The organism is Janibacter corallicola NBRC 107790 (assembly GCF_001570965.1).
Lineage (GTDB): Bacteria > Actinomycetota > Actinomycetes > Actinomycetales > Dermatophilaceae > Janibacter > Janibacter corallicola.
Genome location: NZ_BCSR01000001.1, coordinates 55,228 through 109,719, shown reverse-complemented (window position 1 = coordinate 109,719; position 54,492 = coordinate 55,228). Strand labels below are relative to the sequence as shown.

Genomic DNA, 54,492 nt, shown 5'->3' with positions numbered 1-54,492 from the left:
GTTGAGGTCGATCGGCTCGGAGCGATCGGTCTCCGGCGTGGTGGGGATGTCGGTCATGTGGTGGGGTCACCTCGGGGTCGTGGCCGAAGGGGGAGTGAGTGGGCCTGGTCGGCGCTCTCGGGGGGAGGACGTGTTCTCGGGGTCTCCGGGAGGGGCGTGGCCCCGGTACTAGATGTCGAGGAAGCGCACGTCGCGGGCGTTCTTCTGGATGAAGGTGCGCCGGGACTCGACGTCCTCACCCATGAGCACGGAGAAGATCTCGTCGGCGGCGGCCGCGTCGTCCAGGGTCACCTGGAGCAGCACCCGGCTGTCGGGGTTCATCGTCGTCTCCCACAGCTCCTGGTAGTTCATCTCGCCGAGGCCCTTGTAGCGCTGGACGGCGTTGTCCTTCGGCAGCCGCCACCCCTTCGCCTGCCCCTCGGCCAGGAGGGCGTCGCGCTCGCGGTCGGTGAAGGCGAACTGGTGGTCGTGGTTGGACCACTTGAGCCGGTAGAGGGGCGGCTGGGCGAGGTAGACGTACCCCGCCTCGATGAGCGGCTTCATGAAGCGGAAGAGCAGCGTCAGCAGCAGCGTACGGATGTGCATCCCGTCGACGTCGGCGTCGGCCATGAGCACGATCTTGTGGTACCGCGCCTTGGTGATGTCGAAGTCCTCGGCGATGCCGGTGCCGAAGGCCGAGATCAGCGCCTGGACCTCCATGTTGGCCAGGATCTTGTCGATCCGTGCCTTCTCGACGTTGAGGATCTTGCCGCGGATCGGCAGGATCGCCTGGTTCTCCGGGTTGCGGCCGGCCTTGGCCGAGCCGCCGGCGGAGTCACCCTCGACGATGAAGACCTCGGAGACCGTCGGGTCCTTGCTCTGGCAGTCCGAGAGCTTGCCCGGCAGCCCGCCGGACTCGAGCAGCCCCTTGCGCCGGGTGGCCTCGCGGGCCTTGCGGGCGGCCATCCGCGCCGCGGAGGCCTGGATGGCCTTGCGCACGATGTCCTTGCCCTCGCTCGGGTGGGTCTCCAGCCAGTGGCCGAACTCGTCGGTCATCGCCCGCTGGACGAAGGTCTTGACCTCGGAGTTGCCGAGCTTGGTCTTGGTCTGGCCCTCGAACTGCGGCTCGCCGATCTTCACCGAGATCACGGCGGTCAGGCCCTCACGGATGTCGTCGCCGGTGAGGTTGTCGTCCTTGTCCTTGAGCATGGACTGGCGCCGGGCGAAGTCGTTGACGAGCTTGGTCAGCGCGGCGCGGAAGCCCTCCTCGTGGGTACCGCCCTCGTGGGTGTTGATCGCGTTGGCATAGGTGTGGACCGACTCGCTGTAGGCGGTGGTCCACTGCATCGCGATCTCGAGGGAGAGCTCGCGCTCGACGTCCTCGGTCTCCATGTCGATGATCTCGTTGTTCACCGGCTCGGCGCTCTTGGAGCCGACGAGGTGACCGACGTAGTCCACGAGACCGTTGTCGTAGCGGTAGGAGACGCGCCGGGCCTTCTTCGGGGCGGAGCCGCGCTCCTCGGAGTCGACGACGTCGGTGATGTCGGCGTCGACCTCGTCGAGGTCCTCATCGCGCTCGATCTCGGTGGGCTGCTCGACCCGCTCGTCGACGAGGTTGATGGTCAGTCCCTTGTTGAGGAAGGCCATCTGCTGGAAGCGGGCCCGGATGATCTCGTAGTCGTAGACCGTCGTGTCGAAGATGTCGTCGTTGGCCCAGAAGGTGATCGTGGTCCCGGTGGTGTCCGCCTCCTCCTCCTCGCGGAGGGGGCCGGTGGCCGCCCCGTCCTCGAAGGTCATCCGGTGGGCGTGGCCCTTCTGCCGCACGCACACGTCCATGCGGGAGGAGAGGGCGTTGACGACGGAGGAGCCGACGCCGTGCAGACCGCCGGAGACCTTGTAGCCGCCGCCCCCGAACTTCCCGCCCGCGTGCAGCTGGGTGAGCACGAGCTCGACGGCGGAGACGCCCTCGGCCTCGTGGATGTCGGTCGGGATGCCACGCCCGTTGTCCTTGACCCGCACCCCGCCGTCGTCCATGAGGGTGACGTCGATGGTGTCGGCGTAGCCCGCCATCGCCTCGTCCACGGCGTTGTCGACGATCTCCCACACGAGGTGGTGCAGACCGCGCTCGCCGGTGGAGCCGATGTACATGCCGGGGCGCTTGCGGACCGCCTCGAGGCCCTCGAGCACGGTGATCGCACTGGCGTCGTAGGCGACATCGGTGCCGCCGGGGTCCGGGGTCGACGGATTCTCGGACGGCAACGGATGCTCTGCCACGGTGCTCCTCTGAGCTGGTGCGCTGACACGGATCGCCGCGGCTCTGCCCCAAGGGCGAAGCACGCGGCCTCAACCCGTCGATTCTACCTCTCCCGGGCCGGAAAACGCGCATTTTCCCGGCCCGTGGACGCGGTTCTCGCCGCAGCAAGGGCCCCTCGACGACTCCCGGTACACGAGCGGTCTCCGAGACGCTCTCCGCGGCGCTCAGCAGGATCCGGTCGGAAGCTGCCCGGAATGCTCCCGGAGCACGACCGCGAGCTCGTCGGCCACGGCGGTGTCCGCCGCGTGGTCGCCGCCCCGGACCTGCAGGGCGATCGCGGTGTCCCCCTTCGTGCCGGGGACGATCCCGAGCTGGCGGACGACGTACCCCTCCGGGGTGGGCCCCCAGCCGCCCTTGAAGCGGGCCCCTTCGATCGTGCCCAGGCCCCAGCTCTGGCCCGGCAGCACCCGGCTCATCGCGGAGGTCACCGTGGTCGATCCGGCGAGGCAGGGGAGGGAGGCGGTGAAGGTCGCCTGGTCCGCCAGCCTCCACCGCGACTGGCCGAAGGGGGAGAACCCCGGCGCGGTGACCTCGGGCGGGACCTCGGTGCGGGTGTCCCCGCCACGGCGCAGCTGCGCCTCGGTCGCGTCCGAGGCCTTCCGGCCCGAGCCGAGGCGCTCCCAGAGGTCGGCCGCGGCCTCGTTGTCGGATGCCGTGATCGCGGCCTCGACGTCCGCGGCGGCCTTCTCGCCCAGCCCCGCCCGCTCGATCGCCAGCGCCAGGGGCACCTTGATCGTCGACCAGGCGACCAGGGTCGGTGCCTCGCCGACGGTCCGTGGTTCGTCCCCGCCCACGGGGACGACCGACACCGAGGCCTCGAGCTCCTCGTGCCGATCGAGCACCCGGCGCAGGTCCCGGGTCAGGTCGCTCGGCAGCGGGTCCGTGGTGCTGGGGAAGCGGTCTCCCTCCGCGCCGGTGGTCGGGGCCGGGGACGCGCCACGGGAGTGCCCGGTCGACGTCGCGGTGTCGGTCGCGGACTCCCCGCTCTGCCCGCCGCCGCCCGAGCAGCCGGCGAGCAGCACGCAGAGGGCGACGATCCCGGTCCGGACCCGCACGTCAGTAGAGGACGACGACCGCGTTGTTCCCACCGGTGCAGGTGGTCACCGACCCGCCGGAGCAGTTCATCGTGTAGCTGCGGTCGGTCACGGGGCTACGGACCCTGAGGCTGCTCGCGCTGCCGCCGGAGGCGACGTAGGCATCGCGGACCGCCGTCGCGAAGGGGCAGCTGGTCAGCGCGGTGGCCGAGCCGGCCTTCACTCCGCCGGCCTCGCCGCCGCACGCGCTCACGCCCCGGGGGAGCTCACCGCTGCGCTCGGCGGCCACCGTGTCCGACTCCGTGCTCGAGGGGGTGCTCGAGGACGAGGTCGAGGTGGTGCTCGGCTCCTCGGTCGTGCTCGAGGAGCTGGGCTCGCTCTCCTCGCTCGTCGTCGAGGTGCTCTCGGTGGTGGACTCCGTGGTCTCCTCGGGCGTCGACTCCGTCGTCTCCTCGGTGGTGGCGGAGTCCTCGTCGGCGTCCGTGCTGCTCTCCTCTGAGCTGCTGGAGCTGGAGGAGCTGGAGGAGGGGCCGCTCGCGGTCGGCTCCTGCGTGCTCGTCGCGGTGCTCGGGGCCGCGGTGGGATCGCCGCCGCCTCCGGAGAAGAGGTTCATCGCGCCCGCGACACCCGCGCCGCCGAGCAGAACCCCGCCGAGCAGCAGCGCCACGAGACCGGCGGCCGAGACCCGACGCGACGGTGCCGCGGCGGGGACGGGGCCACCGGAGGTGGTCCAGGTGGCGCTCGTCGCGGCTCCCGCGGCGCCCGAGCCGGCGGCACCCGACCACCAGGACTCGGGCAGGGCCTCCTCCTGGGTGGACTGCCCCGCTACGCCGCGACCGACCCAGACCTCCTGGGTGGGCTCCTCCTCGGATTCCGGGTGCTCACCCGAAGGGTCGCCGAAGAAGGCGTCGAAGGCGTCTCCCCCACGCTGGCTCTCCGGTCGGTTCACTGGGATCTCCTCGGTGCTTCGATGGCGTGCCCCACTCGTGGAAGCATCGATCCACGATGCCACAGCGCTCCGAGCAGGTCACAATCGTGCAACGAAGACGGGGTGACCCGGCCGGGTCACTTCGCCCCGGGGACCTCCCGATCGATCTGCATGACCACGGCCTTGGGCTCGGTGAAGAACTCTCGACTGAAGTCGCCCCCTTCGCGCCCCACGCCGGAGTCGCCGACCCCGCCGAAGGGGGTGCGCAGGTCGCGGATGAAGAAGCAGTTGACCCAGACGGTGCCGGCCCGCAGGTTCGAGGAGACGCGGTGGGCCCGGGAGAGGTTCTCCGTGAAGAGCATCGCGTTCAGCCCGTAGCGGGTGTCGTTGGCCAGGTGCACGGCCTCCGCCTCGGTCTCGAAGCGGTTGACGACGCAGACCGGCCCGAAGATCTCGTCGCGGTACTGCGGCGAGTCCAGCGGCAAGCCGGTGAGGATCGTCGGCTTGACGAGCCAGCGCCCCTCCTCGTCCGGGCCCCCGGTGAGGACCGTGCCGCCCTGCTCCTCGATGCCCTCCAGGTAGCTCGAGACCTTGTCGAAGTGCTTCTTGGAGGAGAGGACGGAGAACGTGACCTCGGGGTCGAAGGGGTCGCCGATCGTCAGCGCCTCGGCGGCCGCCTTGAAGCGCTCCATGAACTCGTCGTAGATACCGTCCTGGACGAAGAGGCGAGAGCCGGCGAGGCAGATCTGGCCCGAGTTGCGGAAGATCGCCTCGACCGCCCAGTGGACGGCATTGTCGATGTCGGCGTCGTCGAAGACGATGTTGGCGCCCTTGCCCCCGAGCTCGAGGGAGACCGGGGCCAGGTGCGAGGCAGCCGAGGCCATGACCGTCTTGCCCGTCGTCGAGGAGCCGGTGAAGGTGACCCGGTCGACGCGGTCGTCGGCGGTGAGCGTCGAGCCGGCCGGGGCGCCGTGGCCGTTGAGGACGTTGAGGACGCCGGGCGGGAAGCCGGCCTCGAGCGCCAACCGGCCGAGCAGCGTCACCGAGGCGGGGGTGTCCTCGCTCGGCTTGATGATGCACGTGTTGCCCCAGGCGATGGCCGGAGCGATCTTCCACGAGGCCATCATCAGCGGGAAGTTCCACGGCGAGATCGCGCCGACGACGCCGACGGGGCCGAACTCGCTGTAGGTGTGGTGGCCCGAGGGCATCGGGTAGACCTCGCCGGTGTGGTCGCGCTGGTGGTCGGCGAAGAAGCGGAAGTTGGCCACGGAGCGGCCGACGTCGTGCTTCGCCTGGGCGTAGGGCTTGCCCATGTTCGTCGTGTCGAGGGTGGCCAGCTCCTCGATCCGCTCCTCCATGAGGTCGGCGAGGCGGTGGATCGCCGTGGCCCGCTCGGGACGGGTCATCCGGGGCCAGGGCCCCTCGTCGAAGGCCTTCCGGGCGCTGGCGACGGCCCGCTCGGCATCCTCGGCGCTGCCCTCGGCGGCCTGCGCGAAGACCTCCTGGGTCCACGGGTTGTAGACGTCGAAGCGCTTCCCGTCGAGGGACTCGACCTCTTCGCCTCCGATGACGTGGCCGAAGAACTGGGTGCTCATGCCCGACCCTCCTTGCTCTCGTTGTCCGCTGCGGCAGCGTGCCGCTCCGCGATGGTGGTGTCCCCGGCGGCGAAGTGCTCGGTGGGGATCTCGTTGACGAGGACCCGGACGTTGGCCTTCGGGGCGACGCCGGCGTCGACGACGGCCTGGGTCACCGCGGAGATCATCGTGCGGATGGTCTCCGGCGAGCGGCCCTCGGTGAGGGTGACCTGGACGACGGGCACCTCACTCGCCCCCGTTGATGCGCACGGACCCGAGGTTGGTGAAGTGGCAGGAGATCGACGTGCCCGGGGTGGCGAAGTAGGCGTCGGTCATCCCCCCGGTCAGCACGATCCAGCCGGGCTCGATCGCGTGGCCGCGCGTGGCCAGGTCGTTGGCCGCGAGCGCCAGCGCCTCGGCGGGGTGGCCCTGCACGGCGGCGCCGGTCGCGGAGTCGACGACGTGGCCGTCGACCTCGACGAGCACCGCCTCGAGGGAGAGGTCGAGCTCGCTCGGGGGGAGGGCGACCGGTCCGGTGACGTAGGCACCGGAGCTGGCGTTGTCGGCGATGACGTCACCGGCGGCGAACTTGAAGTCCTTGTACCGGCTGTCGATGACCTCGGCGCCGCCGAGGACGTGGTCGACGGCGGCCATCGCCTGCGCAGCCGTGACGCCCGGGCCCTCGAGCCGCTCACCCATGACGAAGACGAGCTCCGGCTCGACGCGCGGGTGGATCAGCTTCTCCTGCGGGATCGGGTCACCGGCGGGCAGGACCATCGCGTCCGTGAGCCAGGCGACGAAGGGGGTCTCCACCCCCATCCGCTGCTGCTTGGCCCGGGAGGTGAGGCCGAGCTTGATGCCGACCAGCTCCTCGCCGCGGGCGAGCCGACGCTGCAGGGTCAGGTCCTGGACCTCGTAGCCGGTGGCGACGTCCAGCCCCGGCCACTCGTCGGTGAACTTCACACGGTCGCGGCGCTCGTCCTCGCAGGCGAGCAGCTCGGTGGCGACCGACTCGACGTCCCAGGCGGTCATCGGGTGGCTCCCGGGGTGCGCTTCATCGTGCTTCCCTGTCCTTGCTTGGCGGAGTCTTGGTTGGCGAACAGCGCCGTGACGCTGCCGAGACCGGCGAAGGTCGCGGTGAAGACGTCCCCCGGGGCGACCGGGACCATGCTGGTCACCGAGCCCGGCAGGACGACGTGGCCGGCCTCGAGCCGGGTGCCGAGGACGCCGACGGTGTTGGCGAGCCACACGAGGCTGGTCAGCGGCGAGCCGAGCACCGCACCGCCCGCGCCGGTCCCCACGATCTGGGAGTTGCGGCTGAGCACACAGCCGAGGAGGCGCAGGTCGAGCGCGTCCAGCGGGGTGGGGGTGGAGCCGAGGACGAAGCCTCCGGAGCTGGCGTTGTCCGCGATGGTGTCGCCGATGGTGATCTTCCAGTCCGCGATGCGGCTGTCGACGATCTCCAGGGCCGGCAGGACGTAGTCGACGGCGTCGATGGCCTGGGCGACGGTGACCCCGGGGCCCTGGAGGGGCTTGCCGAGGACGAAGGCGATCTCCGGCTCGATCCGCGGCTGGAGGTAGCTCTCCAGGGGGATCGGCTGGTGCTCCAGGTGCGCGAAGTCGTCCATGAGGTGACCGAAGTCAGGCCGGTCCACGCCCAGCTGCCGCTGCATCGCCACGGAGGTCAGGCCGACCTTGTGACCGATGACGGTGCGTCCGTCGCCCACCCAGCTGCGGACCTGCGAGAGCTGGATCTCGTAGGCCTGCTCCATCGGGACCGGGCCGTGGGTCTCGGTCAGCGGGGGGATGGGTGTCCTCGTGCGGTAGGCCTCCAGCAGGTCGCTCACGGCCCTGGTCTCGTCCATGCCCGTCACGCTATGGCCTGCACCACGGCCCGGGACCCGGGCGTTCCGCGGTATGGAACGACCCGGGAGCGCCTGCTTGCTCAGGCGCGGTAGTCCCGCGAGATGCGCGCGGCGCCGGCCACGAGCATCGGCAGGAGCTTGCCGATCCGGGGGTTGATGACCTCTCCGGGACCGAAGAAGGAGACCGAGCCCAGGACCGCTCCTTGGTGGCGGATGGGGACCGCGACCGAGGCGCTGCCGTCGTAGCTGGCGTCCCGGGTGCGGGCGTGGCCGTTGCTGCGCACCCACCGCAGCTCGGCGTCCCAGTCCTCCTCGCGGCGGATCGTCTCCCGCGCCCGTGGCGGGAAGCCGGCGATCCGGCGCTCCTGGTCCAGCTGTTCGTCGAAGGCGGCGATCGCCTTGCCGGAGCTCGTGGTGTGGGCGGGCAGCCGCCGGCCGCTGTGGCCGAGGAAGCGCACCGAGTCCTGGGCCTCGATGCGCTCGATGAAGACGACGTCCGCGCCGTCGGCGACACCGAGGTTGACCGTCAGGCCGGTCTGGTGGGCCATCATCCGCAGCGTCGGCAGCGCGGCGTGCCGCAGCTGGTTGCGGGCCAGTGACAACGTGCCGAGCTCGTAGAGGTGCAGGCCGAGGCTGTAGAGGCCGGTCTCCTCGTCCTGCTCGATGAACCCCCGACTGGCCAGCGTCGTCAGCACCCGGTGGGCGGTCGACTTGGCCACGCCGACACGACGGGCGATGTCGGAGACCCCGAGTGCGGAGTCGGTGGCGAAGCACTCGAGCACGTCCAGTGCCGTGCCCACCGAGCGCAGCCCGCCGACGTCACGTCCGGGGGAGACCCGCTTGGGGGTGGAGGCGATCCATGCTCCACCGTGAGCGCCCCCGTGGGGGCGGGCACCGGACTCCCGCATCGCCGTCATCGCACCGTCCTCCTGAAGCCTCGTGGGTCACATTGTCTGCCGCTTCATCGGGCGGCACAAGCGCGGGTCACCGCTTGATCAGGGGAGACTTCAGGCCGCCGCTGTTCTTGTCCGACTCGTCGAAGAAGTCCTCCCGGAGGATGTCCCTGGGGAAGAGACGACGACCCATCATCGTCTTCAGGGCCGCATCGACCATCGGCGGGGGGCCGCACAGGTAGCCGCGGCACCCCCCGAGGCGGGCGTGGTCCTCCTCGATGACCTCGGTCACGAGGCCGTAGGCGTAGCCGTCCGGGTCCTCCCCGTCCGCGGACACCTGCTCGGCGGTCTCCTCGGACAGGCAGGGCCGGTAGGTGAACTGGTCCTCATGCTCCTCCTCGAGGGCCCGGAAGGCGGCGACGTCGTAGAGGTGGGCCCGGGTCCGGCCACCGGCGTAGAGGGTGATCTCGCCCTCGTACTCACCCGCCTCGAGGGCGTGGCGCACCATCGACTTCAGCGGGGCGACACCGGTCCCGCCGCCGACGAGGATGGCGTGCTTGTCGTCGGTCGTCTTGAGGACGAACCGGCCGTAGGGGCCGGAGAGACGCACCTGGTCCCCTTCGGCCAGTCCGGCGAAGACCCACCCGTCGGTGCCGCGCCCGCCGGGCACGTTGCGGATGTGGAACTCCAGCCGGGTCGCCTCCCCGGGCGGGGAGGCGATCGACCAGGTGCGGTCCACCTCCTCGAGGCCCTCCCCGTCCTTCTCCGTCGCCGGGACGGTGAACTTCATGTACTGCCCGGCGTTGAAGCCGATCTCCCGGTCCAGCTCGACGACGAGACGCTTGGTGTCCTGCGCGATGTCCTCCAGGAGCGCCACCGTGCCGGTGAAGTCCTGGACCGGGTGGACCTCCATGTCCTCGTCCACGTCGAGGTCGGCCTCGATCGTGACGTCCGACTGCGGCTTCGCGCAGCAGGCGAGGATCTTGTCGTCGTCCCGCTCGAAGTCCATGAGCGCGAAGCTGCTCGCCTCGCCGAGGTCGACATCGCCCTCGAGCTTGTCCAGCTTGCAGGTCGCGCAGGTGCCGTGGGTGCAGCTGTGCGGCAGCCAGACCCCCGCGCGCAGACAGGCTTCGAGGATGGTCTGGTCCTCGTCGCACTCGACCTCGCGGCCGACCGGCTCGACGGTGACGGTGTACGTGCTCATGGTGATACTCCTGGCGGGGCGAAGGGGGCGGGTCAGGCGGCCACGCGGGTGCGGATGACGTCCTTGTGCCGGACACCGAGCTCGGTCAGCGTCTGGTCGTCGCGCGGCTCGAAGACCTCACCGTGGAGGGTCCAGGCCCGCGGCGCGGACGGGTCGTGGTCCGGATCCCCCTCGATGAAGGGCCGGAACACCTGGTCGCGGAAGTCCGCCCAGGTCATCGCCCGCGGCGCGCGGAACATCACCGGCGAGCAGAACCACATCGTGTCCTCGACGAGGACGGTGACCAGCTGGTCCTCGCCGTAGTTCTCCTGCGCGGAGCGGGAGGGGAACGTGTAGTCGCCAAGGCTCTTGACAGCCATGTCAGGCACCTGCCTTCGTCTCGTTGCTCGGGGCGGCGGTGTCGGCAGCGGCCTCGCCCTGCCACGCCACCCAGTTCTCGTGGTCACGGGACCCGAGGTACTCCCCGGAGTCGCCGTCCTGCAGGCCGTACCAGTCCAGGACCTCGGGCACGCTCGGTCCGCCGCAGTTGCCGGCGAGGATCTGGTGCACCGGCAGCCACGCCTGGACGTACTTCTCCGGCTCGCGCTCGAAGATCCACTGGCACCCGTTGGAGCAGGTGTGGAAGAGCTCCCCCTGGTACTCGGACTCGCGCTGGCAGAAGGTGGTCGGGTCACCGGGCTCGGTGAAGAGCATCGGCACCTGGCAGACCTGGCACAGCTGCGGCAGACCCGTGGCGAAGTGCCGGCCACCGTTCTCGAGGTTCTTGGCCTCCTTGTCCCACAGCGGCTTGTAGTACTTCTCGAAGGTGTCCGGGTAGGACTCGGCGAGCCACTTCTGGTGCTCCTCGTTCGGCATGCTCGTGGTGAAGCTGGCTGCGAAGGAGTACTGGTAGAAGGTCCAGTACACCTGGTGGGAGAGCAGCTCCTTCTCCGCGATGGCGTCCTCGACGTGGCGCGGCGGCTTGATGCCGTAGAAGGCGAGGTCCTCGAAGAGGCCGCCGAGCATCTGCTCCTCGAAGTAGAGCTCGAAGGACTCCTTCCAGCTCATCACCTTGCGCGGGAGCATGTAGTCCAGCATCTGCGCGACGAGGGCCGTGACGCGGTAGGAGCGCCAGAACCACTTGTCGATCCAGCCCTGGACGATCTCGACGTTGTCCTCGTCCTGCTCGAGGAGGAACTTGATCGCCTCGAGGCCCAGGGTCATGTGCCGGGACTCGTCCGACTGCGCGGAGAAGCCGAAGGTCATCGTGGGCAGGTCGCCGTTGAAGGACGAGCCGGACATGAAGGGCACGAAGAGCAGGTTGGTCAGCAGGTACTCGAAGGAGAACCCGACCGCGATGAGGAACTCGAACGGCCCTGCCGAGGCCGCGTCCTCGAAGAAGCTCTTGGGCACCGAGAGGTACCAGACCCGGTCGAACTCCTCGGGCCAGTTGTGCATGCCCGAGTACAGCTTGTTGTAGTTGCTCAGCGTGTGGATCTCGGTCTGCATGTGCCGGATCTCGTCGATCGACTGGCACAGCGCGGCGAACCGCGGGCCGGGCCCGGCGAAGTGGCGCGCGAGGTAGGCGAAGTGGCGGTGGGCCGCGTACTCCAGCGGCGTCACGCCCTGGAGGAAGATCTTCATCGCGTTCAGGTAGCTGGCGTCGGTCAGGCTCAGGTGCCCCTGGCCCTGCGCGAAGCCGTCCAGGACGGCGTAGAGCCGCTTGTCCTTCTCCGCCTGGTACTTGCAGTAGGCGTCGATCGTCAGTCGGAAGGGGTCCTCCCAGGCCGCCCAGTCGTGGATCTTGATGCCCTCGTAGTCCAGGTGGGGGAACATCTCGTCCTTGTCGACGTAGCTCGGCTCCCAGTCCAGGCCTCGCGTGAGCGCCTCGTACCGGGCCTTCATCGACAGCTTCTTGGTCTTCTTGGTCTTCTTCTCGGGTGCGAGAGTCATGTCTGTCTCCTGTGGTGGTCGTGGTCCCTGAGGTGCGAGCTTGCGAAGCAAGCGAGCCTCGAAGGGTGGTCAGTGGTCCCAGGCGATGACGATCTCGTCGTCGTCCCACTCCTGGATGTTCCCGAAGTAGGAGACGATCGACATCTGGAACTCGTGGGTCTCCCACTCGCGGCCGAGCTTCTCCTCGACCGTCTCCTGCTGGATGGTGATCTGGCCGGGCGCGGTGATCCGCACCAGTCCCGGGGTGTGCCCGATGCTGCAGTTCGGGTTGTCCTGCTCGATCGCCTCGATGATCGGCCGGTTGTCCTCGGACTCCTGGAGGATCACTCCGACGTCACGCGTGCTCTTCTCGGTCTGCTCGGTCATGGCGCTACCTTCCTCAGGCCCCTGCGGGGGCGGGGGCGTACACGGACTTCAGCTCCTCGGCCCGGGCGGTGACCCGGTCCACGGCGCCGGCGTCGATGAGCTCGTCGACCCGCTCGGCGAAGGGGGTCACCGCACCGAGTGCCGCCCGGACGGCCGCCGCGCCGTGCTCCTCGAGGAGGCCGGCGTTGGTCTCGGCCAGCTCCTCGTCCTCACGCCAGGCCTTGTAGAGCGCGTCGATCCACTTGCGGTTGTCGAGGAACCACTCGGACAGGTGCTGCGAGACCAGGGAGTAGGCGGGTGCGCCGAGGGTGACGGCCATGTCGTCCAGGTGGCTCCAGAGCAGGTCGTAGAGCAGCTGGTCGGTGGCGTCGAGCCGGATGAGGGCGATGCCCCAGTCCTTCTCGCAGATGGTCTCCTCACTGAGCTTGCGCAGCCCCTGCAGTGAGGCGTCCTCCAGCCAGTGGTCCTTGGCGGCGTCGAGCAGCGAGGTGGTCTGCTCGCCGAGGGCGATCCCGACCCGGCTGAGCACCTGGGCGTTGCCGACGCGGTCGAAGGCCGAGTAGGCGGCCGCCTGGGTGACGGTGGAGCCGTAGGCGAAACGAGCCATCCCGCACAGGGTCAGCTGGCCACCGCTCTCGTAGTGGCGCAGCGGCAGCACGAGCTCGGCCACGACGTCGCGCCACTCCCGGGGGAGTCGCCCGAGCAGGCCCCGCTGCTCGATGTAGGCCAGGCTCGTGGCGAAGGCCTCGTGCAGGGTGGACCGATTCGTCACGTACGGCGCGTAGTAGTACTGGCGCGGGTCGAGGTAGGAGTACGGGTCGGTGAGCTTGAAGACGCTGTAGTCCTCGTCGTAGAGCTCGTGCTCCGGGTCCCATGTCGGGCGGTAGTGGAAGTGCTCGCGCGGCTGGACGCCGACGCTGCCCTCCAGGTAGCGGGAGGCCGGCTTGTCGCCGTACCGGTTGCTCAGGTGGGTGAAGGTCGAGCGCTGCGGCTCGATCACCTGGGTCTTGAGTTCGTACTGCACGGGAGGATCTCCTGTCGTTCGGTCGGCGAAGGGGGTCTAGTTGCCGGACGTCGTCGGCTCGGGGGCGTCGACGCCGGCCTCCATGAGGCGGACCAGCAGGTCGGGGAGGGCGTCGGGGCCCTCGAGCTCCCGGCTCTCCTCGTCCTCGAAGAAGCTCCCGACGAGTCGCCCGAAGGCCCGACCGTCCTCGAAGGTGGTCGAGCAGCGGGCACCCTGCTCCTTGTAGGTCACGGTGAAGGCGAGCTCGTGGGGGAGCGGCTCGTCCACGAGGTCCAGGTGCGCCCGGGAGGCGCCGAGGACGGCATTGGCCTCGCAGACGTACTGCTCGGCCAGGGAGCGCAGCGCCACGTGACGGTCGGCTCCGGTCCCGGTGGCCACGCGCCGGCTGATCCGGGTGTCGGGCACCGTCGTGCCGCGTGGTGCCACCTGCGGCACGTCGTCCTGCTCGGGCGTGCCGACGAACTCGGCCACCCGCGTCATGAAGGGCGTCATCGCGTCTCTCCTCGATCGCTCGGGAGGCCGGCCGTGCCCACCACCCCGATGTGATGTGAATGACCAGCAACGTAGGACGGGCCCAGGAGAGCCACTATCCGTTGGACGAAGCGCCTGTCCGCTGAGCGCACCGAGGCCGTGCGGCGTGGTGCGTTCCTTGCTGCGGAACGGCGATCCCTCCGGGGAGGAGGCACGGGCACCGTGGTGAGCACGCATGAGTGCAGAGAGGAGTGCAATGAGGCACCTTCTTGAGTCCCGCCCCGCGTTCGATGACTGGGAGGGGTTGCACGACGCCCTGTCCGACGCGTACTTCCCGCATGCGCTGAGCCCCCGGTCCACTCCCGATGCGGCCGCGGAATCCGGCCTCGAGGTGGTCGACCTGGGTGCCTGCCGGCTCGCCCACATCAGGTTCGGCGCCACGGTCGGGATCGACTCCGAGCACCCCGGCGCGACAGCGGTGAACATCCCCCTGGCGGGTCACCTGCCCTCCCGCATCGGCAACCGGACCTTCGACGCCGGTCCCGGGCAGGCGACCGCCTTCCCGGCCGACACCCCGGCCCACATGCCGGCATGGACCCCCGAGCTGGACGTCCTCGGGCTGCGCATCGAGGTCGATCAGCTGCGCCGCGAGAGCGAGCGGGTCTTCGCCCGCAAGGGCGTGGGGCTACCGACCGAGATCGACCTGCGCACCCCCGCCGGTGAGGCGTGGTTCCGGATGGCGCGCACGACCTTCGACAACGCCAGGGAGTGCGGCGGGCTGCTCTACCAGGACCCCTCGGTGGCCGCCTCCGTGGCCAGCATGCTCGTCACCGGGCTGCTGCTGGCAGCCGTGCCCGAGGAGCCCTCCTGCGAGGACGCGCTGCGTCCCCGTCCGGTCCACCGGGTCATCGAGGCCATCGAGGCCGACCCGGCCCGTGCCTGGTCACCGGCCGACCTCGCCGAGGTCGCCGGGGTCAGCGTGCGCCGGCTGCAGCAGGCCTTCCGGGAGCACCTGGGGGCCACCCCCTTCGGCTATCTGCACGACGTGCGGCTGGAACGCATCCACGAGGACCTTCTCGAAGGCCGGGGGGCGAGCGTCACCGACATCGCCCTCGGGTGGGGCGTCTCCCACCTGGGTCGCTTCTCGGCGGCCTACCGCGCGAAGTACGGGCAGCTCCCGAGCCACACCCTGACCCGGAGCGCCTGAGGTCGTCTCAGCCGGCCACCGCGGCGGCGCCGGCGGCGGCGACCCGCGTGTCCTCCTCGGCCGAGCCCCCGGAGGCACCGACCGCGCCGACGAGCTCGCCGTCGACCCGGACCGGCACGCCGCCACCGAAGGCGGCGATCCCCGGTCGGTTGGCGATGCCGCGGATCACCGCGTCCTCGGCGGACAGCTTGGTGTAGAGGTCGGCCGTGGGGGCGCCTCCGAAGCCGACGGTGGTGCGGGCCTTGTCGATCGCGATCGGCCCCGAGTGGGCGAAGGCGCCGTCCATCCGCGCGAAGGCGAGCAGCGCCCCACCCGGGTCGAGCACCGCGATGTTCATCGCGAGCCCCTCGGACCCCGCGTACTCCAGGGCAGCGTCGAGTGCCGCCCTGGCCCCTGCGAGGGTCAGGACGGCACTGCTGCGGACGTGCTCCATCAGGTCAGCACCGTGGTGAAGTTCTCGTTGAGCTCACGGTCGTGGTAGAAGATCCCCTTCCCGAGCTGGTCGACCGTCCACACGTTGGTGGGCCGGTCGGGGAAGGCGAGGTAGCCACCGGAGAAGACCTCGTTGCGGTTGCCGCTCGGGTCGAAGAAGTAGACCGTCTGCCCCCGGGTGATGCCGTGACGGGTCGGGCCGATGTCGATCGGCACGTCGTCCATCGTCATCAGGTCGGCCGCCCGGCCCACGGAGTACCACTCGTCGAGCCGGAAGGCGAAGTGGTGCAGCTTGCCCTGCGGGCCGCCGATGACGGCCAGCTGGTGGATCTGGTTGTTCGAGGTCATCCAGGTCCCGACGCACTCGTGGTCGTCCTCGAGACTGGTCTGGACCCGCTCGGTGGCGTAGAAGCCGAAGACGTCCTGGAGCATCTTCTCCATCGTGCCCACGTCCTCGGTGGTGATCAGCGAGTGGTCCAGGGCCGGCACACCGACCCCGACGAGGTGGCGGGGGAAGGCCTCGGGGTTGTGCGTGCCCACCTCGGTGCCGATGGAGGTCGCGTGGTGGTACACCTCGAAGACGTGCTCGCTGGGGGTGATGAAGCGGATCCCGTCGCCGATCTCGGGGTTCTCCCCCTTCGACATCCGCTCGACGGTCAGACCGAAGGCCTTCGCCTTGTTCTCGACGTCCTCGATATCCGCCTCGTGCTCGACCTTCCAGCCGTACTTCACGACGCCGACGCCGCCCTCCTCGAGGACGACGGAGTGGTGGTCCCACTCGTCCCATCCCTTGTAGAAGACCCGCTCGTTGCCCTCCGGAGAGGTGTCGGTGAGGGTCTCGTACAGACCCATCGTCGAGGCGTAGTGGTTCTTCGCCTCGGTCATGTCGGTGACACGCACGTGCGCGTACCCCAGTCGCATGATGCCCATGTCTACAACTCCTTCGGTGCAGTGCTGCCGGCCTCGGCGCGCTCACGCGCCTTGTCGTTGATCTGGCGCAGCAACGGGTTGATGAGTCGAAGCGAGCTGTCCCGCATCCGGATCGTGACGTCCTGATCGGGCACGGCACGACAGCTGAGACACGTGCCGTCGGAGAGCTCCTCCGGGGTGATGACGCTGTCCGCGACCGGACGGTTGTGGGTGATCGATCCCTCGGTAACATCGATCTTGCAGACGCCGCAGCCGCCGCGACGACAGCCCACCGTGTACGCGAAGCCGGCCTTGTACAGGCCGGAGAGGATCGTCTCCCCGTCCTCGACGTGGATCCTCTCCCCGTTGCTCGCCACGGTGATGATGGCCATCCTGACTGACTCCCTTGCCGTCCACGGGCGTCACACCCGTTGATGGCTCCACTGTCTCCCACGTGGCAGGGCCCACAGCCGTGGCGTTCCCGCCCGCGGAACGGCTACCCGTTGTTGCGCCGCTCCTTGGTCCGGATCAGCTCCAGGGCGATGACCGCGCCGATCGTGCCGAGCTTCTCCGGGGTGGGTACCTGCGGCACGAAGCCCAGGACGTAGCTGTCCCGCCCCGTGAGCATGTCCGCGAGCCCGGGCCAGGACCGGCTGCACGTCGCCGCGCGCCCGCCGGGACCCACCACCTCGAACTCGCCGTCGAAGATCGATCCCGTGAGCCGCAGCTGGGGGCCGGTGGTCAGCTCGATGCGCAGCGACTTCTTGAAGAAGGTGAACTCCTTGACCACCTTGGCGACGAGGGTGCCCTGCCAGTCCTGGACCTCGAAGGTGTCGAGACCGAAGTCCGGCGGGTCGACCACCCGGATGAGCAGTCGTTCGTCGGCGTCGACGACGGCCAGCTGACGGCTGCCCATGAAGAAGCGCTGCATCCCACCGCCCTCGGTGACGATGCGCCCGACCGGCCGGCCCGTGAGGTCGTGGATGCCGAAGTCGTTGGACATGAAGGTGCTGACCTGGTCCAGCACGATCGTGTCGGTCTCGAGGATCCCCATGGCCTAACCGTACGTGTCGCGCGGCCCCCGCCCGTCGCTCGTGCGCCGCGGCCCCCGCGACCAGGAAGGGGCGCTCGGGCCGTGGACGCGCAGCTCGCTGACGACCTCCGGGCCGACCGCGGTCTCGATCGCACCGAGCAGGGTGCTCGTGAGCAACCGGATCTGCGTGGCCCACGCGGTGGAGTCGGCGCGGACCGAGAGGATGCCGTCCTCGAAGCTGACCGGCTGGCAGTGCTCGGCGACCTCCCGGCCGACGATCTCATCCCACCGGCCCATGACGGAGCCGGCGGCGACGTCGACCTGCCACCCGCGGTCCCCGACGAGGCGCTGGACCTGGTCGCCGATGGTCTGCGGGTCCCGGCCGCCCCCCTTCGTCCGGGGCTCGCGGTGGATCCGACGCCGGGAGCGGGGGCGCATCCCCGGACGCAGCCCCTTCTCCGCGGCCTGGGCGCGGGCCCGGGCGAGCGCGGAACGGGCGGCCTCGACCACCCCTGCCTCGAGGCCCCCCGACGCGCCGGACACCGGCCCGCCGACCTCGCCGGCCTCCTCGGGAGTGTCGCCGGACGTCTCGTCGCGGCCCTGGGCGTCCCCCTTCGCACTCACGCCGGCGCCACCTCACCGAGGGTGACGACGAAGCGTGCGCCGGCGAGGGACTCGGGGACGTCGTCGGGGACGGCCGCGGTGATCAGGACCTGCTCGCAGTCCGCGATGAGGGTCGCCAGGCGCTCGCGGCGGCCGGAGTCCAGCTCGGCGAAGACGTCGTCGAGCACGAGCACCGGGTCATCGCCCAGGTCCCTGCGCAGCAGCTGGTAGGCGGCCAGCCGCAGACCGAGCGCGAAGGACCACGACTCGCCGTGGCTGGCATATCCCTTCGCCGGCATCGGACCGAGACCGAGGACGAGGTCGTCGCGGTGCGGTCCCACGAGGTTCACCCCCCGCTCGATCTCCTGGTCGCGGACCCGGGCGAGGGACTCGCGGACCATCGTCTGCAGCGCCTCGACCTCCGGCACCTCACCCGCGGCGATGGCCTCCGCCGCCTCCTCGTGCAGCGAGGAGCGGTAGACCGCCGTCGCCTCCGACTGGTTGGCGCTCACCTCACGGTAGGCCTCCTGCAGCAGCGGCGTCAGGTCCCGCAGCAGCCGCAGCCGCGCGTAGAGCAGCTGGCTGCCGACGGTGGCCAGGTGCTCGTCCCAGACGTCGAGGGTGCGCACCGCGTCCGCGGTCGCCTCCGCCGGGTCCACCCCGTCCGGGAGCGAAGGGGACCGGCGTCGCCGTCCCCTCCCGGACCCCAGGAGCGCGGAGGCAGACTTCAGCAGTGCCCCCCGCTGACGCAGGATCTTCTCGTAGTCCGACCGGACCCCGGCCCACCGCGGCTGGCGCTGGACGAGCAGGTCGTCGAGGAAGCGCCGACGCCCCCCGGGGTCCCCCTTGACGAGGGCCAGGTCCTCGGGTGCGAAGAGCACGGTGCGCAGCGTGCCCAGCACGTCGCGGGTGCGGGGGAGAGGGGAGCGGTTCAGCTTCGCCCGGTTGGCCTGGCCGGGCGTGATCTCCAGCTCGACGAGCGTCTCGCGCTCGTCGCGGACGACGGCCGCGCGCACGATCGCCCGGTCGGTGCCGAAGCGCACCAGCGGCTGGTCGGTCGCGACCCGGTGGCTGGAGAGGGAGGCGACGTAGCCGATCGCCTCGACGAGGTTGGTCTTGCCCTGGCCGTTGAGGCCGATGAGGGTGGTCGCCCCCGGCTCCAGCGGCAGATCGGCCGTCTGGTAACTGCGGAAGTCACCGATGCTCAGGTGCCGAACGTGCACGGCGGCCCTCAGGGTCGAGGCGGCTGCGGGCCGTCGAACCCGACGAGGAGGCCGAAGACGCAGGCGAAGATGCTGACGAGGACGACGCAGAAGAGGACCGGCCCCCAGATCCGCAGGTGGATGGGGAACATCGCCGGCCGGTCGCCCACGGGGGCGATGAACACGTCCGGCTCCTCCGGGTGGACGTGCACCCGCACCTCCATCCCGGTGCGGTCCGGCAGCGAGGACTCCACCAGGGCCGGCTGGGCCCGGCGCGTCCGACCGTCGCGGGCGGTGTACTCGATGGTCTCGACCCGCTTCCGGAAATGACGCCTGTCGACCGGGGTGGGGTCGGCTCCCGGGGTGTCCATGCCACCGCTGCTGATGTAGAAGGGGGACTCCACGATCCCGGAGCCGATGACCCGTCCGGTCACCGGAGGGGTCTGCACGAGCAGGTTCGCCAGGGACTGGGCGCGAAGGCTGCGGACGATGCCGTAGGCGAGTCCGATGACGACGACCAGACCGAGGATGGCCGCCACGAGGATCATGGCCGGCACGTCAGGTGGTCCCCTTCGCCGCCTCGTCCCGCAGCTCCTCGCCCTCCGCGACGGTCATGACCTGGTGTCCGCCGAACTGGCCGCGCAGCGCTGCGACCGCCTGCATGGCGGAGCTGGCCTGCTGCCGGGAGGCGAAGCGGGCGAAGAGGGCCGCGGAGATGACCGGCATCGGGACCGCGTGCTCGACCGCCTCCTGCACCGTCCACCGGCCCTCGCCGGAGTCGGCGGTGTAGTCGCTGACGTCCTCGAGCGTCGGGTTCTCCTCGAGGGCCGCCACGAGGAGGTCCAGCAGCCAGGAGCGCACGACGGTCCCGCGGCTCCAGGCCTTGAAGGCGCCGGGCACGTCGGTGACGATGTCCTTCTTCTCGAGCAGCTCGTAGCCCTCGGCATAGGCCTGCATCAGCCCGTACTCGATACCGTTGTGGACCATCTTCGCGTAGTGCCCGGCGCCGACCTCGCCGGCGTGGACGAAACCCTCCTCCCGCGGGCCCTCGGGTCGCAGCGCGTCGAAGATCGGCATCGCCTTCGCGACGTCCTCGCTCGATCCCCCGCACATGAGGCCGTAGCCGTTCTCCAGGCCCCAGATGCCGCCGGAGACGCCGCAGTCGACGAAGCCGATGCCGCGCGAGCCGAGCTCCTCGGCGTGCGGCTGGTCGTCGGAGAAGCGGGAGTTGCCGCCGTCGATGACCAGGTCGCCGGGGGAGAGGCGCTCCCCGAGGTCGTCGATGACCGACTGGGTGACCTCACCGGCCGGCACCATGACCCACACGACGCGCGGGGCCTCGAGGGCGTCGACGAGCCCCTGGACGCTCTCGACGTCCGCGACCTCGGGGTTGGTGTCGTAGCCGATGACCTCGTGGCCGGCGCGGCGGATGCGCTCGCGCATGTTGCCGCCCATCTTCCCGAGACCGATGAGTCCGAGCTGCATGGGTACTTCCTTCTTCCGGTGACGAAGGGGGTCTCAGCCGGCCAACCGGACCGGCTGCAGGACGTAGCGATAGGTGGTGTCCAGCTCGCCGTCCCGCTCCTCCTGCCCGGTGATCATCGCGGGCTTGAGCGGTGCGGTGAAGGAGAGCCGGGTGAAGGTGGTTCCGAGGACCCCGAGCCCGTCGAGCAGGTAACCGGGGTTGAAGGCGACCTCGATCTCCGGGCCGTCGACGGCTGCCTCGACGGCCTCCGAGGCCTGGGCGTCGTCGCCGGTCCCGGCCTCGATCGTCAGCTGGTCGGGCGTGAAGCGCAGCCGCACCGGGGTGTTGCGCTCGGTGACGAGGGCGACACGCTTGACCGCCTCGATGAGCATCTCGGTGTCGACGACCGCGTCGGTCTCGCTGTTCGTGGGGAAGATCTTGGCGACCTTCGGGTACTCCCCGTCCAGGACCCGGCTCGTGGAGTGGCGCTGACCCGCCTCGAAGCCGACCAGGCCCGAGCCGCCGGCGGCCTGCCCGAGGGAGATGTCGATGGAGCCGGCCGCGCCGAGGGACTTGGCCGTCTCCGCGAGCGTGCGTGCGGGGATCAGCGCCACGTGGCTCGCGTCGGCGGCGTTGGGGCTCCAGGTCAGCTCCCGCATGGCCAGCCGGTAGCGGTCGGTCGCGAGGAGCGTGACCTTCTCGCCCTCGACCTCGACCCGCACGCCGGTGAGGATCGGGAGGGTGTCGCCCCGGTCGGCAGCGATCTGCACCTGCTGCACGGCCTGGGTGAAGAGGGTGCCGTCCACCGAGCCGCTCGGCTCGGGGGAGCTGGGCAGGGTGGGGTACTCGTCGGCCGGCATCTGCAGCAGCGCGAAGCGGGAGCTGCCGCAGGTGACCTGGACTTTCGAGCCCTCCACGGCCACGTCGACCGGCTTGGCGGGCAGGTTGCGTGAGATGTCCGCGAGCAGGCGGCCGAGGACGAGGACCGTGCCCGCCTCGGCGACCTCCGCCGCGACGGTGATCCGGGCCGAGACCTCGTAGTCGAAGGTCGAGAGGGTGATCGTCCCGTCATCCCCTGCCTCGAGGAGGACGCCCGCGAGGACGGGGACCGGGGGACGGTTCGGGAGGCCACGGGCCACCCAGGTGACGGCCTCGGCCAGCACATCGCGCTCGACGCGGAACTTCACGACAGACCTACCTTCGCTGCGCCTCGGGTGCGCTGAATGACATCGATGCACGCGTCGAGACGCGTGGATCACCGACATTACGCGGTCGGAGCGCTTGGGGGGAACTTGGTGGCCGTCCTCGGGTGCTCGAGGTGGTCCGTGGGGTCTTGGTCCACAGCTCGTGGGCCAGCCATGCGTGGGGGAGGATTCATGTGGTTCTAGGTCCCGTAGCAGTCACAGGGACTGGGGACAGTGTGGACAACCCCGTGCGAGCCGCGTGTCCCGGGCGTCGGGACCTGGGGAGAACCCGTGGACGTCCGTGCACATCGTCGCGGCCGGCTGTGTGGTTCGGGTCGTCCTCACCAGGGCGTCGCCTCCGTGCACAGGTCGTGCACACGATTCTCCGCAGGCTCCTGTGGTTGACTCACGCGAAACCGAGGGTGACCGGAGGAAACGGGCGGTGATGTGGGGAGGAACGGTGGATGACACGCCCCCTTCGCGCGCTGAGCTGTGGACGAGCCCGGGCGTGTCCCCCGGAATGTCGCGATCCGGGGATACCCACAACTTTGTCCACAAGCTGTGGAGGATGGGGACGGCGAGGCGTCCGGGGGAGCCGGCCGGGAGGTCACGGGAGCGTCGCGTCTTGCGCACAGGTGGGGAGAACCCTGTGGACAACTGGGGATGCCGAATTCTCCGGATGTCTTGCCTCAGTGCAAGACACTCGGATATTCGGGCAGCGAGGCGCGGCCGGTCAGCCGGCCTGCTGCTTGATGCGGTTGGTCAGCTCGGTGACCTGGTTGTAGATGGCGCGTCGTTCGCCCATGAGCTCACGAATCTTGCGTTCGGCGTGCATGACCGTCGTGTGGTCCCGGCCACCGAACTGCTGGCCGATCTTCGGCAGCGAGAGGTCGGTCAGCTCGCGACACAGGTACATCGCGATCTGCCGTGCCGTCACGAGCAGCCGGGTGCGCGAGGCCCCCTGCAGGTCCTCGATGGTCAGGCCGAAGTAGTCAGCCGTCTGCGCCATGATCGAGGCGCTGCTGATCTCGCTGGACTGCTCGTTGGGCATGAGGTCCTTGAGCACGATCTGGGCCAGGCCCATGTCGACCGGTTGCCGGTTCAGGCTGGAGAAGGCGGTGACACGGATGAGGGCGCCCTCGAGCTCACGGATGTTGGTGCTGATCCGGCTGGCGATGAACTCCAGCACGTCGGCCGGCACGGAGAGCTTCTCCTGGATCGCCTTCTTGCGCAGGATCGCGATCCGGGTCTCCAGGTCCGGTGGCTGGACGTCGGTGAGCAGGCCCCACTCGAAGCGCGAACGCATCCGCTCCTCGAAGCCGGAGAGCAGCTTCGGCGGGACGTCGGAGGTGATGACCACCTGCTTGTTCGCGTTGTGCAGCGTGTTGAAGGTGTGGAAGAACTCCTCCTGGGTCTGCATCTTGCCCTGGAGGAACTGGATGTCGTCGATGAGCAGCACGTCGACGTCGCGGTACCGGCGCTGGAAGTTGGCCGCCTTGTCGTCGCGGATGCTGTTGATGAAGTCGTTGGTGAACTCCTCGGAGTTCACGTACCGCACCTTCACGTGCGGATAGAGGCTGCGGCTGTAGTGACCGATCGCGTGCAGCAGGTGGGTCTTGCCCAGCCCGGACTCGCCGTAGATGAAGAGCGGGTTGTAGGCCTTCGCGGGCGCCTCGGCGACCGCGACGGCGGCGGCATTGGCGAAGCGGTTGCTCGAGCCGATGACGAAGGTGTCGAAGGTGTACTTCGGGTTCAGCCGGGTCAGCTCGACCTGCTCCGGCTCCGGCCGGCGGCGCGCCGCGGGAGTGGGGGTCGGCGGCTCCGGGTCCTCGTCGACGAGGCCGTCGTCGCGCTCCTCGACCGGCAGCGTGGAGGAGAGACCGCGCGGCTCGGGTGCCGGCTCCGGGGCCGGGTCAGTGTCCACCCCGCGGGTCGCCGGGGCCGAGTCCTCCTCTGCCAGATCGGTGTCGACGGTCACGGCGAGGCGGATCTCCCGGCCGAGCTGGTCGGAGAGGGCCTGGGTGACCGGCATGCGCAACCGCTGCTCGACGAAGTTCTTCGAGAAGTCGTCGGGGACGGCGATCACCGCGGTGTCATCGAGCAGACCCACGAGGCGGGCCAGGCTGAGGAAGGCCCTGCGGGTGACGGGAACGCCGTCGGCGTCGAGGGTTTCGAGAGTGGTGCGCCACACCTCATCGAAGTCCACCTCGGCCTCCGCCACGTACGCACTCCTTCGCTCGTCGCGGCTCGCCGGCCGTGGGTCCAATGACGTCGCCCGGGATCCACAAAGTTGTCCACAGACTGTGGGTATCCACCGGTGTCAACGTGATGAGGTGCGACGCTAACAACAGAACCGAAGACGTGGCAACTGGCGGGTACACAATTCCGTCGGCGTCCGGCGTGTCGTGCACGTCCGGACGCCGCGTCGGTGGCAGGGTCGGTCGGTTCCCGTCGGCCCGCTCTCGCGGGAGGGTGGTTTGCTCCCGGAGTGCGCCCTCGCGTACCTTGTGATGAGGTCACTCGGCCGCTTTCGCATGCCCATGTCGGTCCGGCACGTCCGGAGGCTCGCTGTGGGCTTCCGATTGCGGCCGATTCCGGCCGTCGTCATGCCCAGGGTCCGTGGGACCCACCGACCAACGGAGTCTGCAATGAGCAAGCGCACCTACCAGCCGAACAACCGCCGTCGGGCCAAGAACCACGGCTTCCGCCTGCGCATGCGCACCCGCGCCGGCCGTTCCATCCTGGCCAACCGCCGCGCCAAGGGCCGCGCGAAGCTCTCCGCCTGAGCGGTTCGCGGTGTTGCCCGCGCGGCACCGGATGACGGAGCGCGCGGACTTCGCGGCGACCATCCGTGGCCGCGGCACGGCCCGCCACGGCAGCAGGCTCCTCGTGGTCCACACCCGGTCGGCGGACCCGTCCCGGACCGACGCGTGGGCGCAGCATCCGCCACGCGTCGGTCTCGTCGTGTCCAAGGCCGTGGGCAATGCGGTGACCCGGACCCGGGTCAAGCGCCGGCTGCGGGCCCAGATGTCAGCGCTCGTCGATGGCTTGCCTGCGGGGACCGACGTCGTCATCCGGGCCAATCCGGCCTCGGCCACGGCCACCTCAGCGGAACTGGGCGCTGCCCTGCGCCGTTGTCTGCGGCAGGTGCTCGTGAAGGAGGGCGCGTGAAGATTCTGGCGATGCCCTTGATCTGGCTCGTCCGGGCCTACCAGGTGCTCATCTCGCCGCTCCTGCCGCAGAGCTGCCGGTACTACCCCAGCTGTTCCGCCTACGGGGTGACGGCGCTGCAGCGCTTCGGCCTCGTCCGGGGCGGCTACCTGACCGTGCACCGCCTGCTGCGGTGCCACCCCTGGTGCGCCGGGGGCATCGACCACGTGCCGACGACCTGGGCCGAGAGGGGCTCGCCCGAGCTGGCGAAGCCACAACTGGCCGAGGTGCCCGCGCACGACCACGGCGCCACGGGCGTCACCGACCGAAGGACGTTCACCGAGTGAGCTTCAGCGACATCATCTATCCCTTCGAGTGGCTCGTCGCCTGGATCATGTATCTGTGGCACGAGGGGCTGACCATGATCGGCCTCCCGGCCAACAACGGATGGACCTGGGCCCTGGCCATCGTGGGCCTGGTCGTCATCATGCGCGCCGCGCTGATCCCCCTCTTCGTCAAGCAGATCCATGCATCGCGCAAGATGCAGCTCATCCAGCCCGAGATGCAGAAGATCCAGGCGAAGTACAAGGGCAAGACCGACCCGGACTCCAAGCAGAAGATGACCGAGGAGACGATGGCGCTCTACAAGGAGAGCGGCACCAATCCGTTCTCCTCGTGCCTGCCGATCCTCGCGCAGTCACCCTTCTTCTTCGGCCTCTTCCGGGTGCTGAACTCCTTGGACGAGATCGGTTCCGGCAAGGCCGACGCCATCGGTCCGATCACCCAGGCGGTCGCCCGGCACGCCGAGTCCTCCTCGATCCTGGGGGCGCAGCTCTCCGACCAGTTCATGGGCTCGGAGACCGTCACGGTCAAGATCGTCACCGCCGTGCTCATCGTGCTGATGTCGCTGACGACCTTCACGACGCAGCACCAGCTGATGCGCAAGAACATGCCGGCGTCCGCGCTGGAGGGGCCCTTCGCCCAGCAGCAGAAGATGATGCTCTTCCTGTTCCCGATCATGTTTGCCGTCTCCGGTGTCTTCTTCCCGATCGGTGTGCTCATCTACTGGTTCACGACGAACCTGTGGACGATGCTGCAGCAGTTCTACGTCATCCGCCGCATGCCGGCGCCCGGGTCCGCGGCGGAGAAGGCCATGCACGAGCGTCGGCGCAAGGCGGGCCGTCCCGTCGACACCTTCGAGCAGGAGCGGGAGCTCGAGCACGACGAGGAGATGCAGGACGAGCTGCGTGAGCGGGGCGTCATCTCCGGTCAGCGCAAGCAGCCGGTCTCCAAGAAGCGCGCGAAGAAGAAGTCCAAGTAGCCGGGGAGGGCCCAGGGCCCGCCGGAGACGTCCAGAACCTGTGTGGAACGAATGGGTCGACGACCCGCATGAGGAGAAGCCATGAGTGAAAGCATGACGGCCGGCACGGGCTCGGAGGAGCCCGTGGAGAACGCCACCAAGACCGCCGAGAAGCGGTCCGGCCGGAGGGCGGCTCTGGAGCGCGAAGGGGAGGTGGCCGCCGACTTCCTGGAGACGCTGCTGGACATCGCTGACCTGGACGGGGACATCGACCTGGACATCGACGGCGACCGGGCCGCAGTGGCCATCGTGGATTCGGACGAAGGGCGCGTGCCGCGCCGCCTGGTCGGGCAGGACGCGAAGGTGCTCGAGGCCCTGCAGGAGCTGACGCGGCTCGCCGTGCAGTCCGCCACCGGCGACCGGAGCCGGCTGATGCTCGACGTCGCGGGGCACCGTGCTGCACGTCGGACGGCCCTCGTCGAGATCGCGGCGGATGCCATCGCCCGGGTGCGGGAGTCCGGTGCGGCCGAGGAGCTGGAGGCGATGACCGCCTTCGAGCGCAAGGTCGTCCACGACGAGGTCCTCGCCGCAGGTCTGGTTTCGGACTCCTCCGGTCAGGAGCCGAACCGGTACGTCGTCGTGCACCCGGCCGATGAGTCCGGCGCCGACACGGACCGTGCGGCGTCCTCGGCCTCGGAACAGAGCCAGGACTGATCGAGCGATGGCGTTTCACGTGAAACAGCTGGCCCATGACGGCTGAGCCGCCCATGGCACCGGAAGGCGCTCACCGACTCTTCGGTGAGCGCCTTCCGCGTGCGGAAACGTTCGCCGCGATCCTTGCGGACACGGGTGTCAGTCACGGCCTCATCGGGCCCCGGGAGGTGGACATCCTCTGGGAGCGACACATCCTCAACTGCGCCGTCATCGAGGACTCCTTCCCGACCGGGTCGCGGGTCATCGACGTCGGGGCCGGCGCCGGGCTCCCCGGCTTGGCCCTGGCCATCGCCCGACCGGACCTCGAGCTGCACCTCGTCGAACCGATGCTCCGGCGTACCGAGTGGCTGACCGAGGCCATCGCCGATCTCGGACTGGCCAACGCCAGTGTGCATCGTGGTCGCGCCGAGGAAGTCCACGGCAACCTGTCGGCGCCGTGGGTCACGGCCCGAGCGGTCGCCCGGATCGACAAGCTGGCGCGGTGGTGCTTCCCCCTCCTTGATCCTGAGGGGACCCTCGTCGCCATCAAGGGTCGGTCGGCGCCCGAGGAGCTGGCCAAGGCGGAGAAGGTCCTGCGGAGGCTGGGCATGGTCCGGGCTCGCGTCACCGAGCACGGGGTCGGCGTGGTATCGGAGCCGACCCGGACGCTCGACTGTCGGGTCACGTGACCCGAACCAGGTTGGCTGTGGACGCGCTGGCGAGTCGTCGGCCGTCGACGACCAGCGTGGGTTGCGGGGTTTCACGTGAAACGGAGACTGCGTCGGTTTCACGTGAAACCCATGACTCGTCCACAGGCCCCTGGCACCCCAGTCCGCGGCCCGACACGAGAGCGAACCGCGGCACATCGCACTACGGTGACCCCGCACAGGCGACTGGCCCCACGTACTCACAGGCGTTGTCCACCGAGACCTGTGGACAAAAATTGCCCGCCAGCGAAGGCCGGAATGCCCGATGGGCACTGCGCCGCGTTGCACGTGAAATCACCCCATCCCGGTTTGGCGAGTCGGCCCCCGGTGGGGTTGGATGGATTGGCTCGCACACGAGGAGGCACACGACCGGTGAGCACCCCCACACGAGATGTCGTCAGCGGCATCGGCTGGCCCGCGGTGGACGGACCGGGTCACAGCGCACCCATCGGTTGGTTCGGTGTCCCCGCGACCGTTCCCGACGCAGACGTGGAGCACGAATCGGCCACCGGCCAGGAATCCACAACGGCGGACCAGCCTGACGATGAAGACGACGGAGGATCGAGCGCGATGCAGTCCGAGCAGGCGCGAGGAGCGGGCGCTCCCCCAGCAGAGCAGGCAGCCACGAGTACCCCGGATCGCGGCGGAAGCGCCGCGGAGGCAGCGCCGAGGACGGCAGGACCTGCGGTGACGGTCCGATCCACGGGACGTGATTCCTCAGCCGCAGACCGCCCGGCGCCGCCCCGACCCCGGGAGACCCGAGTCCTCACGGTCTCGAACCAGAAGGGGGGCGTCGGCAAGACCACGACGGCGGTGAACCTCGCCGCGGCGCTGGCGGACCAGGGACTGCGCGTGCTGCTCATCGACACCGATCCACAGGGCAATGCGAGCACCGCCCTCAACGTCGACCACCGCGCGGAGATGCCGAGCATCTACGACGTGCTCGTCGACGGCACACCCATCGCCGACGTCGTCCAGCCCTGCCCGGACGTGGCACACCTGTGGTGCGTGCCGGCGACGATCGACCTGGCCGGCGCGGAGATCGAGCTGGTCTCCCTCGTGGCCCGGGAGAGCCGCATGGCGCGGGCACTCGAGGCGTGGCAGGTGGCGCGCAACGAGGCCGGGGAGGAGCGCATCGACTACGTCATCATCGACTGCCCCCCGAGCCTCGGTCTGCTGACGGTCAACGCCTTCGTGGCGGCGCAGGAGGTGCTCATCCCGATCCAGTGCGAGTACTACGCACTCGAGGGACTGAGTCAGCTGCTGAGCAACATCGACCTCATCCGCACCCACCTGAACCCCCGGCTGCACGTGTCCACGATCCTGCTGACGATGTACGACGGGCGCACGAGACTGTCCGCGCAGGTGGCCGACGAGGTGCGCACGCACTTCCCGGAGCAGGTCCTGCAGACCACGGTCCCCCGATCGGTGCGAGTCTCCGAGGCACCCAGCTTCGGCCAGACCGTCATCACCTATGACCCGCAGAGCACCGGTGCCCGGTGTTACCAGGACGCGGCGGCCGAGATCGCCCGCCGCGCAGTCCCGCTGGAGGAAGACTCATGAGTGAGAAGCGACGCGGCCTGGGCCGCGGACTCGGTGCCCTCATCCCCGACTCGGGTGCCTCCGCCGGAATGCGCGCCGAGCGGCCCGTCGACGTGTGGTTCCGGGAACGGGAGGAGTCGGAGCCGGTCCCGAACACCGCGGCGGGCAAGGTGGCGGGCGATGCCGCGTCCGCGACACCTCCCACCGTCGGGGGCGCCGGGGTCTCCGACGAGGGCAGCGAACGGACGTCCCCTCCCGCGGCGAGCGACACGACCGACGAAGGGGGCGACGCTCCAGGTGGCGTCGAGGAGTCGTGGCCGACGGCCGCCGAGCAGGCTCCAGCGCCCGCAGCGGAAGCAGTGGGCGAGGAGGCAGCGGGTGAGGAGCTCGCACCGGTTCCCGGAGCGAGCTTCGCCGAGGTGCCCCTCGATGCCATCCGACCGAACCCCAAGCAGCCGCGAGGGGTCTTCGACGAGGACGCGATGGCCGAGCTCGCCCATTCGATCTCCGAGATCGGCGTGCTCCAGCCGGTCGTCGTGCGGCGGGTCGCGCCGAGTGACGGGGTCGAGTACGAGCTCATCATGGGTGAGCGGCGCTGGCGGGCCAGCCGCGAGGCGGGCCGTGACACCGTCCCGGCGATCATCAAGGACACCGACGAGGACGACCTCCTGCGGGATGCGCTGCTGGAGAACCTGCACCGCACCGACCTGAACCCCCTGGAGGAGGCCGCGGCCTACCAGCAGCTGCTGGACGACTTCGGGTGCAGCCAGGCCGAGCTCTCCGGGCGCATCGGACGCAGCAGGCCGCAGATCTCGAACATGCTCCGGCTGCTTCGCCTCCCCCCGATGGTGGCCCGCCGCGTGGCTGCCGGCGTCCTGAGCGCCGGCCATGCCCGGGCCCTCCTGGGGCTCGAGGACGCAGCCCAGATGGAGCGCCTCGCCCAGCGCATCGTGGCCGAGGGGCTCTCGGTGCGCAGCGTCGAGGAGATCGTCACCCTCGGCATGGAGCCGGAGGCCCAGAAGGGCACGTCACCCCGCAGTGCCCGGGAGCGTGACCCCCAGCTGGACGAGCTCGCGGGTCGCATCAGTGACCGGCTCGACACCCGCGTCAAGATCGACCTGGGCAAGCGCAAGGGCAAGATGACGATCGAGTTCGCCTCCCGCGAGGACCTTCACCGGGTGCTCGGGCAGCTCGGCGTGGACCACGCCGAGGACTGACTGCCACCGCGCGGGGCAGGGCGAGCGCATGCGAAAGGCGCCGCGGCCCGGACCTCATGGTCTCGGGCGCGGCGCCTCTCGACGTCTTGTCAGGGCGAATTTACTTCTGCCCCAACGGGATTCAGCTGACGAACTGCTCCAGGTCCTTGACCAGCTGCGGCTTCGGCTTGGCGCCCACGATCGTCTTGACGACCTCGCCGCCCTGGAAGACGTGCATGGTCGGGATCGAGGTGATGCCGTACTTGGCGGTGATCTGCGGGTTCGCGTCGGTGTCGAGCTTGACGATCTTCAGTTTGCCCTCGTACTGGCCCGAGAGCTCCTCGAGGATCGGGGCGACCTGGCGGCACGGGCCGCACCAGGTGGCCCAGAAGTCCACGAGCACGGGGGTGTCGCTAGCGAGCACGTCCTGCTCGAAGGTGGCGTCGGAGGTGGGGGTGGTAGCCATGTCAGTGGTCCTTTCGGTGGGGTGTTCGATGCTCAGCGGGCGCCGACGGTGTCGACGACCGGGTCCTCCTGGGGGGTCTGCGCCTGCTCCGGCGCGGGAGCCCCGGCCTCGTCGCGGGCGGCGAGCCAGCGCTCGGCGTCCAGTGCGGCGGAGCAGCCGGAGCCAGCCGCCGTGATGGCCTGGCGGTAGGTGTGGTCCACGAGGTCTCCGCTGGCGAAGACGCCCGGCACGTTCGTCCGGGTGGAGCGGCCCTCGACGAGCACGTATCCCTCTGCGTCGAGGTCGACGACGCCCTTGATGAGCTCGTTGCGCGGGTCGTGACCGATGGCCACGAACAGGCCGGTCGCCGCGATCTCGCGGATCTCCCCGGTGACGGTGTCCCGCAGGGTCAGTCCGGTCACCTTCTCGTCCCCGTGGATGTCGACGACCTCGGAGTTCCAGGCGAAGGAGATCTTCGGGTTCGCATGGGCGCGCTCGGCCATGATCTTGCTGGCCCGCAGCTCGTCCCGGCGGTGCACGATCGTCACGGACCGGGCGAACTTCGTCAGGAAGGTGGCCTCCTCGACGGCGGAGTCCCCGCCCCCGACGACGACGATGTCCTGCTCCCGGAAGAAGAAGCCGTCACACGTGGCGCACCAGCTCACGCCGTGGCCGGAGAGGCGCTTTTCGCCCTCCAGCCCGAGCTCCCGGTAGGCCGAGCCCATCGCGAGGATCACGGAATGACCGCGGTGGGTACGCCCTTCGCCGTCCGTGACGCCCTTGACCTCGCCCTCGAGCTGGACGTCGACGACGTCGTCCGTGATGATCTCGGCGCCGAAGCGCTCCGCCTGGGCCCGCATGTTCAGCATGAGGTCCGGACCCATGATGCCCTCGGGGAAACCGGGGAAGTTCTCCACGTCGGTGGTGTTCATCAGCGCGCCACCGGAGGTGACGGACCCCTCGATGAGCAGCGGGGCGAGGTTGGCTCGGGCCGCGTAGACCGCCGCGGTGTAGCCCGCGGGGCCGGAGCCGATGATGATGACGTTGTGGATGTCTGTGCTGGTGCTGGCGTCGGCCACGAAACGCTTCCTCGGGTCGGTGGAGGGCAGGAGCCCGGCTTGCTGGGAGTTCCAACGCAATCCTAGGCCCGGCTGTTCCCGGGGCCGACGTCGCGGCTCAGCCGGTGGAGACCTCGCTCGGACCGGACCAGATGGGCTCGCAGCCGGTCGTCACAGCGAAGGCCTTCGCCTCACCGTCCGGAGGGAGCTCGGCGACGATGGCCACGCCCCGCCTGCCGTCGAAGGTGGCGATGTCGAGGGCGACCGGGACGAGCTCGGGGCTGCCGAGGCGGCTGAGGCAGTCCCTGGCGCCCGCGGCGGTGTCCATGGTGCCCACGAGCTCCTCGCCGGGCGTGCCGTTCAGGCCACTCGGTCCCTTCAGCAGCGGTGCGGCCTGATCGCCGAAGTCGCTCTGGGTGTAGTCGGTCCCGCTGCGCGTGATGACGAAGGCGGGGACGTTCTTGGTGTTGCTCGTCGAGGCGGTCGTGGTCACCGAGGGCTGCGGTGAGCTGCCCGCGCCCTTCCCGGCGTCCTCGCCACCACCGAGCACGCCGATCAGGAGGCTGCCCACGGCGGCAACCCCGACGAGACCTGCCGCACCGAGCAGGACCACCCGGCCCATACCCCGGCGGTCCGGCTCGTCCTCGAGCAGGCTCTCGTCGCCGGCCTCCCAGAAGCCGTCCTCGCCCTCGGAGTCCTCGCGCGCCACCTGCTCCTCGTCGAGGCTGGTCCGGATGCGCTGGACCAGGTCCTCGGGCATCGGTCCGGTCTCGCGCAGGCCGGCGAGCAGGCGCGAGATACCGGTGGGGTCCTCGTCCTTGCTCATCCTCGGCCTCCCTTCGGCTGGTGGTCGCCTCCAGTGTCAGACGCAGGAGCCGGCCCGGAGGTTCCCGCGTCGTCGGCCCCGGCATCGCGCAGGGCACGTGCCAGGGTCTGACGACCGAGGGCGCAGCGGGACTCGATCGTCCCCGCGGGCACGTGCAGGACGTGGGCCGCCTCGTCGGTGGGCAGCTCGTGCATGTCGGTGAGCACGAGCGGCAGGCGCTGCTCCTCCGGCAGTCGGCGCAGCTCCTCGTGCAGCAGCAGCGTGGGCTCGAGAATGCGTCCGCCGCGGCCCGCGGGCCGGCCGACCGGCTCGGCCTCCTCCGTGCCTCGCGCCACCCGGGCGCAGGCCTGGACCACGAGCCGCAGCAGCCAGGTGCCCACGGCGGTCTCTCCGGTCCAGGCCTCGCTGCGGCGGAAGGCCGTGACGAGTCCCTCCCGGACGCCCTCGGCGGCCACCTCGTGGTCGCCGCTCACGCCCACGCCCACGGACCAGAGCCGGTCCCGGTGACGCAGGAAGAGCTCGTTGAAGGCATCGGGGTCACCTGCCACGTGCCGACGGACCAGGACGTGGTCCTCGGCCTCCTCGAGGGGCGGCTGCTGCGTCACGTCCTCACCGCACCGTGATCTCGGAGAGGGATGCACGGTAGCGACCCTCGTCGTCGGGGGCGAGGCTGGTGAACCACACGGTGACGTAGCGGCCTTGGATCGCGTCGTCGCTGTCGATGGTCACCTCGCCGCTCTCGTTGCTGAAGCTGCCGAGCTCGCCCTGCTCGTGGGTGGGGCCGTCGGCGACGTAGACATTGCCGTCCAGCGACTCCGGCAGGTCCAGGGTGACCGAGCTGACGTCCTGGGTCTGGCCGAGGTCGACGGTCACGCCGGCACCGGACTTCAGGACGAAGCTGGAGGACTCGTAGCCCTCCGTCTGCCACATGGTGTCGGGGTCGCCGTCGTAGACCAACGGCGCCTCGGCGTTGTGCTCCACGGTGTCGCCGTCCGGGTCGTAGCCGACCGCGCCGAGGATGGCGAAGGGCTCGTGGCCGTCCTCGGACGAGTCCTTCTTGTCGGAGTCGCCGTCCCCGGACGAGGAGGAGCTCGGCGTGCTGGCAGCGACGGGATCGCCACCGGCGAGGATCTTGCCGAGCTGGCTGCCGTCACCGATCTTGGTCACCCCGAAGGCCCCGCCCACACAAGCGACGAGCACGATGCAGACCATGAGGAGCATGACGAGGTTGGACTGGCTGCGGCTCGGCGAGGCGCCGGCGTCCGTGGGCAGCAGCGGGGCGGGGGCCTCCAGCTCCGCCGAGACCGGGGCGGCCCCGAGGGAGCTGCGGGTGCGTTGGTCGGCCCGGATGGCCTCGCGGCGCAGCCGGGCGTCGATGATCCGTTGCCGTGAGCGTTCCTGGGCGGTCTTGGCCGCCTTGCCGAGCCGGTCCCCGACGACGGTGCCGGCGGTTCCCACGGCGCCGGCCGCGGCGGCGGCAGCGGCAGCGGTCCGGCGGCGGGCCTCGTGGCTGTCCTCGTCCCGCGACTTCTCGCTCGCGGAATCGCCACGGTGGATCGGGATCTCGCTGGTCTCGGGCTCCTCGGAGGTGCTCCCGGCGGCGGAACCGGTGGCTGCGTCGCCACCCCGCGTCGCGCCCGCACCGGCGGCAGCACCGGCCCCGGCAGCGGCGCCGGTCGCGCCCCGACCGGCGTCCTTGTCGGCACCCGTCCCTCGGGCGCCGTCGGCCCGCTTCGAGGTGGACTCGCCGGCCCCCCCGGTGGTGCGGACGGCACCGGTCAGCGGGATCCGGGACCAGGGGGCGATCTGGGCGGCGTAGTCGCCCGGGGACTCGGGACCCTGGTCCTCGACGAGGGTCTCCCGGCAGATCGTGTCCAGGTCGCCGGGGACACCGACGACACCCCGGGACGGAGGAGGGACCTCGCCCCCTTCGCGCGGGGTGGCCGGCAGCGAGGTGGTGCCCTCGAGAGGCCAGGTGGCGGTCAGGCCGGCGTAGGCGAGGGCGACGATGGCCCGGGCGTCCTCACGGTCCGCCTCCTCGCCCTCGGTCTCGATCCCGGCGAGGGCCGCCGTGGTCGCGAGACCCCGGACCTTGATCCGGCCGTCCGGGGTGATGAGCACGTGCTCGGGGCTCAGGCCGAGGTGGTGCAGTCCGCGGGCGCGGGCCCCCTCGACGCCGGTGGCGATCTCGCCGGTGATCCGGCGGACCTCCTCGGCGGGGAGGGCGTCGGTGCCGATGACCTCGCCGAGCGTGCGCGAGCCGCTCACCCCGTCCTCGGCGATGAAGGAGTAGTCACTGCCGTCGCTGCCGACGTCGAGGATGCGCACCAGCTGGGGCGCCTCCACATTGGCCGCCCGCCGCGCGGCGTCGAGTGCGGCGTCCGTCTCCTCGGCGTCGATGGGCATGACGAGCAGGGAGACGTCCCTCTCGAGCGTGGAGTCACGGGCGGTCCAGCGCTCGCCGCCGCGGATCTCCTCGATCCGTGCCTCGAGCGTGTATCGGCCGAGCTCCGTCCCCGGGTTCACCCCGTGCACGTGGCCCCTCTCGTCGATGTGGGTCTGCGGCGACATGCTACGTGCCGACGGCCCCCTGCTCCGGTAGCCGGGCCGGGAAGCGCGTCACCCACGGGAGAGCCGCCGGGTGATCGGTTGGAGCAGCTCGGTGACCTCCTGGACCCGCAGCGCGGCACCGATGCCCAGGGTGACCAGGAGGACGACGGCCCCGATCACGGCGCAGCGGACCACCGCGAAGGCCCACGTGGCCGGCAGGAACGGCTCCAGACCCTGCAGGGCGAGCCAGGCGAGGACGACGCCCACGACGGCACCGAGCACGAGCCGGGCGTTCTGACCGACGACCGAGGCCAGCCCGAGACCGCCGATCCGGCGGCGGAGCAGGAAGAAGCCGATGGCGGCACCGAGCAGGTTCGAGACGGACTGGCCGACCCCGACCCAGGTGGCGGAGTGGGTGGCGGCGACCGTCGAGGCGAAGAGCGTGAAGAGCACCGCCACCCCGGTGACCACCAGCTGCAGCCCGAAGGGGGTCCGCCCGTCCTCATAGGCGTAGTAGGCCCGCTGGACGAGGAAGAACCATCCGTAGGGCACCAGGCCGACCGTCATCGCGACGAAGACGCCGACGGCGGCATTCGTCACCTCGAGGGGGTTGCCGGGCAGGACCACCTGCAGCAGGTAGGGGGCGGCGACGATCATCGCGGCGGTGCCCGGGATGAGGATCACGGCGGGCAGGCGCATCCCGCGGCGCAGGTCGGCGGTGACCGCGGCGGTGTCCTCGTCGTGCACGGAGTGGGAGATCCGGGTGAAGATCGCCGTGACGAAGGAGACCGTGACGATGCTGTGCGGCAGCATGAAGAGCAGGAAGGCGTAGGTGTAGGCGAACATGCCCGCCGCCGCGACACCGTCCGCGGTCGCCTGGTCGGTCGCGCCGGTGAGCACCCGCGAGGTGACGAAGTACCCGAGCTGGCCGATCGCGACCGCACCGAAGGCCCACATGGCCACGCGCGAGGCCGACCCCAGACCGGAGCCGCGGATGCCCCACACGGGACGGAAACGGAAGCCGATGGCCCGCAGCGACGGGATGAGCACGATCGCCTGGCAGGCGATGGAGAGGGTGGCCGAGCCGGCGAGGATCGCGACCATGGCCGGAGTCCACGCGTCGACGTCCGTGACCGTCGAGTTCCCCTGCAGCAGCAGCCACCCGAGCCCCGCGATCGCGACGACGTTGGCCACCGCGGGGGCCCACATGAACATCGCGAAGCGGCTGTTGGCGGTCAGCACCTGGCCGAGCAGCGTGTACAGCCCGTAGAAGAACATCTGCGGGAGGCAGATGAAGGCGAAGGCGATGGCCAGCCCCCGCGGGCCGGGTCCCCACGAGCTGTCGATCGAGAGCCAGACGAGGAAGGGGGCCGCGAGGGTCAGCGCCACCGTCGCCACCGCCATGGCGGTGATCGCGATCGTCAGCAGCCGGTTGACGAAGACCTCGCCGTCGTCGCGGCGCATCGCCCCGGTGATCTGCGGGACGATCACGGCGTTGAGGACGCCGCCGGCGAGCAGCAGGTGGAAGATGTTCGGCAGGGCGTTGCCGACGGTCCACGCATCGGCGACGAGGCCGGTGCCTCCGACGACGGCTGCGGTGAGCAGCTGTCGCAGCAGCCCGAGCACGCGTGAGGCGAGGGTCCCTCCGGCCATCACCGCCGATGACTTGGCGATGCTGGTCGAGTCGCTCATCCGTTCTCCTCGGTGGGCTCTGGTTCGGTGCGCGGGGCCCCCTTCGTCCGGCGACCGCCCCGCACGGTACGCCAGGTGCCCACCACGAGCAGCAGGGCGGCGGCGCCACCGATGATCCAGTAGACGACGTTCCCCGTCGGGCGGACCAGCACGTGCAGGGTGGCCGGCGCGGTGAGGTCGGTGCCGTCCGGCGCGTAGACGTTGACGTCGACGGGCACCCTGGCCGCCGCGAGGGCGGAGGCGCGCACGGTGATCGTCTGCCGACCGTTCGGGCCGATCGTGAGCGTCTTCGGCGGCGAGTCGAAGCGCAGCGAGGGGTTCGCGGGCTGCAGGTCCACCTGCAGGTTGGTCAGCTCGACGTCGGTCTTGTTGATGACGGTGATCTGCAGCCGGCCGGTGTCGGCGAAGAAGTTCACGTCCCCGGAGGAGACCTCGAGCTCGTCCTCGGTGAGGGTGACCTCGTCCGTGAGGTGGTTGTGCAGCTCACGGAGGTCGTCCGCACCCCGCCAGCGTGCGGAGGTGACCTGCATCAGCTGTGGTCGGATCCAGGGCAGCCACGCCTCGCCGTCGGTGCGTACGGAGGCGAAGGTGACGAGGGACTCCAGGTTGCGCACCAGCCGGCGTGACCGGGCGGCGTCGAGCGCCTGCTTCGGACCCCTGACGTCGGCCTCGGCCAGCTGCGAGCTCGTGCGGGGGGTCCAGGACTCCTGGCCGTCGGTCCGGGCGGAGTCCAGCATGCGCGTGACGTCCCCGCTGCGCAGCCAGGGGATCTCTTCGGCCTGGGTGCGCAGCCGCGCGTAGGCCGTCGGGTCGGGAGTGGTGTCGCGGTCCGGGACGATGAGGACCGTCCGTGGCGTGCCGGGCCGCTCCCCGAGCAGCGCGGCGGTCCCGGCGATGAGGCGCTGCCGTGCGAGGGAGGGGTTGGTCTGCGCATCGAGGTCGCCGACGAGCTGGGAGAGGTCGGAGTCGCGCACGAGCACGGGCGTGTCGCTGGTGGTCCTCGTCCCGCCCGTCGGGGTGAAGCCGGAGGGCTGGAAGCTGGTGTCCGAGGTCAGCACCGTGGGACGTGCCTTGCCGGGGTAGAGGCGGTTGTAGCCGCGGCTGCGGTCCTCGGTGGCGTTCTCGTCCGCCGGCCAGGCGACGTCGCCGACGGCGTCCAGCCGCTTGGCGAGGCGGGCACCGTTGTCGACCTGCGGCTCGACCACCCGACGGGCGCTCTTGCTCGTCGTCCCGGCGGCGGTGTCGGCGTCACCCCGGGGCAGCACGATCGTCTGCTTGCCGACGAGCGTGTCCCGGATGGCCTCGGCGCGCTCGCTGCGTACCTGCTGCTCGGCGGTGGCCGCCTCGGCCTCGTCGGTCGGCAGGTCGTCGGGCGGCTCGGGCGGCTCCCGGACGAGGGTCGGGTCGAGCAGCCAGGCCTCATTCTTCGCGGGCGGCTCCGCGGTGAGCTGAGCGATCCGGGAGTCCTCGCCGACGGTCTCCTCCCACGCGTCGGCGCGCGAGGAGCCGGCCTCGCCGAAGAGACGGGTGTCGGCGGGCAGCAGGAGCGGGACGCCCCAGACGACCTCCAGTGGTTCGTACTCCTTGGCCCGGTGGATGCCGATGAAGGTGTGCACGGCGGTGTCATGGGTCTGGATGCTGATCCAGGAGGCGCCGACGGTCACGCCGGGAGCCAGGTCGGCACCGTCGACGGTCAGGGTGAAGGGCACCGACTCACCCGCGGGCACGTCCTCGAGGGTGGCCTCGGCGAGGAGCGTGCCGGAGATCGGGTCCTCGTCCTCGGACCACTCGCGTACCGCCCCGGCGGAGCTCTCCGGCTCCCTCGGGATGGCCGAGACCGTCGTCGAGGCCAGGTCCTCGTCCCCGGTGTTGGTCAGCTCTCCCTTGACGACGGCCTCGTCGCCGGTGCCGACCATCGGGGTGATCGAGGCGACGGTGATCTTGGTGGAGGTCTGCCCCTTCGCAGCCCGTGCAGAGGGGGACGCAGGGGAAACCGGGCCGGTGGGCACGGCGGTGGCGGCGGCGACGGGCAGCAGCGTGAGCAGCGCGATCGTGAGGATCGCGAGCACGGTGGGCCTCAGTCGTCGCCGGCGAGCCGCTGCCACGCCTCCCTCGCGATCCGGCGCTCGTTCGGGAAGGTCAGGTGGCGGTGGGCCTCATGCAGGGGCAACCACGCCACGTCGACCGCCTCGTGGTCCGGATCGTTCTCGATGGTCAGATGCCCGCCGGTCGCCTCGAGCAGGTAGTGGTGCACGAACTTGTGGATCCGCCGGTCGGGGGTGGCGAACCAGTAGTCGATGGTGCCGAGCTCGAGGAGCACCCGGGACTCGATGCCCGTCTCCTCGGCGACCTCCCGCTGGGCGGTCTCGACAAGGGTCTCCCGACCCTCGATGTGGCCCTTGGGCAGGCACCACTCGAGCCGGCCCGCCCGGTTGAGCCGGGCGATGACCGCGATCCGGGCGCGGCCCTCGTGCACGTCCACGACGACGCCCCCCGCGCTGCGCTCCTCGACCGCAGGCAGGCGCCGCTGCGAACCGGCGGCGGGGGCGGCATGGGACATGTGGTCACTGTAGCCAGCCGCTCTGGGTCTGCGACTCCTCCCTCCGGAGCAGGCGTGTGGGGCCGCGAGATCCCGGCGGATCTGGTTGGGTGTCGTCCTGATGGGACCCGATGACACCTCCTCCGCCCGCGGCGCCCGGCTGGCCCGCCCTGCCGCGGCGCTCCTCGTGGTGGTCAACCTCGTGCTGTGCCTGATCGCCCTGACGATGGGCTTCCACATCGAGGGCACGAGCGAGGCGATCGAGGAGGCGCAGCGGGGCCAGCACGTCGCGCTCGCGGCCGTCCCGGGCCTCCTCCTCGCCGGCGCCGCGTTCGGCTGGCGGAGGCGTGCGGCGGTGCTGACCCTGCTCTCGGCGGTGTGTGCCGTGGTCGCCATCCTGCTCGTGGCGGCTGGGTAGGAGCGCTGGACATGCCGCTGCTACTGACCGCACTGCTCGGTGCCATCGGGACGGGTGTTCCTGCTATCGTGGCCCGGCGCGTGCTGGAGTCGGGTGTTCACCGGTACCAGGACGAGGAAGAGATACGCCGCCTCAACCTCAGCTGGCTCGTGCCGGTGGCCGTACTCGTCGGTGCCCTGGTCGCCCTGGCTTGGCGTGAACGCCCCGCGCTGGCCGTGGTGCTCGTGGCGGCGAGTGCGGTACTGCTCGTGCTCGCCGCGATCGACATCGATGTCCGCCGCCTGCCGGACCGACTCACATACCCCCTGTTCCTCGGGGGTCTGGCGGGCCTTTTCGTCGTGGGACTCATCGAGGGCGACCTCGAGACCGACTGGGTGCGAGCGCTGCTGGGCGCAGCGGCACTGGGCGGCTTCTACTTCCTACTCATCCTCATCGGCGGCGGAGGCCGGATGGGGCTCGGTGACGTCAAGCTCTCACCCTCCCTCGGCCTCCTTCTGGGGTACCTCTCGTGGAGCCATGTGGTCCTGGGGACACTCGTGGGCTTCCTCAGCGCCGGTGTGATGGCTCTGGTCCTCTTGGTGCGTGGTGCCGGTCGCACTTCGCACCTGGCCTTTGGTCCCCACATGGTGGCGGGGGTGCTGGTGGTGCTCGCCCTTCCCGCGATGGGGTGGGTGGTCTCCTGAGGGCCCCTGGGCCCACGACCCACTCCTGAGGGTGGGCCCGGAGGTGGGGCCGTGGACCCTGTCCCTGGCCCATGTAGCGACCTAGCGTCGAAGGTCGTTGGCCGCGAGGCAGGTTCGCGGCCGGGATCAGGAGTTCGGGCGATGGCCGATGGGTTGCTACGGACCGCTCTACGAGGGCGAGCACGGGCAGTGCTCGTGGGCTCGCTTGCCGGTCTGGTGTGCGTCGTGAGTGCCTGTGGGTCCGAAGGTGGCTCGGCCGGGACCGCCGGCGGCTCCGCCACCTCCAGCAGTTCCTCCTCCGGAACGGTGGAGGAAGCCGACCTGCGTGCCTGGATGGTCCGTGCTGAGGACCTGCCCGGCCGCTGGCGCAGCAGCGAGCGGCCGACCGGAGGTTTCCGCCAACAGGTCTGCGGTGTCGACATCGAGCCGACCCCCCCGACCTCGGGGGACAGGGTGCGATTCAGTCAAGGGGGTCTCGGGCCCTTCCTCGCGCAGTACGTGCGCCTACACGACTCGGCACGGGTCCCGCAGCGGGTCGTGGGGGATCTGCAGGGGGCCCTGCAGGGGTGTGACCACTACACGACGAAGGGGGACGGAAGCGGGCAGAGCGCTCGCTTCCGGGTGGAGCCACTGCAGGTCGATGGCCTGCCCGATCACGCCGTGGCCTGGCGGCAGACGGCCACGCGCGGTGCGCGGATCACGACGGACATGGTCCTTGTGGCGAAGGGGGAGGGGCTGGTCGCCTTCGTCTCCTACGCAGTACGCGAGGACCCGAACCCCCAGGTCGTGGCCGACGCGGTGGCCGCCCTCGAGCGCAAGGACCTGCCATGAATGCCCGTTCGGGCGCCACCGCAGGAGGGCGGAGCTCTCTCGAGAGAGGTGCCTCGGCGCTGGAGTACGTGGGTCTGATCGTGCTGGCCGCGATGGTTGTCACCGGAGTCTTCGTCGCGGTCTCGGACTCCCAGGTGTCCCAGCGGGTGGAGGCCGCTGTCTGCACGATCGTCACCGCAGGGCAGGGGGAGTGTGCGTCGGGCTTCGGGGGGGACACCCGCACCCCGCTGGAGCGGGCGACCGCTGGACGGTACGTCGCCCTCGGGGACAGCTACTCCTCTGGGGAGGGTGCTGGCGACTACGACTCGGACACCGACTACGACCACGGCGATGACTGGGACTGGGACAACTGGGGGGACGACGAGCGCAACCGGTGCCACCGGTCCGACAACGCCTACTCGAGGATCATCGCCCGGGACAACGACTTCGCGGGCGGGTCGGAGTCGGTGGCCTGCTCCGGAGCCGAACAGCCGGATGTCGAGGAACCGAATGGCTCCAATGACCACGAACCGGCACAGACCGACGCACTGGACGAGGACACCTCCTTGGTGACCATGTCCATCGGGGGCAACGACATCGGATTCGCCGATGTCGTCAAGGACTGCATCGTCAACGGCGAGCGGGGAGTCCCTTTCGCCGACTCCTGCCAGGAGAAGCACGACAAACGGCTCCAGAAGGACCTGCCCGCCCTGAAGAAGAAGCTGGTGGAGCAGTACCGCGACATCCGCAAGAAGGCCCCCAATGCCCGCATCGTCATCGTCGGTTACCCCCAGCTGTTCGAGGAGAACCCCAGTGACAACTACAAGAACCTCCTCTTCAAGGAGGACCAGGAGTGGATGAACGGCAAGGCCACGGAGCTGAACTCGGTCATCCGGGAGGCGGCCAAGGAGGCAGGTGTGGAGTTCGTCGATCCCACGGAGGCCTTCAAGGGGCATGGGATCGGCAGCGACGATCCGTGGATCAACGACCTGAACTTCGGTGGGCCCGGCCTGTCAGTGACGGATCCGGGCTCATTTCACCCCAATGCCGCCGGTCACGCGGCGGAGGCCGACCTCATCCAGCAGCAGCTGGAGGACCCGGTCTACCCATGAGGCGGAATGGGTCAGAAGTTGCCCACGTACACGAACTCGTAGGGGCCGTCGCAGGCGAGGGTGACCGGCGGCTCGTAGTCGGTCAGTTGACCGATGGGATAGAGCGTGGTCTTGTCCAGCGTGCCCGTCTCGGTCTCCTCTGGTGCCGAAATCTCGCCCGTGCCGGAGCTGATCTTGCAGGCGCTGGGGTCCGGTGTCGAGCCAGCTCGTGGGTCGGAGCTCAGGTCGGAGGAGCTGGCCCAGATGGTTGCGTCCCCGACGTCCGGATGGATCACCATTTCGGTCCCCGGAGTTGCCTCACCGAGCAGTCCGCTCTTGCCGTCATCGTCTCGCAGGGCCAGGTAGAGCGCCAGCACTGCCACGACAGCGAGGGCTCCTGCGGCCATGGCCCAGCGCAACAGAGAGTTCACCGATGCGGTCGGCGACATGATCAACTCCAAGAAAGGGTGTGTGTCATCCAGCGGTCTCACGCTATAGCGCAAGGATGGGCCGGCGCATTGCGAGCGGCACCGACCGGGACTCCGGGCGTCCGCTCGGAGGCCGGCGCATGAGTTGGTACGACGTGCAAGTGGACCTCAGCGGGGCGGGGCCGCGGCGACGTCGCCCGCGGGTCGGGGGCCTCCTCATGCTCGCGGTGGTGCTCGCCGTCGGTGGCGGGGTGGCCAGCCTGGTGGGCTCGCTGACGGGCGCCGCCGCGGACTCCAGGACGCTCGGACTGGTCCTGCGCACAGCACTCGTCGCCGCCTTCGTCTGCGTCACGACCCACCTCGCCTGCCGACGTGATGCCCATGGTCTGCCCCGCTCCGCCGCGTGGCTCGCCGGCTTACTCGGGTATCTGCTCGCCCCGACCTCGTGGGTCGGTGAGACGATGCTGGCGGCCGGACTCGGTCTGGACGGCCTCGTCGCGGCGGGTGGCGACCTGCTCCTGTGGCTGGGGTGCCTCGCCGTCGGGGTCGTGGCTGCGGTGCCGGACGAGCGGCGCAGTGGTGACCCGGTCGTCGACTCTTTGCTGCGCCGGTGATCGCGATGTGTGCAGAGCGCTTAGGAGAAGCGCACGAGGCCGCGGGTTCGGGGGTGGACGAGCACGCTGAGTCCGATGCCGCCGATGCCGGCGATGACCAGGGACAGCGGGATCTGCGGCGGCCCGGTGTCGGTGGGCAGGGCCCACACCTCGCCCTCCTCGGGCAGGCTCGTGCAGCTGATGACGGCATCGTCCCCGGTGACACCGGCGTCCAGTGCCGGCAGCAGGGACTCGTCGTCATGCACCCGCGACCCCGCCTGCTCGATGTCCGCCCGGTGGGTGAGGCGGGTTCGCGCGCCATCTTGAGTCAGGACGCAACCCCAGTCCAGGGCCCCGCCGTCGGGAACGATGGCTTCGGAGCCGAAGAGCGTCACCCCGGAGTCGAAGAGGGGGGTGGCGGCAACACGGTGCCCCTCCGTGCCCGAGATCCGCACCGGAGCAGGACGGTCCAGGCTCCATGCGTAGCCTCCCACGCCGACCGCCAGCACCCCTGCGATGCCGAGGAAGGTGCTGACGAGGACCGCCGCCTTGTGGGCCCGGTCCTGGTTGGTGCGTCCCCGCGGTCGGGAAGGTGGGTTCTTCCGCTTCGTGCGCACCAGGTGCACTCCCTCGGTTGGTCGTGGGGGTCCAATTTCCCTTATGATGCCGAATCGTGTCATGAGGGAGGAATGGCACCTCGTTCCGAGTACGCAGGGGATTCTCCATGAGCTGCCTGGCAGTCATGATCGTTGATCCGTCACGGGCCAAGGGTCAACCGGGTCCCGTGGACGTCCGCCGCCCCGGGGTGGTGGCGGTGCCCTCCGGTGACCCCACGTGCCTCGCCCGCTGGTTGTCGGCGGCCCAAGAGGTCACCCACGTGGTGGTCCTCAGTAGGCCAGAGATGGGCCGTCGGGCCCGGCTGCTGGCCACGGTCGCGAGCGGACAACACCCTTCGGTGGCCGTCACGGTGCACGTCGAGGACGCCAGCCAGGTGGCTCTGGTGGCCGCCGCGCACCGGGCGCTGGAGTCGCCGTGCGAGCCGGGCGTTGGCTACGACCGGATCCGGCAGATCCTCGCCACCACCGTCTCAGGCGCTCTGGTGGCGTCCGTGACCAAGCTCAACCGCCCGCGTCCGTCATTCGGACAGCACCTGCGCTCGATCCTCCCCGGAGGGCAAGGATTCGTGGCCTACCACGGCGGCTCCGTCGTGAATGCCACGGAGCTTTCCTCGCGACACCCCCACGGGGCCGGAGACGTGGTCGTGGCGGCGGGTGCGCCGGACGAGCTCGCCCGCCTCGGTGGCCTCGTCCAGCGCCAGGTCCTGCCGGCAGCCACAGTCGGTGACCCGAAGACCGTCTATGGTCACGCCGCCACGGAGTTCGCCCAGTTGGGTGTGACGCAGGCGGACCCGGGCCGGGAGTGTCCCGTCTGCCAGGAGCGCAGCAGCGCCTCCGTGTGTCCTTTCTGCCGAGTTGTCATCGATCGAGAGAGCGTCCCCGCACAGTGAATCCCAGACAACGTCGCGGCCTTGTCCTCATGCTCGTGGCTGCCGCCGTCGCCGTGGCCACCTTCTTCGTGGTCACCGGATACGTCGCATCGGTCAACAGCAAGGTGGGCTCCCGGGTCACCGTCTTCCGGGCGGTGGAGGGCATAGATCCCTACACCGCACTGACCCGGGAGAACCTCGAGCCGGTCGAGGTCCCGGCACGCTGGGCATCAGACTCCGCGCAGCTGAAGCTGAGTGACTTGGAGGGCCGGCGCATCGGCTTCCGGGTCAATGCGGGGACCACGATCAGTTCGGACATGCTCGTTCCGAGCTCCAGCCTGGACCCCAACGAGCGCGAGATCGCCATCAACGTCGACGCCGTCACCGGAGTGGCAGGTCGGGTCAAGCCGGGCGACCGGGTCGACATCTACGCCACCTTCGCCGAGACCCCCGGTCTGCCAAAGTCGGTGCGGGTCCTGCAGCGTAACGTGCGGGTGGTGACCATCGCCGGCAAGCAGACCGTCACACAGAAGGGCGAGGGCGGTCTGAGTGAGGAGGAGGTTATCCCTGTGACCCTCGCGTTGCCGCCCGACGAGGCTCTGAGCGTCACCTACGCGGACTCCTTCGCCGAACAGGTTCGACTCGTGGCCCTGCCGACCGACACGGGCGTGACCCGTGACGGCGAGATCAATGACTTCGACGCCGGTGATCTCGGCGGGAAGGCCGTGAAGGAGCAAGCCGAATGACACGAGTCATCGTGGCCAGCCAGGACGCCAACCTCGTCGCGGACCTCAAGGGGATCCTCACCGAGCTCGGCGATATCGACGTGCGCGAGAGCACCGGCGGGGGGGACGAGCTCGTCGAACTCGTCGGCCGGACCCAGCCGGAGATCGTCTTCGCGCACGAGGAGATGGGGCTGCGGACGATCCGTGACATCACAGCGCACCACCCGGGCACGTCCGTGCTGGAGATCGCCGAGCCACGCACCCAGGCCAAATTGGTCCGGGCCCTGGAGTCGGGTGCTCGCGGTGTGGTCGGATACCCCTTCGCCTACGAGGACGTCGCCCAGCAGATCGACAATGCGAGTGGTTGGTCCGATGCCATGCGCTCGGTCCTCGAGGGAGCGGCGGTCTCGACCGGTCGTCGGGGTGCCCTCCTGGCGGTCGTCGGCGCGAAGGGGGGCGTGGGCACGACGACCCTCGCCACCCACCTGGCGCTCAACGCGCTGGCGGAGAACCCAGACAGTCGGGTCTGCCTCATCGATGCCGACGTCGAGAAGGGGGATGTCAGCGGGATCCTCGACGTCCGGCAGTCGGTGTCCATTGCGACCGTCGCGCGGGTGGCGGACGACATGTCGGCCCGGACCGTGGGCGATGCCCTGGTGCACCACGAGAGCGGTCTGCACCTCCTGCTCGCTCCGGTGGACGTGCGCGAGGCCGAGGATGTGACGCCGGAGGCGATGCGGGCGATCCTCGACCTGCTGCGTCGCGAGTTCGACCTCGTGGTCGTCGACGGTGGTGGCCACATCACGCCCACCCAGGCCGCTGTATTGGAGCTGGCCGAGCACCGGTTGGTCGTCTCCACTCCGGATGTGCTCTCGGTGCGAGCGATGCGGCGTCGGATGCAGGCGTGGGAGAAGCTCGGCGTGGCAGAAGAGGCCGAGTGCTCCGTGGTCGTCAACCGGGCGACGAAGGGGAGCATCTTCCCTGCCTCCTCAGTCGGACAGCTGACCGTGGCCCGGGTCCTGGACACCCACGTCCCCGACGCCCCACGGGCGCTGGAGCCGGCGATGAACGACCGCGACCCGCGGTCGGTCACCGAGCAAGCGTGGTGGAAACTCATGCGGGAGATCCGGGTCGACCTCGGACTGGGTGGACACAGGGGGCGCCACGGCAAGCAGGGGGTCGACTCCGGGCGTGGGGGAGGTAAGCCTGAACCCTCCAATGCGCGTCGAGGACTCCTCCGACGCAAGAAGACCATGGACAAGGCGTCATCATCGAACTCCTCGTCTTCCGGCGAGAGCACGGACCAGCACGGTGCGGGCGCCCCGCAGGAGTCGGTGGAGGTACCGGCTACCGAGCGCGGGGCCGTCGCCCTCGAGAACGCGGCGATGATCCCCCTCGTCCTCCTGCTGGCTGTCCTCTGCTGGCAGATCGCGGTCATCGGGTTGACCTTCATCTACTCGGGTCAGGCCACGGCCGAGGCGGCCCGGGAGTACTCGATCTCGCAGGATGCCGGCAGGGCCACGCACGTGGCCCACGATGCGGTCCCGACCCCCTTCGAGAAGTTGTCCGTGACGGCCCACGACCCTGACGAGATCTCCGTGACCATGCGGGTGCCGATGTCCTTCAGCGCCGTCCCCGGCGTCCCGGACAGCCTGACGACGACGCGCTCCGTCGTCGAGGAGCCGGCGTGAGCAGGCAGCGCAGGAGTGAGCGGGGAGCGGCAGCGCTGGAGACGGCGTCACTGGTACCGATTCTCATCCTGTCGGCGCTCATCGCCCTTCAGGTCGGGGTCGCCGGGTGGGCCATGGCCGCGACGGGTCAGGCGGCTCGGGACGCGGCCCGCGCCGCGAGTCTGGGTCAGGACCCGGGCGCCGCCGCGGACCGGGCCCTTCCCGGCATCCTGGACGTCGATTCGGTGAGTACGAGTCGACCCGGTGATGGGCGGCGGGTCACCGTGACAGTCGAAGTGCCCTCCATCGCGGGTCTGAAGATCGGCGAGGTCAGCCGGACCTCCGAGATGCCGGCGGTGGGTTGATGGCACGCACCTTTGAGTCCTTCGCCCAAGGTGACAGCATCTCGGGGACCACCGAGGACGAGTCCCAGGTTGCGCTCTTCCGTCGGCTCCTGCTGGAGGAAGTCGATCTGCACGAGCTGAGCAAGCTCGATGCCAATCAGCGGCGCGCCCGCTTGGAGCGCGTCATCGCGCACCTGATCTCACGCGAGGGCGTCGTCGTCTCGGCCAGCGAGCGGAACCAGCTCATCCGGCGCGTCGTGGACGAGGCCGTTGGCCTCGGCGTCCTGGAGCCCATTCTCGCCGACCCGAGCATCAGCGAGATCATGATCAACGGGCACGACACGATCTACGTGGAGCGTGCGGGTCAGGTCGAGCGATGGCCGGCCCCCTTCAGCAGTGAGGAGCAATTGCTCCAGACCATCGACCGGATCGTCTCGACGGTGAACCGTCGAGTGGACGAATCCAGCCCGATGGTCGACGCCCGACTCCCGGCGGACAGTCGTCTGCCGCGTGGCGCGCGGGTCAACGTCATCCTTCCGCCACTCTCGCTGGGTGGACCCACCGTGACGATCCGGCTCTTCCCTCGGTCGATCTCGCTGCAGACCCTGATCAGCGAGTACGGCAGCCTGGACGAGCGCACTGCCCAGTTGCTCGAGGCCTGCGTGGAGGCGCGCCTCAACGTCGTGGTGTCCGGTGGGACCGGATCGGGCAAGACGACTCTGCTCAACGCCGTCTCCAGCTTCATCGGCCGGGACGAGCGCATCGTCACCATCGAGGACGCTGCTGAACTCAGCCTCGACCAGCCGCACACGGTGCGTCTGGAGACGCGTCCGCCCAATGTCGAGGGTAGGGGCCAGGTCACTATCCGCGATCTGGTGCGCAACTCCCTTCGGATGCGACCGGACCGGATCATCGTCGGCGAGTGCCGCGGTGGGGAGGCTCTGGACATGTTGCAGGCGATGAACACCGGCCACGACGGCTCGCTGACCACGGTGCACGCCAACTCACCGGATGATGCGCTCTACCGTCTCCAGACACTGGCCTCGATGAGCGATGTGGAGGTACCCTTCCGGGCGCTGCGGGACCAGGTCAACTCGGCGATCGATGTGGTGGTGCAGCTCGGGCGGCAACGCGACCGTAGCCGCAAGGTCACCGAGGTCTCCTGGGTGCGCAGCAGCCGGGAGCAGGACTACGACCTCGTCCCGGTGATGAGCTACGACCCGCTGTACGTCGATGAGCACGGGGTGGAGGGTCGATTCGTCACCCACGAGGTCCCTGACGGCCTGCTGGAGCGGCTGCGCTTCGGTCATGTCGACACCAGGCTGTTCGAGGGCCCTCAGGCAACGGGAGGGATGTCGTCGACATGACGGCACTGATCCTCCTCGGCAGCATCGCCACCGTCCTGCTCGTGCTCCTGGCAGGTCGCGAGTTCCTGCTCGGGACTGCCGAGCGGCGCACGGCCGTGTCCGCGGCCGGCAGGGATGCCTTCACCGAGGAACGCGAGTCCTCGATCGAGCAGCTGGACCGGCGGTTCCGCGGCACACGAGTCGGCCGATGGCTGGAGCGTGAGCTCGACATCGCCGGGGTCAATCAGCGACCCGTGGTGCTCTTCATCGGTGGCGTAACCGTCGCCGTCGTCGCGACGTACGTCATCTGGCACCTGTTCGCGCCGGTCCTTGCCCTGCTCGGGGTCCTGGGGGGGTATGCCGCCGTGCGGTGGTATCTGAACCGTGAGCAGAGTCGCCGCCGGGAGGCCTTCGTGCGGCAGCTGCCGGAGGTGGCCCGCATCCTCGCCAATGCGAGCTACGCCGGCCTGTCCCTCCCCACGGCTCTGGCGATCACCGCGGACGAGATCAGTGAGCCCGCCCGCAGTGAGCTCACCCGCGTCGCGACTCGGACCAAGTTCGGTGCGCCGCTGTCCTCGGCGCTCGACGAGCTGCAGTCGCGGATCGGCACGCGCGAGACGAACGTGCTCGTCTCCACCCTCGTCGTGTCCTCCCGCAGCGGTGGATCCTTGGTCAGCGCGCTGCAGGACATCGCCGGCACGCTGGACCAGCGCAAGGAAACCCGCCGCGAGGTCCAGACGACCCTTGCGCAGGTCACGGCAACCTCCCACATGGTCCTTCTCCTGGGTGGGCTCATGCTGCTCCTGCTCAACGGCCTCAAGCCGGGGACGGTGGAGAAGATGACCACTGACATCGTGGGCCAGGTGGGACTGGCCGTGTCTGCCACTCTGTTCATCGGGGGCTTCGTCCTGATGAGACGCATGTCCAAGGTGGACGTATGAGCGTGCTCATCGGGGCCATCCCGGGGATCGTCGCCGTCCTCGCGGTGGTCATCTTCTTCCGTGGTTACCACCTGCTGCGAAGCGACCCTGCCGACCAGCTCCAGGCCTCGGACCTGGAGCTGCTCACAGGGATCGAGCGCGAACGCGCCGAAGGCCAGAGCCTGCTGGGTCGAACAGCAGACCGGCTGGGCGTCCGCCTGCGCAGGGCCCTGCCCGACCGCATCGTCGGCATGCTGCAGCGCCAGATCGACCTCGCCGGCCGCCCGGACGGCATGAGCGTGGACACGCTCACGGCCGGGGCTATGCGCTGGCTGATCATCCTCAGCCCAGCCGTCCTGATTTTCGTCCTGCAGGGTCGCTGGATCTTCCTGCTGCTCGCCGCAGTGGCTGTCGTGATCCTCCCCTTGGCGAACCTTTCCGCCAAGGCGAGGAAGAGGACAGAGCAGATTGACCGCGACCTGCCTGATTTCCTCGACGTCCTCGCGGTCACGGTCAGCGCCGGGCTCGGCTTCCGGTCCGCCCTGGCCACGGTATCTGATCGTTTCGGCGGCCCTCTGGCTGCGGAGATCCGGCACACGCTGCACCAGATGAACAACGGGGCATCGTTGCGCTCCGCCTTTCTCGACCTCCGGGCCAGGACCGGATCCGAGCCGATGGAGGAGTTCATCACGGCCTATCTCCAATCGGAGGAGCTGGGTGCACCACTGGTGGACACTCTGAACCAGATTGCGGGTGACATCCGTCGGGCCGATGCGCAACGGTTGCGACAGGCGGCGGCCAAGGCCGAGCCGCAGGCGACCTTCATCGTGACCGTCGTCATGGTGCCCGGGTGCATCATCCTCCTCGGGACCGGAATGTTCATCGCCTTCGGTGCCGACCAGCTGGGATCGGTGCTCGGTGGCTGATGGAATGGGCTACTCGCACGTCCTGACCACGATCACCAAGGCCGCACTCGTGGTCCGGCTCGCGGGCCTGCTGATGATCCTGCTGGCATCCGTGGGCCGACCGCTTGGGCCGGCTATCGCCGTCGGCATCTGCGTGGCCGGCGTAACGTCCTACGCCGGTCTCACTCGTCGCGAGTTGCTGCACGTCGTCCAGCGGCACCCGAGTCTGGCCCTGCTCGACCTGTTCATCGTCACGGCACCCGCGGCGTTGAGCGGCGTCGACAGTCCTTACGTGTTGGTCCTTCTACCCAGTGCTCTGCTCCTCGGGTTGTGGGTCGACCTCTGGGCGGGGGTGCTGGTGACGGTGAGCCTCGTGGGGCTGTACCTCTTGTCCCTGACGTCGAAGGCCCTGCCCCAGGAGCAGCTCTTCATATCGGTGATCGTGCTCCCCTTCGTCTACGTCTCGCTGTGGTATCTGGGGCTGACGATCCGTCGGACGGTGGAGAGCGAGGCAGCCGCGCAACGCGTGGTCCACGATGCGGTGGCGAGTAACGCCGCCGTGGGCGAGCGGACGACGCTCGCGCGCACGCTGCACGACTCTCTGGCCAAGACGATCCAAGGGCTCGTCCTGACGGCTGCCGCTCTGCCGACTCTCATCGAGCGGGATGCGCCACGGGCGGTCGAGACTGCACGGGAGTTGCAGTCTGCTGGTACCCAGGCCGTCCACGAGCTGCGGGTCGTCATGGGTTCGTTGCGGGAGCGCACCTCGGAGGAACCACTCTCGGTGTCATTGGTGCAGGTAGCACTCGCGTGGGAGAGGCGCACCGGCCGTGATCTGACGCTGGACATCCCGGACGGCGTGGACACTGCCGACGAGGCCATCCGATACGAGGTGCTCGCCTGCGTGACCGAGGCCCTCGAGAATGTGCACAGACACGCCGGACGGTGTCAGACCCGGCTGACCATGGAGGTTCAGGACGGCGACCGGCTGCTCGTCACGGTGGCCGACGACGGCACGGGTATGGCGCCTGAGGAAGGCGAGCGGGCCCGGGCGGCCGGGCACTACGGTCTCAGCGGGATCCGGGAGCGGATGGCCCGTGTCGGTGGTACGACGGATGTTGACTCCTCACCCGGCCGGGGAACTCGCGTGATCCTGCGAGTCCATAGGGAAGGGCTGATCGAGTCATGAGTCGAACGAACGAGATCGGGGTCGTCATCGTCGACGACAGCCCGATCGTGCGAGCGGGCCTGCGGGCACTCCTGGACGTGGAGGAGCACCTGAGCGTCGTCGCCGAGGCAGGCAGCGCGGACGAGGCTCTCTGCACGGTCGCAACCCACCGGGCCGACTGCGTCCTCCTGGACGTACGCATGCCCGGAAGGGATGGGCTGTCCGTCGTGGCCGAGCTGAGCAGTCGAGCCACAGTGATCATGCTGACCTTCAGCGACGAACCGGCCACGATCCAGGGGGCTCTCCGTGAGGGAGCGTCGGGATATCTCGTCCACGGAACCTTCGACGCGGACACCTTGGCCTCGATGATCCGGCAGTGCGTCGGCGGCGGCGGCGCCTTCAGCGGGCCGGCGCTGTCGGCCCTGCGCGGTGGCGGTGTGGCCAGTCCGGCACAACCCCCTGTCGTGGAGGGAGCAACGTCACCTGCCGATGTTCCGGGCTTGAGTGCCCGACAGGTGGAGGTGATGGATCTCGTGGCTGCGGGCCGCAGCAACGGTCAGATCGCAGGGGAGCTCTTCGTGGCCGAGAAGACCGTCAAGAACCACATCAACGCGATCTTCGCGGCGCTGGGAACGAGCACTCGGGCCGAGGCGATCGTTCTCTGGCGGGACAGGCGTGGGCCCAGGGGCCCACGCTGAACTTGGGCCCGGGAATGGGCCTTCGGGCCCTGCGACTGTGCGTTCGAGTTCCGTAAATTCATGGGTGTCAGCAGGGGAAGGGCCCGGAGGGGTCGCGACCACAGACCAAGAAGCAAGGAGCATGACAATGACCGCACGGATGGCAGCCAAGTACACGACCACGATGCACGTGCTCGGTGAGCGCATGGGTGACCGGAGCCGTGGAGCCTCGGCCCTCGAGTACGTCGGCATGATCCTGATCGCCGCCCTGATCGTCGGTGCCGTGTGGACCGCGGTCAAGGACCAGGCGATCGGGGAGAAGGTGTCGAGCGCGATCTCCAAGATCCTCACGGGCAGCGGCAAGTGATCGACAAGCTCTGATCGAGGTCGGGGTCGGGACGATTCAGGGCGTCCTGACCCCGACTTTCGCAATGAGTCGGGAGTGGGAGATGGAGCGGGACGATCGGGAGACCGGACAGGTGGCGACCGCAGTGGTCGTCCTGGTGTCCGTCCTGTTGCTGGCCTTTGCCATGACGGTCGGTATCCGGCTGAGCAAGGCCACCGATGAGGCCGGTGAGCTGCAGCGGAGTGCGGATGCGGCGGCACTGGCCGGTGCCCAGGCGGTGCTGCACGAGGCGCCCGGTCAGATCGTCAGCGCCATCAAGAACGGACGCGAGATCCCGTGTGGGTTGGGTCAGGAGAAGGCGAGCCAGTTCGCCGACCGGAACGGCGCGAACCTCGTGAGCTACTGCTACTACCCGGCCAATGACGAGGTCCACGTCACGGTGCGCAGCCATGACCGCCTCGAGTCGGGGGAGCACGAGGAACGTCAGGCGGTGGCGCAACTCGGTGTGGCCCTTGGCCCTTGCGAACCGTTGGAGCCTCCGACGCCCAGTCCCTCGTCGTCCACTTCGAGGCCCTCTCCGACGAAGCCGTCACCCTCGAAGCGCTCCCCCTCGCCGACGAAGGAACCACCGGAGGAGGACGAGGTTGCGTGCGGTGACCTCGACATCCCGGTGATCTGGCCGGGAGACGACGGTGACATCAAGATCGACGCCGGCGACATCGCGCTCGGCGACCACGAGCCCTCTCTCGTGGACTGAGTCGGCCATCAGCGGGGGGGAACCGCAGTGAAGGGTGCTTCGCGCAAGCCCGAAAGTGGGGCCAGCGCGCCCGAGTACGTCGGCATGATCATCATTGCCGCGATGATTGCCGGCGCCGTCTTCTTGGCCATCAGCCCAGCGGGTAACGACGTACGCGGGGCCGTGTGCCGGGCCGTGGGGACCATCCTGCAGACGGACTTGGGGTGCGCAGCCAAGGACGACGGGTCGGCGCCGCCCGATGACGCAGACTTCGAACCTGACAAGTGCACCGTGCACAAGAAGGGCGAGAAGACGAGCTCGGTCGTCAAGATCGGCTTTATCGAGATTGGTGAGAACGCCGGCTTCGTCGTGACCGAGTACAGCGATGGAAGCGTCACCATGACCGCGACGGATGGTGGTTCTCTGGGCGCCACTGGCGGGTTCGGGGCCGACGCCTCATGGGGATCCGGCTCGGCGGGAGCTCGTGTGGACTTCGGTGGGGGTGTCGAGTTCGATTATGGGAGTACTTGGTCCTTCAAGGATGCCGATCAGGCCGAGCAGTTCCGGGAGCAGCTGGACGACTATCTCTACGACCAGTGGGCCATGAAGCACCCGGCGTGCGGCGGTGGAATCTGCATGCCGAGGCCGACGACGGGTGCGGATCCCCCGCCTGTCCCCTCGACAACCTTCAGTGGCGTAAAGGTCACCGGTGAGGTGAACGGCGACCTGGGGATCTCCGCCACGGGCGGTAAGTCTCCGATGACCGAGGCGGAGATGACAACGCAGGGTGTCGCTGCCTCGATCAAACCCTCGGGCAAGTGGGTCACGA

General features: G+C 69.7%; 61 protein-coding genes (2 of these 61 cut by a window edge). 26 read left to right on the top strand and 35 right to left on the bottom strand.

The features are described 5' to 3' along the window. From gyrA to JCO01S_RS00510, 15 genes are all read right to left on the bottom strand, one after another. Positions 1-57 carry the start of a DNA gyrase subunit A gene (gyrA, locus tag JCO01S_RS00580; RefSeq protein ID WP_068249393.1) on the bottom strand. 2,511 nt of this gene lie to the left of the window's left edge, so only the first 57 of its 2,568 coding nucleotides appear in the window; the start codon lies at positions 55-57; its stop codon lies off the left edge, out of view. A 111-nt stretch (positions 58-168) separates the two neighbouring features. Continuing rightward, positions 169-2,253: a DNA topoisomerase (ATP-hydrolyzing) subunit B gene (gene gyrB / locus JCO01S_RS00575; protein WP_068249391.1), complete on the bottom strand. Its 2,085-nt coding sequence runs from the start codon at positions 2,251-2,253 to the stop codon at positions 169-171. Between the two features lie 204 nt (positions 2,254-2,457). Further along, entirely contained in the window at positions 2,458-3,348 is an 891-nt protein-coding gene (locus tag JCO01S_RS00570; protein WP_084342516.1) for a hypothetical protein, read from the bottom strand. A gap of 1 nt (position 3,349) precedes the next feature. Continuing rightward, positions 3,350-4,276, bottom strand: coding sequence for a hypothetical protein (locus JCO01S_RS00565; RefSeq protein WP_068249387.1), 927 nt, complete (start codon positions 4,274-4,276; stop codon positions 3,350-3,352). 116 nt (positions 4,277-4,392) lie between these two features. Next, on the bottom strand, positions 4,393-5,850 hold the full coding sequence (locus JCO01S_RS00560; RefSeq protein WP_068249386.1) for an aldehyde dehydrogenase: 1,458 nt from the start codon (positions 5,848-5,850) through the stop codon (positions 4,393-4,395). Next, positions 5,847-6,074 (bottom strand): tautomerase family protein, encoded by a 228-nt coding sequence (locus JCO01S_RS00555; protein WP_068249384.1) that lies wholly within the window; start codon positions 6,072-6,074, stop codon positions 5,847-5,849. Before JCO01S_RS00555 ends, JCO01S_RS00560 begins: the two co-directional genes overlap by 4 nt. A gap of 1 nt (position 6,075) precedes the next feature. Then, positions 6,076-6,861: a 2-keto-4-pentenoate hydratase gene (locus JCO01S_RS00550; protein ID WP_068249382.1), complete on the bottom strand. Its 786-nt coding sequence runs from the start codon at positions 6,859-6,861 to the stop codon at positions 6,076-6,078. Beyond that, positions 6,858-7,694, bottom strand: a complete 837-nt coding sequence (locus JCO01S_RS00545; protein WP_068249380.1) for a 2-keto-4-pentenoate hydratase — start codon at positions 7,692-7,694, stop codon at positions 6,858-6,860. The genes JCO01S_RS00550 and JCO01S_RS00545 overlap by 4 nt, the downstream gene beginning before the upstream one ends. An 80-nt stretch (positions 7,695-7,774) precedes the next feature. Beyond that, entirely contained in the window at positions 7,775-8,611 is an 837-nt protein-coding gene (locus JCO01S_RS00540; protein WP_068249378.1) for an IclR family transcriptional regulator, read from the bottom strand. Between the two features lie 67 nt (positions 8,612-8,678). Then, the gene (locus tag JCO01S_RS00535) at positions 8,679-9,791 is read right to left on the bottom strand and encodes an NADH:ubiquinone reductase (Na(+)-transporting) subunit F (RefSeq protein WP_068249376.1); all 1,113 of its coding nucleotides are present in this window, start codon (positions 9,789-9,791) and stop codon (positions 8,679-8,681) included. A 32-nt stretch (positions 9,792-9,823) separates the two neighbouring features. Next, on the bottom strand, positions 9,824-10,150 hold the full coding sequence (locus tag JCO01S_RS00530; protein WP_068249374.1) for a phenol hydroxylase subunit P4: 327 nt from the start codon (positions 10,148-10,150) through the stop codon (positions 9,824-9,826). A gap of 1 nt (position 10,151) precedes the next feature. After that, the gene (locus JCO01S_RS00525; RefSeq protein ID WP_068249373.1) at positions 10,152-11,723 is read right to left on the bottom strand and encodes a YHS domain-containing protein; all 1,572 of its coding nucleotides are present in this window, start codon (positions 11,721-11,723) and stop codon (positions 10,152-10,154) included. A gap of 69 nt (positions 11,724-11,792) precedes the next feature. Further along, a complete protein-coding gene (locus tag JCO01S_RS00520) occupies positions 11,793-12,089 on the bottom strand; it encodes an MmoB/DmpM family protein (RefSeq protein WP_068249371.1) in 297 nt (98 codons plus the stop codon). 13 nt (positions 12,090-12,102) lie between these two features. Beyond that, complete coding sequence (locus tag JCO01S_RS00515; protein ID WP_084342515.1) at positions 12,103-13,113, bottom strand: ferritin family protein; 1,011 nt, start codon at positions 13,111-13,113, stop codon at positions 12,103-12,105. 36 nt (positions 13,114-13,149) lie between these two features. Next, the gene (locus JCO01S_RS00510) at positions 13,150-13,605 is read right to left on the bottom strand and encodes a hypothetical protein (protein ID WP_068249369.1); all 456 of its coding nucleotides are present in this window, start codon (positions 13,603-13,605) and stop codon (positions 13,150-13,152) included. Between the two features lie 235 nt (positions 13,606-13,840). Here JCO01S_RS00510 and JCO01S_RS00505 point away from each other — a divergent pair, with 235 nt between their 5' ends. Then, positions 13,841-14,791 carry an AraC family transcriptional regulator gene (locus JCO01S_RS00505; protein WP_068249367.1) on the top strand — a complete coding sequence of 317 codons (951 nt, stop codon included), beginning with the start codon at positions 13,841-13,843 and terminating at the stop codon, positions 14,789-14,791. A 7-nt stretch (positions 14,792-14,798) separates the two neighbouring features. Here the strand turns inward: JCO01S_RS00505 and JCO01S_RS00500 are convergent, their stop codons facing one another. From JCO01S_RS00500 to dnaA, 10 genes are all read right to left on the bottom strand, one after another. Further along, entirely contained in the window at positions 14,799-15,224 is a 426-nt protein-coding gene (locus JCO01S_RS00500; protein WP_068249365.1) for a GlcG/HbpS family heme-binding protein, read from the bottom strand. Beyond that, positions 15,224-16,153: a catechol 2,3-dioxygenase gene (locus tag JCO01S_RS00495; RefSeq protein ID WP_068249363.1), complete on the bottom strand. Its 930-nt coding sequence runs from the start codon at positions 16,151-16,153 to the stop codon at positions 15,224-15,226. The genes JCO01S_RS00500 and JCO01S_RS00495 overlap by 1 nt, the downstream gene beginning before the upstream one ends. A gap of 2 nt (positions 16,154-16,155) precedes the next feature. After that, positions 16,156-16,524: a 2Fe-2S iron-sulfur cluster-binding protein gene (locus JCO01S_RS00490; RefSeq protein ID WP_068249361.1), complete on the bottom strand. Its 369-nt coding sequence runs from the start codon at positions 16,522-16,524 to the stop codon at positions 16,156-16,158. Between the two features lie 104 nt (positions 16,525-16,628). Then, the gene (locus JCO01S_RS00485; RefSeq protein WP_068249359.1) at positions 16,629-17,186 is read right to left on the bottom strand and encodes an LURP-one-related/scramblase family protein; all 558 of its coding nucleotides are present in this window, start codon (positions 17,184-17,186) and stop codon (positions 16,629-16,631) included. 3 nt (positions 17,187-17,189) lie between these two features. Then, the gene (locus JCO01S_RS00480; RefSeq protein WP_439645682.1) at positions 17,190-17,789 is read right to left on the bottom strand and encodes a DciA family protein; all 600 of its coding nucleotides are present in this window, start codon (positions 17,787-17,789) and stop codon (positions 17,190-17,192) included. Further along, positions 17,786-18,991, bottom strand: a complete 1,206-nt coding sequence (gene recF, locus JCO01S_RS00475) for a DNA replication/repair protein RecF (protein ID WP_068249357.1) — start codon at positions 18,989-18,991, stop codon at positions 17,786-17,788. The genes JCO01S_RS00480 and recF overlap by 4 nt, the downstream gene beginning before the upstream one ends. A gap of 8 nt (positions 18,992-18,999) precedes the next feature. Next, positions 19,000-19,527: a DUF3592 domain-containing protein gene (locus JCO01S_RS00470; RefSeq protein ID WP_068249355.1), complete on the bottom strand. Its 528-nt coding sequence runs from the start codon at positions 19,525-19,527 to the stop codon at positions 19,000-19,002. Between the two features lies 1 nt (position 19,528). Then, a complete protein-coding gene (gnd, locus tag JCO01S_RS00465) occupies positions 19,529-20,455 on the bottom strand; it encodes a phosphogluconate dehydrogenase (NAD(+)-dependent, decarboxylating) (protein WP_068249353.1) in 927 nt (308 codons plus the stop codon). Positions 20,456-20,488: 33 nt separating this feature from the next. Then, a complete protein-coding gene (gene dnaN / locus JCO01S_RS00460) occupies positions 20,489-21,622 on the bottom strand; it encodes a DNA polymerase III subunit beta (protein ID WP_068249351.1) in 1,134 nt (377 codons plus the stop codon). A gap of 730 nt (positions 21,623-22,352) precedes the next feature. Further along, positions 22,353-23,840, bottom strand: a complete 1,488-nt coding sequence (dnaA, locus tag JCO01S_RS00455; protein WP_068249349.1) for a chromosomal replication initiator protein DnaA — start codon at positions 23,838-23,840, stop codon at positions 22,353-22,355. Positions 23,841-24,267: 427 nt separating this feature from the next. On the opposite strand from dnaA, the gene rpmH reads away from it, so the two are divergent. The 8 genes from rpmH (at position 24,268) to JCO01S_RS00415 (ending at position 30,228) form a co-directional block, all read left to right on the top strand. Next, on the top strand, positions 24,268-24,405 hold the full coding sequence (gene rpmH, locus JCO01S_RS00450; protein WP_068249347.1) for a 50S ribosomal protein L34: 138 nt from the start codon (positions 24,268-24,270) through the stop codon (positions 24,403-24,405). A 31-nt stretch (positions 24,406-24,436) separates the two neighbouring features. After that, entirely contained in the window at positions 24,437-24,790 is a 354-nt protein-coding gene (gene rnpA / locus JCO01S_RS00445; protein ID WP_439645681.1) for a ribonuclease P protein component, read from the top strand. After that, complete coding sequence (gene yidD, locus JCO01S_RS00440) at positions 24,787-25,116, top strand: membrane protein insertion efficiency factor YidD (RefSeq protein ID WP_369407274.1); 330 nt, start codon at positions 24,787-24,789, stop codon at positions 25,114-25,116. Before rnpA ends, yidD begins: the two co-directional genes overlap by 4 nt. Then, entirely contained in the window at positions 25,113-26,090 is a 978-nt protein-coding gene (gene yidC, locus JCO01S_RS00435) for a membrane protein insertase YidC (RefSeq protein WP_068249343.1), read from the top strand. Before yidD ends, yidC begins: the two co-directional genes overlap by 4 nt. A gap of 81 nt (positions 26,091-26,171) precedes the next feature. Beyond that, complete coding sequence (locus JCO01S_RS00430) at positions 26,172-26,783, top strand: Jag family protein (protein WP_068249341.1); 612 nt, start codon at positions 26,172-26,174, stop codon at positions 26,781-26,783. Between the two features lie 35 nt (positions 26,784-26,818). After that, positions 26,819-27,451, top strand: a complete 633-nt coding sequence (rsmG, locus tag JCO01S_RS00425; RefSeq protein WP_068249339.1) for a 16S rRNA (guanine(527)-N(7))-methyltransferase RsmG — start codon at positions 26,819-26,821, stop codon at positions 27,449-27,451. Positions 27,452-28,039: 588 nt separating this feature from the next. Beyond that, the gene (locus JCO01S_RS00420; RefSeq protein WP_084342513.1) at positions 28,040-29,032 is read left to right on the top strand and encodes a ParA family protein; all 993 of its coding nucleotides are present in this window, start codon (positions 28,040-28,042) and stop codon (positions 29,030-29,032) included. Continuing rightward, positions 29,029-30,228, top strand: a complete 1,200-nt coding sequence (locus JCO01S_RS00415; protein ID WP_068249335.1) for a ParB/RepB/Spo0J family partition protein — start codon at positions 29,029-29,031, stop codon at positions 30,226-30,228. The genes JCO01S_RS00420 and JCO01S_RS00415 overlap by 4 nt, the downstream gene beginning before the upstream one ends. A 121-nt stretch (positions 30,229-30,349) precedes the next feature. Here the strand turns inward: JCO01S_RS00415 and trxA are convergent, their stop codons facing one another. The 8 genes from trxA to JCO01S_RS00375 form a co-directional block, all read right to left on the bottom strand. Then, on the bottom strand, positions 30,350-30,673 hold the full coding sequence (trxA, locus tag JCO01S_RS00410) for a thioredoxin (protein ID WP_068249334.1): 324 nt from the start codon (positions 30,671-30,673) through the stop codon (positions 30,350-30,352). A gap of 32 nt (positions 30,674-30,705) precedes the next feature. Next, positions 30,706-31,731, bottom strand: a complete 1,026-nt coding sequence (gene trxB, locus JCO01S_RS00405) for a thioredoxin-disulfide reductase (protein WP_068249331.1) — start codon at positions 31,729-31,731, stop codon at positions 30,706-30,708. Positions 31,732-31,828: 97 nt separating this feature from the next. Then, positions 31,829-32,536 carry an RsmA family anti-sigma factor gene (locus JCO01S_RS00400; protein WP_068249330.1) on the bottom strand — a complete coding sequence of 236 codons (708 nt, stop codon included), beginning with the start codon at positions 32,534-32,536 and terminating at the stop codon, positions 31,829-31,831. Next, positions 32,533-33,141 carry a sigma factor-like helix-turn-helix DNA-binding protein gene (locus JCO01S_RS00395; RefSeq protein ID WP_068249328.1) on the bottom strand — a complete coding sequence of 203 codons (609 nt, stop codon included), beginning with the start codon at positions 33,139-33,141 and terminating at the stop codon, positions 32,533-32,535. Before JCO01S_RS00395 ends, JCO01S_RS00400 begins: the two co-directional genes overlap by 4 nt. A 4-nt stretch (positions 33,142-33,145) precedes the next feature. Continuing rightward, positions 33,146-35,107: a hypothetical protein gene (locus JCO01S_RS00390; protein ID WP_068249326.1), complete on the bottom strand. Its 1,962-nt coding sequence runs from the start codon at positions 35,105-35,107 to the stop codon at positions 33,146-33,148. Positions 35,108-35,155: 48 nt separating this feature from the next. Further along, on the bottom strand, positions 35,156-36,778 hold the full coding sequence (gene murJ / locus JCO01S_RS00385; protein ID WP_068249324.1) for a murein biosynthesis integral membrane protein MurJ: 1,623 nt from the start codon (positions 36,776-36,778) through the stop codon (positions 35,156-35,158). Then, positions 36,775-38,847, bottom strand: coding sequence for a DUF6049 family protein (locus tag JCO01S_RS00380; protein ID WP_068249322.1), 2,073 nt, complete (start codon positions 38,845-38,847; stop codon positions 36,775-36,777). Before JCO01S_RS00380 ends, murJ begins: the two co-directional genes overlap by 4 nt. Before the next feature lie 8 nt (positions 38,848-38,855). Further along, positions 38,856-39,338, bottom strand: coding sequence for an NUDIX hydrolase (locus JCO01S_RS00375; protein WP_068249320.1), 483 nt, complete (start codon positions 39,336-39,338; stop codon positions 38,856-38,858). A gap of 100 nt (positions 39,339-39,438) precedes the next feature. Between JCO01S_RS00375 and JCO01S_RS00370 the strand changes: the two genes are divergently transcribed. The 4 genes from JCO01S_RS00370 to JCO01S_RS00355 all read left to right on the top strand — a co-directional run bounded on the left by JCO01S_RS00370 (position 39,439) and on the right by JCO01S_RS00355 (position 42,340). Beyond that, positions 39,439-39,735 (top strand): hypothetical protein, encoded by a 297-nt coding sequence (locus JCO01S_RS00370; protein WP_157074421.1) that lies wholly within the window; start codon positions 39,439-39,441, stop codon positions 39,733-39,735. 11 nt (positions 39,736-39,746) lie between these two features. Next, positions 39,747-40,418: a prepilin peptidase gene (locus tag JCO01S_RS00365; RefSeq protein ID WP_068249316.1), complete on the top strand. Its 672-nt coding sequence runs from the start codon at positions 39,747-39,749 to the stop codon at positions 40,416-40,418. A gap of 306 nt (positions 40,419-40,724) precedes the next feature. Next, positions 40,725-41,249, top strand: a complete 525-nt coding sequence (locus JCO01S_RS00360) for a hypothetical protein (RefSeq protein WP_157074420.1) — start codon at positions 40,725-40,727, stop codon at positions 41,247-41,249. Beyond that, positions 41,246-42,340 carry an SGNH/GDSL hydrolase family protein gene (locus tag JCO01S_RS00355; RefSeq protein ID WP_084342512.1) on the top strand — a complete coding sequence of 365 codons (1,095 nt, stop codon included), beginning with the start codon at positions 41,246-41,248 and terminating at the stop codon, positions 42,338-42,340. The genes JCO01S_RS00360 and JCO01S_RS00355 overlap by 4 nt, the downstream gene beginning before the upstream one ends. An 11-nt stretch (positions 42,341-42,351) precedes the next feature. Here JCO01S_RS00355 and JCO01S_RS00350 read toward each other — a convergent pair whose 3' ends face one another. After that, complete coding sequence (locus JCO01S_RS00350; protein WP_157074419.1) at positions 42,352-42,768, bottom strand: hypothetical protein; 417 nt, start codon at positions 42,766-42,768, stop codon at positions 42,352-42,354. Between the two features lie 56 nt (positions 42,769-42,824). Here JCO01S_RS00350 and JCO01S_RS00345 point away from each other — a divergent pair, with 56 nt between their 5' ends. After that, a complete protein-coding gene (locus JCO01S_RS00345) occupies positions 42,825-43,361 on the top strand; it encodes a hypothetical protein (RefSeq protein ID WP_157074418.1) in 537 nt (178 codons plus the stop codon). Between the two features lie 20 nt (positions 43,362-43,381). Here the strand turns inward: JCO01S_RS00345 and JCO01S_RS00340 are convergent, their stop codons facing one another. Next, positions 43,382-43,957 (bottom strand): hypothetical protein, encoded by a 576-nt coding sequence (locus JCO01S_RS00340; protein ID WP_157074417.1) that lies wholly within the window; start codon positions 43,955-43,957, stop codon positions 43,382-43,384. Positions 43,958-44,124: 167 nt separating this feature from the next. Here JCO01S_RS00340 and JCO01S_RS00335 point away from each other — a divergent pair, with 167 nt between their 5' ends. From JCO01S_RS00335 to JCO01S_RS00280, 12 genes are all read left to right on the top strand, one after another. Beyond that, positions 44,125-44,847 (top strand): hypothetical protein, encoded by a 723-nt coding sequence (locus JCO01S_RS00335; RefSeq protein ID WP_157074416.1) that lies wholly within the window; start codon positions 44,125-44,127, stop codon positions 44,845-44,847. Between the two features lie 29 nt (positions 44,848-44,876). Next, complete coding sequence (gene cpaB, locus JCO01S_RS00330) at positions 44,877-45,572, top strand: Flp pilus assembly protein CpaB (RefSeq protein WP_245634287.1); 696 nt, start codon at positions 44,877-44,879, stop codon at positions 45,570-45,572. Next, positions 45,569-47,242 (top strand): CpaE/TadZ family protein, encoded by a 1,674-nt coding sequence (locus tag JCO01S_RS00325; RefSeq protein ID WP_068249301.1) that lies wholly within the window; start codon positions 45,569-45,571, stop codon positions 47,240-47,242. The genes cpaB and JCO01S_RS00325 overlap by 4 nt, the downstream gene beginning before the upstream one ends. Continuing rightward, the gene (locus JCO01S_RS00320; protein ID WP_068249299.1) at positions 47,239-47,586 is read left to right on the top strand and encodes a TadE/TadG family type IV pilus assembly protein; all 348 of its coding nucleotides are present in this window, start codon (positions 47,239-47,241) and stop codon (positions 47,584-47,586) included. Before JCO01S_RS00325 ends, JCO01S_RS00320 begins: the two co-directional genes overlap by 4 nt. Further along, positions 47,586-48,932 (top strand): TadA family conjugal transfer-associated ATPase, encoded by a 1,347-nt coding sequence (locus tag JCO01S_RS00315; protein WP_068249296.1) that lies wholly within the window; start codon positions 47,586-47,588, stop codon positions 48,930-48,932. Before JCO01S_RS00320 ends, JCO01S_RS00315 begins: the two co-directional genes overlap by 1 nt. Further along, positions 48,929-49,852, top strand: coding sequence for a type II secretion system F family protein (locus JCO01S_RS00310; protein ID WP_068249294.1), 924 nt, complete (start codon positions 48,929-48,931; stop codon positions 49,850-49,852). Before JCO01S_RS00315 ends, JCO01S_RS00310 begins: the two co-directional genes overlap by 4 nt. Further along, positions 49,849-50,757: a type II secretion system F family protein gene (locus JCO01S_RS00305; RefSeq protein ID WP_068249292.1), complete on the top strand. Its 909-nt coding sequence runs from the start codon at positions 49,849-49,851 to the stop codon at positions 50,755-50,757. Before JCO01S_RS00310 ends, JCO01S_RS00305 begins: the two co-directional genes overlap by 4 nt. Positions 50,758-50,761: 4 nt before the next feature. Next, entirely contained in the window at positions 50,762-51,925 is a 1,164-nt protein-coding gene (locus JCO01S_RS00300; RefSeq protein WP_068249290.1) for a sensor histidine kinase, read from the top strand. After that, positions 51,922-52,602 carry a response regulator gene (locus JCO01S_RS00295; protein ID WP_068249288.1) on the top strand — a complete coding sequence of 227 codons (681 nt, stop codon included), beginning with the start codon at positions 51,922-51,924 and terminating at the stop codon, positions 52,600-52,602. The genes JCO01S_RS00300 and JCO01S_RS00295 overlap by 4 nt, the downstream gene beginning before the upstream one ends. Before the next feature lie 121 nt (positions 52,603-52,723). Next, positions 52,724-52,948 carry a hypothetical protein gene (locus JCO01S_RS00290; protein WP_157074415.1) on the top strand — a complete coding sequence of 75 codons (225 nt, stop codon included), beginning with the start codon at positions 52,724-52,726 and terminating at the stop codon, positions 52,946-52,948. Between the two features lie 64 nt (positions 52,949-53,012). Then, on the top strand, positions 53,013-53,684 hold the full coding sequence (locus JCO01S_RS00285; protein ID WP_068249285.1) for a pilus assembly protein TadG-related protein: 672 nt from the start codon (positions 53,013-53,015) through the stop codon (positions 53,682-53,684). Between the two features lie 84 nt (positions 53,685-53,768). Beyond that, positions 53,769-54,492, top strand: partial view of a hypothetical protein gene (locus JCO01S_RS00280; protein WP_157074414.1) — the 5' portion only. The gene runs 686 nt beyond the window's last position; 724 of the gene's 1,410 nt are visible here — the first part of the coding sequence; its start codon is at positions 53,769-53,771; its stop codon lies off the right edge, out of view.

What these genes read in the sequence shown, in the direction of transcription:
- gnd (WP_068249353.1), bottom strand. Translation starts at nt 20,455, where the DNA reads ATGCAGCTCGGACTCATCGGTCTCGGGAAGATGGGCGGCAACATGCGC.
- murJ (WP_068249324.1), bottom strand. Translation starts at nt 36,778, where the DNA reads ATGAGCGACTCGACCAGCATCGCCAAGTCATCGGCGGTGATGGCCGGA.
- trxA (WP_068249334.1), bottom strand. Translation starts at nt 30,673, where the DNA reads ATGGCTACCACCCCCACCTCCGACGCCACCTTCGAGCAGGACGTGCTC.
- JCO01S_RS00550 (WP_068249382.1), bottom strand. Translation starts at nt 6,861, where the DNA reads ATGACCGCCTGGGACGTCGAGTCGGTCGCCACCGAGCTGCTCGCCTGC.
- JCO01S_RS00530 (WP_068249374.1), bottom strand. Translation starts at nt 10,150, where the DNA reads ATGGCTGTCAAGAGCCTTGGCGACTACACGTTCCCCTCCCGCTCCGCG.
- JCO01S_RS00390 (WP_068249326.1), bottom strand. Translation starts at nt 35,107, where the DNA reads ATGTCGCCGCAGACCCACATCGACGAGAGGGGCCACGTGCACGGGGTG.
- JCO01S_RS00420 (WP_084342513.1), top strand. Translation starts at nt 28,040, where the DNA reads ATGCAGTCCGAGCAGGCGCGAGGAGCGGGCGCTCCCCCAGCAGAGCAG.
- JCO01S_RS00350 (WP_157074419.1), bottom strand. Translation starts at nt 42,768, where the DNA reads ATGTCGCCGACCGCATCGGTGAACTCTCTGTTGCGCTGGGCCATGGCC.
- JCO01S_RS00500 (WP_068249365.1), bottom strand. Translation starts at nt 15,224, where the DNA reads ATGGAGCACGTCCGCAGCAGTGCCGTCCTGACCCTCGCAGGGGCCAGG.
- JCO01S_RS00310 (WP_068249294.1), top strand. Translation starts at nt 48,929, where the DNA reads ATGACGGCACTGATCCTCCTCGGCAGCATCGCCACCGTCCTGCTCGTG.
- JCO01S_RS00415 (WP_068249335.1), top strand. Translation starts at nt 29,029, where the DNA reads ATGAGTGAGAAGCGACGCGGCCTGGGCCGCGGACTCGGTGCCCTCATC.
- rpmH (WP_068249347.1), top strand. Translation starts at nt 24,268, where the DNA reads ATGAGCAAGCGCACCTACCAGCCGAACAACCGCCGTCGGGCCAAGAAC.
- JCO01S_RS00520 (WP_068249371.1), bottom strand. Translation starts at nt 12,089, where the DNA reads ATGACCGAGCAGACCGAGAAGAGCACGCGTGACGTCGGAGTGATCCTC.
- rsmG (WP_068249339.1), top strand. Translation starts at nt 26,819, where the DNA reads ATGACGGCTGAGCCGCCCATGGCACCGGAAGGCGCTCACCGACTCTTC.
- JCO01S_RS00375 (WP_068249320.1), bottom strand. Translation starts at nt 39,338, where the DNA reads ATGTCCCATGCCGCCCCCGCCGCCGGTTCGCAGCGGCGCCTGCCTGCG.
- JCO01S_RS00400 (WP_068249330.1), bottom strand. Translation starts at nt 32,536, where the DNA reads ATGAGCAAGGACGAGGACCCCACCGGTATCTCGCGCCTGCTCGCCGGC.
- JCO01S_RS00290 (WP_157074415.1), top strand. Translation starts at nt 52,724, where the DNA reads ATGACAATGACCGCACGGATGGCAGCCAAGTACACGACCACGATGCAC.
- JCO01S_RS00285 (WP_068249285.1), top strand. Translation starts at nt 53,013, where the DNA reads ATGAGTCGGGAGTGGGAGATGGAGCGGGACGATCGGGAGACCGGACAG.
- JCO01S_RS00535 (WP_068249376.1), bottom strand. Translation starts at nt 9,791, where the DNA reads ATGAGCACGTACACCGTCACCGTCGAGCCGGTCGGCCGCGAGGTCGAG.
- JCO01S_RS00300 (WP_068249290.1), top strand. Translation starts at nt 50,762, where the DNA reads ATGGGCTACTCGCACGTCCTGACCACGATCACCAAGGCCGCACTCGTG.
- JCO01S_RS00545 (WP_068249380.1), bottom strand. Translation starts at nt 7,694, where the DNA reads ATGGACGAGACCAGGGCCGTGAGCGACCTGCTGGAGGCCTACCGCACG.
- JCO01S_RS00305 (WP_068249292.1), top strand. Translation starts at nt 49,849, where the DNA reads ATGAGCGTGCTCATCGGGGCCATCCCGGGGATCGTCGCCGTCCTCGCG.
- JCO01S_RS00560 (WP_068249386.1), bottom strand. Translation starts at nt 5,850, where the DNA reads ATGAGCACCCAGTTCTTCGGCCACGTCATCGGAGGCGAAGAGGTCGAG.
- JCO01S_RS00315 (WP_068249296.1), top strand. Translation starts at nt 47,586, where the DNA reads ATGGCACGCACCTTTGAGTCCTTCGCCCAAGGTGACAGCATCTCGGGG.
- JCO01S_RS00525 (WP_068249373.1), bottom strand. Translation starts at nt 11,723, where the DNA reads ATGACTCTCGCACCCGAGAAGAAGACCAAGAAGACCAAGAAGCTGTCG.
- JCO01S_RS00355 (WP_084342512.1), top strand. Translation starts at nt 41,246, where the DNA reads ATGAATGCCCGTTCGGGCGCCACCGCAGGAGGGCGGAGCTCTCTCGAG.
- JCO01S_RS00490 (WP_068249361.1), bottom strand. Translation starts at nt 16,524, where the DNA reads ATGGCCATCATCACCGTGGCGAGCAACGGGGAGAGGATCCACGTCGAG.
- JCO01S_RS00540 (WP_068249378.1), bottom strand. Translation starts at nt 8,611, where the DNA reads ATGACGGCGATGCGGGAGTCCGGTGCCCGCCCCCACGGGGGCGCTCAC.
- JCO01S_RS00295 (WP_068249288.1), top strand. Translation starts at nt 51,922, where the DNA reads ATGAGTCGAACGAACGAGATCGGGGTCGTCATCGTCGACGACAGCCCG.
- JCO01S_RS00370 (WP_157074421.1), top strand. Translation starts at nt 39,439, where the DNA reads ATGGGACCCGATGACACCTCCTCCGCCCGCGGCGCCCGGCTGGCCCGC.
- JCO01S_RS00325 (WP_068249301.1), top strand. Translation starts at nt 45,569, where the DNA reads ATGACACGAGTCATCGTGGCCAGCCAGGACGCCAACCTCGTCGCGGAC.
- JCO01S_RS00495 (WP_068249363.1), bottom strand. Translation starts at nt 16,153, where the DNA reads ATGGGCATCATGCGACTGGGGTACGCGCACGTGCGTGTCACCGACATG.
- JCO01S_RS00505 (WP_068249367.1), top strand. Translation starts at nt 13,841, where the DNA reads ATGAGGCACCTTCTTGAGTCCCGCCCCGCGTTCGATGACTGGGAGGGG.
- JCO01S_RS00430 (WP_068249341.1), top strand. Translation starts at nt 26,172, where the DNA reads ATGAGTGAAAGCATGACGGCCGGCACGGGCTCGGAGGAGCCCGTGGAG.
- JCO01S_RS00365 (WP_068249316.1), top strand. Translation starts at nt 39,747, where the DNA reads ATGCCGCTGCTACTGACCGCACTGCTCGGTGCCATCGGGACGGGTGTT.
- cpaB (WP_245634287.1), top strand. Translation starts at nt 44,877, where the DNA reads ATGCTCGTGGCTGCCGCCGTCGCCGTGGCCACCTTCTTCGTGGTCACC.
- rnpA (WP_439645681.1), top strand. Translation starts at nt 24,437, where the DNA reads ATGACGGAGCGCGCGGACTTCGCGGCGACCATCCGTGGCCGCGGCACG.
- JCO01S_RS00510 (WP_068249369.1), bottom strand. Translation starts at nt 13,605, where the DNA reads ATGACGCCCTTCATGACGCGGGTGGCCGAGTTCGTCGGCACGCCCGAG.
- JCO01S_RS00345 (WP_157074418.1), top strand. Translation starts at nt 42,825, where the DNA reads ATGGGCCGGCGCATTGCGAGCGGCACCGACCGGGACTCCGGGCGTCCG.
- JCO01S_RS00485 (WP_068249359.1), bottom strand. Translation starts at nt 17,186, where the DNA reads ATGGGGATCCTCGAGACCGACACGATCGTGCTGGACCAGGTCAGCACC.